The sequence below is a fragment of the Roseburia sp. 1XD42-34 genome (assembly GCF_009917385.1).
GTDB lineage: Bacteria > Bacillota > Bacilli > Bacillales > Amphibacillaceae > Virgibacillus.
The window spans coordinates 115,344-158,152 of record NZ_QWLJ01000008.1; the positions used below are offsets into that span (position 1 = coordinate 115,344).

The 42,809-nt window shown below is 38.4% G+C and carries 37 protein-coding genes (1 of these 37 only partly in view); 23 read left to right on the top strand and 14 right to left on the bottom strand.

Features of this window, described 5'->3' with window-relative positions; all coding sequences use genetic code 11:
• Both D1839_RS06620 and D1839_RS06625 read left to right on the top strand, forming a co-directional pair.
• Positions 1–711, top strand: the 3' portion of a protein-coding gene (locus tag D1839_RS06620; protein WP_120378773.1) for an ABC transporter ATP-binding protein. The gene continues 36 nt to the left of window position 1, outside the view; the window shows 711 of its 747 coding nt (coding positions 37–747); the start codon falls outside the window, past its left edge; the stop codon is at positions 709–711.
• Positions 704–1,924, top strand: coding sequence for an ABC transporter permease (locus tag D1839_RS06625; RefSeq protein ID WP_120378774.1), 1,221 nt, complete (start codon positions 704–706; stop codon positions 1,922–1,924). The genes D1839_RS06620 and D1839_RS06625 overlap by 8 nt, the downstream gene beginning before the upstream one ends.
• Positions 1,925–1,981: 57 nt before the next feature.
• On the opposite strand, the gene D1839_RS06630 is transcribed toward D1839_RS06625, so the two are convergent.
• Both D1839_RS06630 and D1839_RS06635 read right to left on the bottom strand, forming a co-directional pair.
• Positions 1,982–3,151 carry a M20 metallopeptidase family protein gene (locus D1839_RS06630; protein ID WP_120378775.1) on the bottom strand — a complete coding sequence of 390 codons (1,170 nt, stop codon included), beginning with the start codon at positions 3,149–3,151 and terminating at the stop codon, positions 1,982–1,984.
• A gap of 209 nt (positions 3,152–3,360) precedes the next feature.
• Positions 3,361–3,795 carry a ferritin-like domain-containing protein gene (locus tag D1839_RS06635; protein ID WP_120378776.1) on the bottom strand — a complete coding sequence of 145 codons (435 nt, stop codon included), beginning with the start codon at positions 3,793–3,795 and terminating at the stop codon, positions 3,361–3,363.
• A gap of 126 nt (positions 3,796–3,921) precedes the next feature.
• Between D1839_RS06635 and D1839_RS06640 the strand changes: the two genes are divergently transcribed.
• From D1839_RS06640 to D1839_RS06675, 8 genes are all read left to right on the top strand, one after another.
• Positions 3,922–4,572, top strand: a complete 651-nt coding sequence (locus D1839_RS06640) for a phosphatase PAP2 family protein (protein ID WP_120378777.1) — start codon at positions 3,922–3,924, stop codon at positions 4,570–4,572.
• 162 nt (positions 4,573–4,734) lie between these two features.
• Complete coding sequence (locus D1839_RS06645) at positions 4,735–5,967, top strand: MFS transporter (protein WP_120378778.1); 1,233 nt, start codon at positions 4,735–4,737, stop codon at positions 5,965–5,967.
• Between the two features lie 13 nt (positions 5,968–5,980).
• The gene (gene liaF, locus D1839_RS06650; protein WP_120378779.1) at positions 5,981–6,730 is read left to right on the top strand and encodes a cell wall-active antibiotics response protein LiaF; all 750 of its coding nucleotides are present in this window, start codon (positions 5,981–5,983) and stop codon (positions 6,728–6,730) included.
• A 13-nt stretch (positions 6,731–6,743) separates the two neighbouring features.
• Positions 6,744–7,775 (top strand): sensor histidine kinase, encoded by a 1,032-nt coding sequence (locus D1839_RS06655; RefSeq protein ID WP_120378780.1) that lies wholly within the window; start codon positions 6,744–6,746, stop codon positions 7,773–7,775.
• 14 nt (positions 7,776–7,789) lie between these two features.
• The gene (locus D1839_RS06660; RefSeq protein WP_120378781.1) at positions 7,790–8,425 is read left to right on the top strand and encodes a response regulator transcription factor; all 636 of its coding nucleotides are present in this window, start codon (positions 7,790–7,792) and stop codon (positions 8,423–8,425) included.
• 360 nt (positions 8,426–8,785) lie between these two features.
• Positions 8,786–9,217, top strand: coding sequence for a disulfide oxidoreductase (locus D1839_RS06665; RefSeq protein WP_199689950.1), 432 nt, complete (start codon positions 8,786–8,788; stop codon positions 9,215–9,217).
• Positions 9,218–9,332: 115 nt separating this feature from the next.
• Entirely contained in the window at positions 9,333–9,812 is a 480-nt protein-coding gene (locus D1839_RS06670) for a thioredoxin family protein (RefSeq protein ID WP_120378783.1), read from the top strand.
• 156 nt (positions 9,813–9,968) lie between these two features.
• Complete coding sequence (locus tag D1839_RS06675) at positions 9,969–11,177, top strand: iron-containing alcohol dehydrogenase (RefSeq protein ID WP_330585438.1); 1,209 nt, start codon at positions 9,969–9,971, stop codon at positions 11,175–11,177.
• Positions 11,178–11,736: 559 nt separating this feature from the next.
• On the opposite strand, the gene D1839_RS06680 is transcribed toward D1839_RS06675, so the two are convergent.
• Positions 11,737–12,234, bottom strand: a complete 498-nt coding sequence (locus D1839_RS06680; RefSeq protein WP_120378784.1) for an antibiotic biosynthesis monooxygenase family protein — start codon at positions 12,232–12,234, stop codon at positions 11,737–11,739.
• Positions 12,235–12,706: 472 nt separating this feature from the next.
• Between D1839_RS06680 and D1839_RS06685 the strand changes: the two genes are divergently transcribed.
• The 4 genes from D1839_RS06685 to hemY all read left to right on the top strand — a co-directional run bounded on the left by D1839_RS06685 (position 12,707) and on the right by hemY (position 18,406).
• Positions 12,707–14,878 carry a transglycosylase domain-containing protein gene (locus D1839_RS06685; protein WP_120378785.1) on the top strand — a complete coding sequence of 724 codons (2,172 nt, stop codon included), beginning with the start codon at positions 12,707–12,709 and terminating at the stop codon, positions 14,876–14,878.
• Positions 14,879–14,984: 106 nt separating this feature from the next.
• Entirely contained in the window at positions 14,985–16,025 is a 1,041-nt protein-coding gene (hemE, locus tag D1839_RS06690) for a uroporphyrinogen decarboxylase (protein ID WP_120378786.1), read from the top strand.
• A 37-nt stretch (positions 16,026–16,062) separates the two neighbouring features.
• Positions 16,063–17,004, top strand: a complete 942-nt coding sequence (gene hemH / locus D1839_RS06695; protein WP_120378787.1) for a ferrochelatase — start codon at positions 16,063–16,065, stop codon at positions 17,002–17,004.
• The gene (gene hemY / locus D1839_RS06700) at positions 16,997–18,406 is read left to right on the top strand and encodes a protoporphyrinogen oxidase (protein ID WP_120378788.1); all 1,410 of its coding nucleotides are present in this window, start codon (positions 16,997–16,999) and stop codon (positions 18,404–18,406) included. The genes hemH and hemY overlap by 8 nt, the downstream gene beginning before the upstream one ends.
• A gap of 420 nt (positions 18,407–18,826) precedes the next feature.
• Here hemY and pepF read toward each other — a convergent pair whose 3' ends face one another.
• From pepF to yhfH, 3 genes are all read right to left on the bottom strand, one after another.
• Positions 18,827–20,644: an oligoendopeptidase F gene (gene pepF / locus D1839_RS06705; protein ID WP_120378789.1), complete on the bottom strand. Its 1,818-nt coding sequence runs from the start codon at positions 20,642–20,644 to the stop codon at positions 18,827–18,829.
• 421 nt (positions 20,645–21,065) lie between these two features.
• Positions 21,066–21,188, bottom strand: coding sequence for a hypothetical protein (locus D1839_RS20760; protein WP_286164742.1), 123 nt, complete (start codon positions 21,186–21,188; stop codon positions 21,066–21,068).
• Positions 21,130–21,258 (bottom strand): protein YhfH, encoded by a 129-nt coding sequence (gene yhfH, locus D1839_RS21290; protein ID WP_072741007.1) that lies wholly within the window; start codon positions 21,256–21,258, stop codon positions 21,130–21,132. Before yhfH ends, D1839_RS20760 begins: the two co-directional genes overlap by 59 nt.
• Before the next feature lie 1,039 nt (positions 21,259–22,297).
• Here yhfH and D1839_RS06715 point away from each other — a divergent pair.
• The 3 genes from D1839_RS06715 (at position 22,298) to D1839_RS06725 (ending at position 26,311) form a co-directional block, all read left to right on the top strand.
• Complete coding sequence (locus tag D1839_RS06715) at positions 22,298–23,293, top strand: lipoate--protein ligase (RefSeq protein ID WP_120378790.1); 996 nt, start codon at positions 22,298–22,300, stop codon at positions 23,291–23,293.
• 498 nt (positions 23,294–23,791) lie between these two features.
• Positions 23,792–25,327 carry a fatty acid--CoA ligase family protein gene (locus D1839_RS06720; protein ID WP_120378791.1) on the top strand — a complete coding sequence of 512 codons (1,536 nt, stop codon included), beginning with the start codon at positions 23,792–23,794 and terminating at the stop codon, positions 25,325–25,327.
• 453 nt (positions 25,328–25,780) lie between these two features.
• Entirely contained in the window at positions 25,781–26,311 is a 531-nt protein-coding gene (locus D1839_RS06725) for a competence protein ComK (protein WP_120378792.1), read from the top strand.
• Here D1839_RS06725 and D1839_RS06730 read toward each other — a convergent pair.
• Positions 26,247–26,642, bottom strand: a complete 396-nt coding sequence (locus tag D1839_RS06730) for a hypothetical protein (RefSeq protein ID WP_120378793.1) — start codon at positions 26,640–26,642, stop codon at positions 26,247–26,249. The genes D1839_RS06725 and D1839_RS06730 overlap by 65 nt on opposite strands.
• A 415-nt stretch (positions 26,643–27,057) precedes the next feature.
• Here D1839_RS06730 and D1839_RS06735 point away from each other — a divergent pair, with 415 nt between their 5' ends.
• The 4 genes from D1839_RS06735 to addA all read left to right on the top strand — a co-directional run bounded on the left by D1839_RS06735 (position 27,058) and on the right by addA (position 35,812).
• A complete protein-coding gene (locus D1839_RS06735) occupies positions 27,058–27,714 on the top strand; it encodes a TVP38/TMEM64 family protein (protein ID WP_120378794.1) in 657 nt (218 codons plus the stop codon).
• Between the two features lie 55 nt (positions 27,715–27,769).
• Positions 27,770–28,321: a signal peptidase I gene (lepB, locus tag D1839_RS06740; protein WP_120378795.1), complete on the top strand. Its 552-nt coding sequence runs from the start codon at positions 27,770–27,772 to the stop codon at positions 28,319–28,321.
• A gap of 292 nt (positions 28,322–28,613) precedes the next feature.
• On the top strand, positions 28,614–32,111 hold the full coding sequence (gene addB / locus D1839_RS06745) for a helicase-exonuclease AddAB subunit AddB (RefSeq protein WP_120378796.1): 3,498 nt from the start codon (positions 28,614–28,616) through the stop codon (positions 32,109–32,111).
• The gene (gene addA, locus D1839_RS06750) at positions 32,105–35,812 is read left to right on the top strand and encodes a helicase-exonuclease AddAB subunit AddA (protein ID WP_120378797.1); all 3,708 of its coding nucleotides are present in this window, start codon (positions 32,105–32,107) and stop codon (positions 35,810–35,812) included. The genes addB and addA overlap by 7 nt, the downstream gene beginning before the upstream one ends.
• 635 nt (positions 35,813–36,447) lie before the next feature.
• Here the strand turns inward: addA and D1839_RS06755 are convergent.
• From D1839_RS06755 to D1839_RS06780, 6 genes are all read right to left on the bottom strand, one after another.
• Positions 36,448–36,666 (bottom strand): spore germination protein, encoded by a 219-nt coding sequence (locus tag D1839_RS06755; protein WP_120378798.1) that lies wholly within the window; start codon positions 36,664–36,666, stop codon positions 36,448–36,450.
• Positions 36,667–36,757: 91 nt separating this feature from the next.
• Positions 36,758–37,138: a spore germination protein GerPE gene (locus D1839_RS06760; protein ID WP_158589603.1), complete on the bottom strand. Its 381-nt coding sequence runs from the start codon at positions 37,136–37,138 to the stop codon at positions 36,758–36,760.
• 17 nt (positions 37,139–37,155) lie between these two features.
• A complete protein-coding gene (locus tag D1839_RS06765; protein ID WP_120378800.1) occupies positions 37,156–37,332 on the bottom strand; it encodes a spore gernimation protein GerPD in 177 nt (58 codons plus the stop codon).
• Between the two features lie 14 nt (positions 37,333–37,346).
• On the bottom strand, positions 37,347–37,913 hold the full coding sequence (gene gerPC, locus D1839_RS06770) for a spore germination protein GerPC (RefSeq protein ID WP_120378801.1): 567 nt from the start codon (positions 37,911–37,913) through the stop codon (positions 37,347–37,349).
• A 73-nt stretch (positions 37,914–37,986) separates the two neighbouring features.
• The gene (locus tag D1839_RS06775; protein ID WP_120378802.1) at positions 37,987–38,187 is read right to left on the bottom strand and encodes a spore germination protein GerPB; all 201 of its coding nucleotides are present in this window, start codon (positions 38,185–38,187) and stop codon (positions 37,987–37,989) included.
• A gap of 22 nt (positions 38,188–38,209) precedes the next feature.
• Complete coding sequence (locus tag D1839_RS06780; protein ID WP_120378803.1) at positions 38,210–38,422, bottom strand: spore germination protein; 213 nt, start codon at positions 38,420–38,422, stop codon at positions 38,210–38,212.
• A 566-nt stretch (positions 38,423–38,988) separates the two neighbouring features.
• Here D1839_RS06780 and D1839_RS06785 point away from each other — a divergent pair.
• A complete protein-coding gene (locus tag D1839_RS06785; protein ID WP_120378804.1) occupies positions 38,989–40,173 on the top strand; it encodes a DUF418 domain-containing protein in 1,185 nt (394 codons plus the stop codon).
• Between the two features lie 475 nt (positions 40,174–40,648).
• Here D1839_RS06785 and D1839_RS06790 read toward each other — a convergent pair whose 3' ends face one another.
• A complete protein-coding gene (locus D1839_RS06790) occupies positions 40,649–41,845 on the bottom strand; it encodes an ornithine--oxo-acid transaminase (RefSeq protein ID WP_120378805.1) in 1,197 nt (398 codons plus the stop codon).
• A gap of 369 nt (positions 41,846–42,214) precedes the next feature.
• On the opposite strand from D1839_RS06790, the gene D1839_RS06795 reads away from it, so the two are divergent.
• The gene (locus D1839_RS06795; protein WP_120378806.1) at positions 42,215–42,577 is read left to right on the top strand and encodes a YisL family protein; all 363 of its coding nucleotides are present in this window, start codon (positions 42,215–42,217) and stop codon (positions 42,575–42,577) included.
• Positions 42,578–42,809: the final 232 nt, after the last annotated feature.

Below are 42,809 nucleotides of genomic sequence, written 5' to 3' on the forward strand. Positions count from 1 at the left end.
GGATATACACATAAAAATGTGTTACAAGGAATATCTTTTACGGTTTATCCAGGTGAAATCGTCGGCTTAATTGGTCTAAATGGAGCTGGTAAGAGTACGACGATTAAGCATGTGATTGGGTTAATGCAACCTAAAAAAGGGGCTATCACGGTTAATGGCAAAACGTTTCAGGCAAATTCAGAGACGTACCGAAGTCAAATGGCTTACATACCAGAGATGCCAATTTTATATGATGAATTGACGCTTTATGAACATCTTCATTTAACGGCTATGGCTTATGATATACCGCAAGATATATTTGATAAAAGACTTGAGCCATTGTTAAAAGAGTTTCGCATGGAAAAAAAGTTAAACTGGTTTCCGGTGCATTTTTCAAAAGGAATGCGCCAAAAAGTAATGATTATGTGTGCGTTCTTAATTGAACCGCCGCTATATATCGTGGACGAGCCTTTTGTCGGTTTGGATCCCCTCGGTATTCAATCTTATTTGCAGCTGATGGACCAGATGAAACAAAAAGGCTCTGGAGTGTTGATGTCTACCCATATTTTAGCAACAGCGGAGCGATATTGTGATCGGTTTGTTATTTTGCATGATGGGACGATACGGGCAGATGGTAGCTTAGACCAATTGCGGGAAGCCTTTGCAATGCCAGGCGCTACATTAGATGATTTATATGTACAATTAACAAAGGAAGATAACCACCATGTTTAATGCCCATGTTTTTTTTAAGCAACGTTTTTCAGCGCATTTAAAAGAAACGAGTCGCTATTTACGCTATATTTTTAACGGACATATAGCTATTGCGATGTTGTTTTTTATCTCTGCCTTGGCATTTTATTATCAAAAGTGGTTACAGGAAATTCCAAATGATTTTCCTGCTGCTTGGATTATTGGTATTGTTTTTGGATGCCTAGCGAGCTACAGCCCTGTTCGAACGTTATTAAAAGAGCCTGATCTTGTTTTTCTAATTCCAGCAGAGCATAAGATGAGAGCGTATTTTCGCAATGCGCTCGTATATAGCTTTACGATCCAATTATATCTTGTATTACTAGCTGCTGCTGCATTTGGTCCGCTATATACAACTGTTTTTACAAGCCGTGCTGGAAGTGTGTATTTATTAACCATCGCTTTATTGCTCGTATTTAAATTTGCCAATCTTATTGCCAATTGGTGGATGCTCCGAGTGAGGGAACGTGATTTAAGGCTTATCGATGTAGTAGTACGAACGGTATTAAATATTGCGGTATTCTATTTTTTTATTTCTGGAAATATGCTAATGGCTGGGATAGCGACTTTGCTATTTGGGGTTGTGTTTTTATATGACTATCAAGTCTCCAGTAAACGCCCAGGGCTGTTATGGGATTTGTTAGTAGAAAAAGACCAAAGTCGTATGCAGGCATTTTATCGATTAGCAAACATGTTTGCAGATGTTCCGCATTTAAAAAGTAAAGTGAAGAAACGTCATTGGTTAGTGCGTATCTTTAGCCGAGTTCCGTTTTCAAACGCAAATACGTACGATTATTTAAATCGGATTACGTTTATTCGCAGTGGTGACTATCTTGGCATGTATGTAAGATTAGTCATTATTGGCGGACTCATTATTTATGTCATTCCGCCCCTATGGCTGAAGATTATTTTTGCCTTACTGTTCCTCTATTTAAGCAGTTTTCAAATGATGGCTTTATATCAGCATCACCGTACCATTTTGTGGCTAGATCTGTACCCGGTAGCGCTTCAGGTTCGACAGCAATCGCTGTTGAAATTAGTACTGCAGCTAAGTGTATTGCAAGTGATTTTATTTACGGCTCAGTTTGTAGTAATGGGGATTTATTTAGGTGCGATAATTACGTGTATAAGTGGTATTTGGTTTGCTGTGTTGTTTGTCCATGGATATGTGAAAAAAAGCTTGCGTAAAAGCATATGAGGAGATGCACCCTCATGTGCTTTTTACAAGTAAGACTAAGAATAAGTAATAGCATTATTACTTAGCTTGATAAGCAAAATAAGTCGTTATTAATGTTTTTGCAGCGATCGGCATGGCTTGTTCATGAAAATCAAATTTCGGATGGTGGTGTGGATATGGTTGTGCATCCTTTTGAGCGCCTGTAAAGAAGAATGCTCCTGGTTTTTTCAACAAATAGTATGCAAAATCCTCTCCAGCCATGGAAGGATTTACCTCTTCTGTCCTATTAATTTCTTTTATATTTTCGGAAATTTTCAATAATAATTCCGTCTCCTCAGCATGATTAATTAAAGGCGGATACCCTTTGACATAATCAAACGAATAGGTAGCCTGATTACTTATGCATATCCCTTTAATCAATGCTTCCATTTCAGCTATGATTTTATCCTGCAATAAAGGATTGACGTAGCGAACCGTTCCAACGAGTCTTGCTTTATCTGCAATCACATTAAATGCTTCCCCTGCTTCAAAAATACCTACCGTTACAACAGCTGTATCTAATGGGTCGATTCTTCGGCTGACGATTTGCTGCAACTGTGAAATAAGCTGTGAGCCAATCACGATTGCATCCTTTGTTTCATGCGGATACGCACCGTGCCCGCCTTTTCCTTGAATTTCTATTTCAAAACGATCAGCGCCCGCCATGAAAGCATCTTTGGAGGTTTGTAATACGCCAAGAGGTATTGTCGCCCATAAGTGTGTGCCAAATACGGCGTCGACATGGTCGATAGCACCTGAATCAACGATAGGTTTTGCTCCACCTGGGGCATATTCTTCTGCATGCTGATGTATAAAAACAACCGTCCCAGGCAAATCTTGCTGGTATGCTTTTAAAGCTTTCGCTAAAACTAGCAGGGTAGCTGTGTGCCCGTCGTGCCCGCATGCATGCATCACACCGTCTATCTTTGAACGGTAGGGAACGTCTTTTTCATCTTGTATTGGAAGGGCATCAAAATCGGCCCGCAAAGCAATGATTTTTCCTGGTTTTGTGCCTTTTAGCGTTGCAATGACACCATTTCCCCCAACATTAGTTTCATATGGTAATCCTAGTTCTTCATAATAATTGGCAATATAAGCAGCTGTTTTTGTTTCCTGAAACGAGAGTTCAGGGTATTGATGAAGATGTCTGCGAATTTGTACCATTTCTTCATAAAGCTCCTCGATGGACTGATGAATTTGCTCTAACACAGCAAGAACCTCCTGATGTTTTAGTTGTTATTATAACATTAGCAGGTTATGAAAAGAATATATATTTTGAAATATAAGACAAAAACATGCGAGAATGGTGTTTGTATAAAGATGATCTTTAGGTGATGATCATGAAAAAAAGCTTGTAGAGAAAAATGTCTCTACAAGCTAATCATCTCAGTTAGTTAATAATGAGTAATTATTTCACTTTAAGCAAATCGGGGGTCAGCTAGAAGTCGTTCAATTTCTTCTTTATGATGGGTTTCATCAGCAATGAGGTCCTCCAGTTTCACTACAAGCTCGGTATAGCCTAAGTTTTCTGCTTGTTTTTTCCTTTCCTCATAGCGTTTGATTGTATCTGTTTCAGCTTGTAAGGTAGCTTGTAATAGATCCTTGACATCAGTTGGTTGCGGTATTTCAGCTGCTTTGGTTGTAGGTGTACCACCTAATGAGCTGATTTTTTCCGATAAATATAAAGCATGTCCTAACTCATCGTTTATTTCTGCCTCAAAAAAAGGCTTTAGTGCAGAACGGTATAATCCACTTACTACTGAGGCACTGTACGTATATTGAATAGCTGCGCCATATTCATGTGCTAAGTCTTCATTTAATCCGTCAATTAATGCTTGAAGTTCTTTATCCATTTGTTATTCCATCCTTTCGTAAACTATTTTTGGCTCCATTTATTTAATTCCCTGCTTTGTTTTTTTAAAACCTAAATTCGGGTAAGATGAAAGAAAAAAGTTAAACTGATCGGAGGGGCTTATGCCATGAAAAATAGGACAAGTTATTTGTATGGATTGATCTTTATGGGGGGGATAGTTTTAACCTTACTTTGGATGTATAAATTAGTGAATCAAACGGTTCCCTATGTCGATCAATGGACACGAGACTTAGTTAGCAGATTAGATAATACGGCAGTTTACACTATGTTTCGCTGGATAACAGAACTAGGATCATCCACATTTACGATCCCGTTTGTCATTGTGATGGCGATCGTTTTTTGGTGGTTGTACCGCAATATGTTACCTGCACTTATTTTTAGCCTAGGGACACTTTTTACGCACTATTTTAATGTGGCGATTAAACAGCTCGTAGAAAGGGAAAGGCCTAGTATTTTAATTGCAGCAAACGCGGAAGGACATAGCTTTCCTTCGGGTCATGCCATGATTTCAATGGTTTGTTACGGTTTAGTAGCATTTTTTCTTTCCAAGCGACTAAAAGGGACGGTGAAGAAACAGCTTGTCCAAGCCTTTTTTGCAGGCTTGATTGTATTGATTGGTATGAGCCGTTACATCATCAATGTTCACTATTTAACTGACGTGCTGGCAGGGTTTTTTATTGGTTTTTTATGCTTGTTCGGCTTAGTAAGGCTTTACCAGTGGTTAGCAGACAAGCAGACTTCTCCGTCTAGGGGCTGAGAAAAAAGCAGTCCCTAGGTGGTTCTCCTCTTTTTCCAATACGATAAGATATATATAGACGTGAACAATTTGATAATTAGCATGTGGTATGAAGTGCATGGCTGAAAAATCAAATGAAACTGTTTAAACATGAATATATATTTTGGAGAGGAGACATTCTAAATGGAAGCAATGTCGCAAACAAGGCAGGGGAGCCCTGTTTTGAAAAACAGGAATTTTTTGTTGTTATTCATCGGTTCTGTTTTTTCTGCGCCCGGGTATTATATCTATTTAATCGCAGCGGAGTGGTTAATGTTAACATTAAGTGAAAATCGGGTTTATTTTGGAATGCTGTTTTTCGCAGCTTCTGTTCCAAGATTACTATTATTGGCGGTTGGTGGAGTTGTTGCTGATCGATTTAATAAACGGACCATTTTGTTTCTAGCCGATTTGCTGCGAGCTTTATTAATTGCTGCGCTCTTATTATTTCTTTATTTAGATGTTGTAACCGCATGGCATTTAATCATATTGGCAACATTGTTTGGAGTTGCCGACGCGTTTAGTTACCCGGTTACGAATTCGATGACACCGTTATTATTGGAAGAAGACCAGTTACAACAAGGAAATTCACTCATTCAAATGACAATGCAAATAAGCCCTATCTTAGGCCCTGCTTTAGGTGGGACATTAATAGCCATATTAGGTTTTCAAGGTGTTTTTTCTGTGGCTTGTGTTATGCTATTGATAGGTGCTTTGACTGTGCTTTTTATTCAACTAAAGCAGGGGAACGAAGGAAGAAGAGATCATTCCCCGTGGACTGAATTAAAGGAAGGCTTAGCGTATGTACGTCAAAGTGAATTTATCATGGCAATTATGTTTATTGCTTTTTTTATTAATTTTTTCTTCTCGGGTCCTTTTTCCATAGGGATGCCAATTATTGTAAAGGATGTTTTTGAGGGAAGTGCTATTAGCTTGGCAACGATCCAAACAGCAATGGGGTTCGGTGCGATGGTTGGAGCAATTCTTTTAGCAGTGAGAAAAATAGCGAACTACAGAAAGGTTATATTATCCAGTTTATTGGTGGTTGGCTGCCTCTACACGTTTACTGGAATATCATCGCATCTGTATATTAGTGCTATTTTAGTATTAATTATGGCTGCTTTATTGCAATTCGTTAACATTCCGATTTTTACTATTTTGCAAAAAACAGTAGATAAAAGCATGTTAGGGAGAATAATGGGGCTCTTAGTGACGGTATCTACAGGTTTAATTCCAGTTTCTTATGTCGTAACTTCTACGTTAATCGCATTAGGTGTAGATATACGGTATATTATGATCGGAGGTGGGATTTTTATTGTTATTATAGCTATTATAAGTTTTAAATTTAAGCGTCTTCGTACTCTTGGAATGTCATAGAGGTGATATATATATGAAAGATTTAATTCGATGGTTTATCGCAGTTTCTATCATCGGAATTGGTGTTATACTTGTCCTGTTTAATCTAGGAGTAATTGCTTTTGATGCATACCAGATATGGATTTACCTATATCCTGTTTTCTTCGTACTTGTTGGCGGGAAGTGGCTTATCCAATATATACGTAAAAAGGGCGGAAGCTGGGTAGTAGGTTCGTTTCTGCTTTTGTTTGGCTTGCTGCTGTTGTTTGATAGATTTGAAGTATTGTCATTTGGCTTTTTTGACGTATGGAAGCTATGGCCGTTATTGATTATCTACATTGGCGTTCAATTTTTAAAACGAGATAAACGTTTTTTATCTGTAAATTGGCGGAAAGAAGATCAAATAGATATGGATGATATTTTTTCTAAGTTTTCCATTGGGACCTATGAATATACGAGACCTAATTGGAGAGTGGAGCCGACGAAACTCAGTTCGCTGTTTGGAGATTTCTATTTAGATCTCTCCAAAGCGTTTATTCCTGAACAGGAAATCCCATTTAGTATCCGCTCATTAGCAGGAGATGTGACCATCTTAATACCTGAGCATATACCTTTTCGGATCCAAGCAATGGTAAGAGCAGGAGAAATTGAGGTAGTAGGACAACGTGCAGAGGGGATCCATCGGACGCTTTCGTATCAAAGTGAGGACTATGAATATGCTGTGCGAAAAATTGATTTTACCGTTAAACTTGAAGCTGGATCGATTCGCATCGATCAAGTGTAGAGGGGGAGCATGGATGAATCATCGTTTTGCTAGTATTCGGTATAGCTATATTCGATCCCAATTATATGGCATGTTTCTATCATTTATCGTCTTACTTGCTACGTTGTTGACAATATATGTTTTGTTGGAACCGACCTGGTTAACCATTAAGGGGATTTTTTTATTTATGTTTCTTTATGTTTTAGTTGGACTGATCGTTTCTATTTATGCGGGTTTTAAATCTGGAGGTGATTTGAAATATCGATTTGATTATTTATCGACACAAATTACTCAATTTGCAAATGGAAACTATCAATCACGGTTACATTTTCAAGAAGGCGATGAGATTACGAGAGTAGCTAATGAGATGAATGCATTAGGAGAAGCGCTGCAAGATCAAGTGAAGTCTTTGCAGCGAATGGCTGATGAAAGAGCTGATATGGCTAAAAACTCTTATAAGACTGCCGTAATGGAAGAAAGACAGCGCATTGCAAGGGACTTACATGATGCTGTCAGTCAACAATTATTTGCACTTGGTATGTTTTCTGAAGCGGCAATTAAACAATTGGATGAAGCTCCCGAATTAGCAAAGAAACAAATGATGGAGGTATCAAAAGCGGCATTACAATCGCAAACAGAAATGCGTGCGTTATTATTGCATTTACGTCCCGTTTATTTATCAGGTGAGCCATTAGATAAGGGAATTATTAAACTAGTAAATGAGTTACAACAAAAAAGCCATATCGATTTTCAATTATTACTACCCGATAACCTGAATATTACGGAGACAATTGAAGAACATGTATTTCGTATTGTGCAGGAGGCACTTGCAAATATTTTACGTCATTCCAATGCGTCCAACGTAGTCATCCAGATTTCTAAACGTTCGGATGAGTTGTTGCTTCATATTAGTGATAATGGAAATGGGTTTAATGTGGACGAAGAAAGAAAAGTATCTTATGGATTAAAAACAATGAAGGAACGTAGTGAGGAATTAGGGGGGGCGTTTCGAATACGTTCCATTGAACAAGAAGGGACATATGTCGATATTCGTATACCTTGTTAGAGGAGAGAAAGAATATGATTCAGGTAATCGTCGTTGATGATCATGAGATTGTAAGAAAAGGAATCGTTGCCTATTTGCACACAGATAAAGAAATTGAAGTAATCGGACAAGCGGCAAATGGGAAGGAAGGAGCTAGAATCAGTTTACAACATCGTCCAGATGTCGTTTTAATGGATTTAATTATGGAAGAGGGAAACGGAATAGAGGCAACTGCTCAAATTATGCAGCAATATCCAGAGTGTAGAGTTATCATTTTAACGAGCTTTTATGATGACGAGCAAATATTCCCTGCACTGGAGGCCGGGGCATTTAGTTATCTATTAAAAACCTCCACAGCTACCGAAATTACCGAGGCAATTAAAAAAGCTTATCAAGGAGAAGCAGTGATTGAACCAAAAGTAGCTGGGAAATGGATGAGCAATTTTCGCACAGGCGAGAAAAAGCCTCATGAATATTTAACAGACCGAGAATTTGAAGTTTTATTATGTATTGGAAATGGATTAACGAATCAGGAAATAAGTGAGCGATTATATATTGGGATTAAAACAGTAAAAACCCATGTGAGTAATATATTGTCAAAGCTTGAAGTAAATGATCGCACACAAGCAGCTGTTTATGTACATCGCAATCGGTTGTTTCATGTTAAATGAGCATACATCATTATTTTTCGGATTCCTTTATCTCTGCTTGGTAGTGTAAATATATAGTAAGTAAATGGCTTCAACTGGAATGTGGACAAATTTTCCTCTTTGCTATTCTCCGTTTGTATTTGTATAATACTATTAAAACAATAAGGGGAATCCTACTATAAGGTGCTGTAAGACTTAGAAAATCCTGTTATCCAAGTCTAGCGGTCTAAGCGGTAGATCAAGCCCTACTTCGTAAGCGACTTTTAGTTACACCCTTGTGATATTTAACAACAAATAGGTATGAAGGAAACCATTACTGACCTGAAGATCCACTTTATTGTCGCATAGAACGATCATTTTTGAAGAAAGGATATATCCATGGTGAAACTATCGAAAAAGGAAGAAAATCTACTACTGCTTATTTGGGCACAAGCTTTTGTTGCTTTACTTGGAAGTTTATTTTTTTCTGAAGTAATGGGGTACCCGCCCTGTGAGTTATGCTGGATACAACGAATATTGATGTATCCACTTGTCATCATTTATGGAGTAGCAGTGTTTAAAAGAGATGTATCTATGGTACTTCCGGGTTTAATTCTGAGCGGCATTGGGATGTTTGTGTCGACTTATCATTATCTTGTGCAAAAGCTTCCGGCGTTAAAGGAGGCAGGGGGGGCGTGCGGTGTCGTACCGTGCAATGTCACCTATATTAATCTGTTAGACTTTATCACGATACCCTTTTTAGCGGGAACAGCATTTATCATTATCTTTGTGTTGCATGTTCGTTTAATTCGTACATCTAAAACAAGGAATTAAGTAAAATTCTTCTATCTTTTAGAGTGAAAATTAAATAAAATTAGCAGAATGATTTACTAGAGAAAATGAGTAATATATAATGTCTTAGAACCTCTTCTCAAAAGGAGCTGAAATCATGGGCAAAAAAATAACTATTTTTATAGGTGTCATTGTTATTTTATTTGCAGGCTTATATTTTGTTATCGATTATAAAAATAAGCAAGCAGTTGAGGATAATAACAATCCATATGGAGATAAAGAACTGCACCAAGGTACGATTGACCAATTAGATGATCCAAACTATCAAAATCAAATGATGCCAGATGAGCTAAAAGAAAAAGTAGACAGTGGCGATCCGGTAACCGTTTATTTTTACGATCCATTATGCTCTCATTGTCAGGCAACAACTCCATATCTTGTTCCGTTAGCAGAAGATAATGAGATTGATATGAAAAAAATGAATTTACGAGAATTTAAAGACCAATGGAATGTTTATGCTATTGATTCCACACCTACTTTAGTCCACTTTGAAGACGGCAAAGAGGTATCTCGCATTGTCGGTGATCAGGGAGAGGCTAACTTTCAGGCTTTCTTTGACGAGTATATAAAAAAATAGAACGATGAAGGAAAGAAGCCAAAAGGCCAGCTACTAAATAAGTTGGCTTTTCCTTTATCTAAAATATGTCAGAATATTGCTTCGGTTTGTCGGGATATGGATTAGGGCTAAAAGGTATAAAGCCATGATGATAGTGGAGAAAAAAGGGGGGATTTTTTGTTCTATGCATTTTATTGTCGTAGTTACCAGCACATGATGAGATTCGCTAGCAAACTTTTAAAATGGCGTACCCCAACAGTGATTACGGGAAAAAATAGTTTGCAAGAGTTACCTGAGTTGTTATTACAAAAGGGACATAAGCGAATTCTAATGGTAACAGATAAAGGGATTCGTGAAGCAGGTTTACTCGATCAACTATGCAGCTATCTACAAGGAGCAAACATTCATTATGTCATCTATGATAAGACGATTTCTAATCCTACTATTAAGAATATTGAGGAAGCGCTCTCTGCTTTTCGGGATCAACAATGTGAAGCGATAATTGCTTTGGGTGGCGGTTCTGTCATGGATTGTGCGAAAATAGTTGGCGCTAGATATGCGAGAAATAAACCAATTCCAAAGATGAAGGGACAATTAAAGGTTCGAACCGAAACTCCATCATTATACGCCATCCCCACTACTGCTGGATCTGGAAGTGAAGGAACGTTGGCGGCTGTTGTCAGTAATCCCGATACTTCTGAAAAGTATGCTATCAATGACCCTGTACTTATTCCTAACTATGCTTTACTGGACCCTCAACTACTTGTTAAGCTTCCTCCCATAATAACAGCAACGACTGGGATGGACGCTTTAACTCATGCCATTGAAGCATTTATTGGCAAGAGCAATACAAAGGAAACGAGGGCTTGGAGCAAAGAAGCAGTTAAATTAATTTTTGAAAATCTAGAACGAAGCTACACAAACGGAGATGACTTAAAAGCGCGAGAAAACATGCAATTCGCTGCCTATTTAGCTGGAATTGCTTTTACTCGTGCATATGTTGGTTATGTACACGCTATTGCTCATACGTTTGGTGGTTTTTATCAAGTGCCTCATGGGCTGGCAAATGCAATTATATTACCATATGTTCTGGAATATTACGACACGGAAGTTTATAATTCATTAGCAGAACTAACCGATGTTGTTTCTCCAAGGAACAGCTTAAACAGTAGCAAGCAAAAAGCGCTATGGTTTATTAACGAAATAAAGCGAATGAATCGTGCCATGCATATCCCAGAGAAACTAGCTGCAATAGATCAAGAAGTTATTCCAAAGATGGTTGAAAGGACATTACAGGAAGCAAATCCACTATACCCTGTCCCAAAAATATTAACAAAGCAAGATATGTACTATCTTTATAAGCAAATGATTGCTTTGAATGAATAACGAGATGAACCATAACTAGAGTGCCAGTTTAGAACGAAACTAACAGAAAAATCTTCCCATCGGAAAATCCGAACTAATTGAAATGCTAAGAAAAACGAAGAAAACAAGAGAAAACGTTAGTATATAGAGGGAGTATAAAATTTATTACTTTGGCATAACGAAATAACCGATTAAGCCACGTCTGGCGCAAGCGCCCAGCAACTAGGCGACTTCACGAAATCACCTTCCGATAAGTCATCATTGGTTCGTGCCTCACCATGATTCCTTTATCTCACTTGATTCGTTCCACTCGCTACGTTGCTAAACGGGCGCTTGCGCCTTTGTTCCAGTCTAGGACATTATAAAATTTTGCAGCTGTGGATAACTTACTAAGTTATTTAGCCACGTTCGGCTTAAGCGCCCAGCAACTAGGCGACTTCATGAAATCACCTTCCGATAAGTCATCATTGGTTCGTGCCTCACCATGATTCCTTTATCTCACTTGATTCGTTCCACTCGCTACGTTGCTAAACGGGCGCTTGCGCCTTTGTTCCAGTCAGTTATTGAAAACAAAACTCTCCTACTCTTCCTCACTAGTCATATGATAAGCGGTTAAAAATGGGCGGTCTGCATAGTAATCAGGTGGCTTAACAGACATATTCTTATGTGCTTGTTTAAAATGATCCGATGTTTTCCAGTTTTCGAAATCCTGTACAGAACGCCATTGCGTAAACACAACGTAGGTATTTCCTTTTTTCGGTTTTAACAGACGAAATGCTTGAAGTCCTGGTAACTTTTCCATATCATGCCTCTGGTTTTGAAACTGATGTTCAAAAACCGGTTGACCTTCCTCTGTGACAGGTATGTTATTCATAACGACATAACCTTCCGCTTGTATTTCTCCATTCTTGATTAAAATGTCATAATCTCTTCCAGATACGAAAATGCTTTTCGCTCGATCCTCATAATAAGCAAGTGAACTAGATTCGGCATGCATTAACCAAATCCTTTTACCTGAATGTTTATCAATTAATTTTTGCAAAAAATCGGCGGTGCCATTTGTCATGTGAGCAAGCATTGGATTGCCTCCTTTCTATTTGAATAGCTTGGTAGTGCGAATCTTAAAGTTGTGTATGCGGTTAAATATCCTGTAGAGATGTTTGAACAATTTAGTGTTTTTTAATTCTGGTGCGCCTTCTGCTTTTTAAGTGTGAAAGCGAATTTTTGGCTAATGCTTCACAGAGGAAGCTAGGATCTACTACTATACTACCTTAGTGAACGGGTTTAAAGTCAAATGATATCTTCTTCATTTTATAAATATACGTACATTTTCTGTTAACAAATGGGATGAAGGTTACTTTTGATTTAGAGCTCTCCCTTCACATTGACTCGTATATTTTCCTTAAAGTTTTCCAGTTATTTGCTTGGAACAGCACATATTATATAACAAGAAAAAATTGAAACAATTATTATTTAATATGAAATATAAATACTTTAAGATTGTAGCATTGTGTCGTATAATGTAGGAGTGATAGTGTAGAGGTGAACCAATGAGCAGAATTGAGAGAAGAAAGAAGAAGCGTTCACGCTTATTAAAAAAATGGAAAATTATTTTATATAGTTGTTTATTATTGATAGTATTGGGATTCGTCGGTTATGCTTCGATTATATTTGGTGGTCGAATGATTGTTGATGATGAGCGGTTCTTTTTGGATGCAACGACAACGATTGAAACGAAGGATGGAAAGGTAATTGGTAGACTTTATAATGAAAATCGGTCGTTGGCGACGTTAGATAAAATTCCTGAACATGTGCAAGATGCGTTTATTGCCATTGAAGACCGACGATTTTATGATCATGAAGGAGTTGACTTTCGCTCTGTTTTTCGCGCCATCTACAAAGATATTTTGGCAATGCAGAAGGTGGAAGGTGCTAGCACCATTACGCAACAGCTCGTCAAAAATTTATTTTTGAATCATGAGAAAACATGGCTTCGTAAAACAAAAGAAGTCATGGCAGCAGTTTATCTAGAGCAGACGCTGTCTAAAGATCGTATTTTAGAACTATATTTAAATGAAATTTATTTTGGTCATGGTGTTTATGGTATTGCTACAGCTGCTGATTATTACTTTTCTAAAGATGTGACTGAGCTATCTATCGAGGAAGGTGCGCTGTTAGCAGGTCTCGTTAAGGCACCGAATGGGTATTCACCGATAAACCACCCAGAAAAAGCGATAAACCGTCGGAACACGGTGCTCTATGCGATGAATGATGTCGGTGCTATAAGCTCAAAACAGCGCAATAAAGCAGAAAAACAGGAGCTGGATATACAAATGAATAAATGGAATCCTGAGCCATCGTGGTCCGATTATACTGATTTTGTCATGAAGGAAGCAGCCCAAGAGCACCATTTGTCATTAGAGGAATTACAGCAAGGTGGTTATCGCCTGATTGTTAATGTAGATGCAGAGGCACAAAAAATTGCTCACGAGCAATTTCAAAATGATACGTATTTCCCTGGAAGTACAAAAGATGTGCAAGGTGCTTTTACGATGATGGATCATAAAACAGGAGAGATTGTGTCTGTCATTGGCGCACGAGATTTTACGTTTGGTGAATTGAACCGGGCGACAATTTCCAGGCAACCAGGTTCAACCTTCAAGCCGCTAGCTGTTTACGGACCTGCGCTCATGATGGAAGAAAAATATCATCCTTACACATTAATACCTGATCAAAAACGAACCTTCGATGGTTATACGGCCAAAAATTATGATGATCAATATGATGGTGTTGTTTCGATTTATGATGCGGTCATTTATTCCAAAAATGCGCCTGCTGTATGGCTATTAAATGAAATTGGGATTGCAAATTCTAAGAAATATTTAAAAAAACTCCATCTCCCTATAAAGGATGAAGGATTAGCAATCGCTTTAGGCGGTTTAACTACAGGGGTAACGCCAGCCGCATTAATGGAAGGCTATAGCAGTTTTGCGCAGCAAGGGAATGTGGTAAAAGCTCATTCTATCCACCAGATTATGGACCAACAAGGACATAAATTATTTCAAGCAAAATCTGAAGCAGAAAAAGTATTCAGTCCTCAAGTAGCTTGGAATATGACAGAAATGCTACAGCAAACCGTTAAGTCAGGAACAGCGACAGCAGGAAGCTTTGAAAAAGCTTTAGCTGGGAAAACGGGATCGACTCAGCACCCGCAAGTGGAAGGAAAGGTGAAAGATGCTTGGTTTGCAGGGTATACACCAAAATATGCCTTGGCACTGTGGATGGGCTATGACCAAACGGATGAAAAACACTATTTATCAGGTGGAAGTGCTTACCCGACGAAACTGGCCAAGGCGATCTTAACTAAACTCGATCAACAAGAGCCTTTGGCGGATGCATTTGTCAAACCAGAGGAAGTGGCTGCTTTACCTGAACCGATTGTACTTCCAGAGATTAAACATGTACGAGCTAACTACGCTTTTGGAAGTCTGGCATTATTTCGAGGAAAAATAACTTGGCAAGGTTCAGACGATGAACGAGTCATATATCGTATTTACCGGGAAGAAGAAGGAATTGATAAACGGATTGGCGAGGTCGAAGGAAAAACGGAATTTACTGTGGAAGATGCATTGCTAAACACAAAGGAATACTATGTTGTTCCGTATGATCCGTTAACGAAAACAGAAGGTACTCCGTCTGAAACAGTAACCCTTAGCTGGTAATCATAATTTAGACAAAATAATGACAATTCCTAGGCAATACTATACACATTTCTAAGGAATCGTTATAGTTAGATTGGAAATAAGAACGTGAAAAAGGATGGATGGCATGTCAAACAAATTTAATGATACAATTATTCGGGCTTATAAAGGGGAGGCTACGAATTATACACCTGCTTGGTTTATGCGCCAGGCTGGAAGGTCACAACCTGAATACCGGGAGTTAAAGAAAAAATATTCGTTATTTGAAATTACCCATCAGCCGGAATTATGTGCATATGTAACAAGACTACCAGTTGAAAATTACCATGTTGACGCGGCAATTTTGTACAAAGATATTATGTCTCCACTGCCTGCAATAGGAATTGATGTGGAAATTAAGTCAGGTATCGGACCAGTGATTCATAATCCGATTACTTCCATTCATGATGTAGAAAAACTTGGTACTATTAATCCGCAAACAGATGTGCCTTATGTACTTGAAACGATTCGCTTGTTAACAGAAGAGCAGTTACAAGTACCTTTAATCGGTTTTAGTGGAGCTCCCTTTACGTTAGCAAGCTATATGATTGAAGGAGGCCCATCCAAAAATTACAGTAAAACGAAATCGTTTATGTATCAGCATCGAGACGCGTGGTTTTTATTAATGGATAAGTTAACAGATATGACGATTACGTATGTGGATGCACAAATAGATGCTGGTGCTCAAGCAATCCAGATTTTTGATTCCTGGGTTGGCAGCCTAAATGCTGCTGACTATCGAATTTTTATTAAACCAGTGATGACAAGAATATTCTCTGAACTTCAAAGGCACGGGGTTCCATTAATTATTTTCGGTGTGGGGGCTCGTCATCTATTACTGGAATTTAATGATTTACCAGTGGATGTTATCGGACTTGATTGGCGCACATCGATTCAAGAAGCAAGGAAAATGGGTGTAACCAAGGTGCTGCAAGGGAATTTGGATCCAGCTATTTTGTTAACAGAATGGGAAACGATAGAGAGACGGACACAAGCAATCTTGGATGAAGGCTTAGCGGATGGAAACCATGTATTTAATTTAGGACACGGTGTAACGCCAGATATTCAGCCGGCTACGTTAAAACAGCTAACTGCTTTTATTCATGAATATACCAATCGAGAGATGTAAATAAAACGGGAACTTTTTATTTGAAAGGTGTGGAATCATGGAAAGAAAGAGAATGGGATTATTAGTTATGGCTTATGGAACGCCATATAAAGAAGAAGATATTGAGCGTTATTATACACATATTCGCCACGGAAGAAAGCCTGAGGAAGAAGCTCTACAAGATTTAAAAGACCGTTATAAAGCAATTGGCGGTATTTCCCCACTAGCAAAAATTACGAATCAGCAAGTGGAGAAGCTGGAAGCGACCTTAAATGCTGTACAGAATGAGTATGAGTTTAAAGCATACACTGGGTTAAAACATATTGAACCGTTCATTGAGGATGCAGTTCAGCAAATGGCAGAAGATGGCTTGGAAGAAGCAGTATCGATTGTTTTAGCACCACACTACTCTACTTTTAGTGTACAATCCTATAATAAACGAGCTAATGATGAAGCTAAAAAACATGGCATCATGATTTCTTCTGTAGAAAGCTGGTACGATGAGCCTGGCTTTATTAAATATTGGGCTGATCAAATTGCTGATGTCTATAGGGAAATGACAGAAGAAGAGCGAGAAAAAGCTGTACTTATTGTTTCCGCACATAGCTTGCCTGAAAAAATCTTGCAGAACGGTGATCCGTATCCGCAGCAATTGGAAGAAACAGCAAAATTGATTTCAGAGGCAACTGGGATTTCGAATTATGAAATAGGGTGGCAAAGTGAAGGCAATACACCTGATCCTTGGTTAGGACCAGATGTACAAGATCTCACAAGAGACCTTTATGAGCAAAAAGGATACCAAACATTTGTCTACGCTCCAGTAGGATTTATTGCGGACCATTTAGAAGTATTGTATGACAATGATTATGAATGTAAAGTGGTTTGTGATGAAATAGGTGCGGCTTATTATCGTCCCGCAATGCCAAATACACATCCGCAATTTATTAACACATTAAGCGATGTCGTATTAAAGCAAGTAAAGCGTGAAGCAAATGAGTAATCCGAAGCAATTCGTCGTTATAGGTGGCGGAATAACCGGCTTATCTGCCACCTACTATTTACAAAAAGAGATCGCTGAAAAGCAGCTTCCTTACAAGGTAAAACTTGTTGAAGCAAGCGGTCGATTAGGAGGCAAAATCAGGACATTGCAACGGGATGGCTTTACTATCGAACAAGGTGCTGACTCGATGTTAATTCGAAAAAAACCTGCTATGAAACTAGTAAACGAGTTAGGACTTGAGGATCAAATCGTTCGTAATGCTACAGGTAAATCCTATATTTTAAAAGGGAATAAATTTCATCGTATGCCGCAAGACACATTTATGGGCATTCCAAAGAGTGCTCGTTCAGTGTTGTCTTCCACATTAATCTCTTCAAAAGGAAAAATGAGGGCGTTAGTGGATTTGTGGAAAGGAAAAAGGAACGAAGAGACGGACGAATCGTTAGCTGCTTTTTTTAGACGTCGCTTTGGTAATGAATTGCTTCATAATCAGATTGAAACGCTATTATCTGGAATTCATTCCGGAAACATTGAGGAAATGAGTTTAAAAGCATCATATCCACAATTTCTCCAATTGGAAAAAGATTATGGTAGTTTAATCAAAGGATTAAAGCATACCATTCCTCAAGCGAATCAGGAAAAGACGAAGGAGCCTGCACCAGGTGCGTTCTTTTCATTTCAAAACGGATTAGGTACAATAGTCGATCGGTTAAGGGAAACGATTGGCGAAGAAAACATTACTTTAGAAACAGCAGTAGACCATATTGAGAAAAAAGAACATGGCTACCATTTATTGCTAAGTGATGGGGCCGTATACAAAGCAGACGCTGTGATTATGGCTACACCGCATTTCACGGTACCAAAAATGTTTAGTCAATATGATTTCTTTAAACCATTTTTAGATGTTCCTGCCACATCTACAGCGAATATAGTGTTGGCATTTAATAAGGTCAAAATAAAGAAGGATATAGATGGGACAGGGTTTCTTGTTGGTAAAAACAGTAATTTTCACATTACTGCTTGTACGTGGACGCATAAAAAATGGCCATTAACGACGCCGGATGAAAAAGTTTTGTTACGTTGTTATGTTGGTAGACCTGGTGAAGAAGCAATTGTGGAAGAGTCAGATGATGCTTTGACAAACCTTGTATTAAAAGATTTACACAAAGCAATGAAATTAAAGGGAGAACCTGCGTTTAGTGTTGTTACACGTTGGCGAAATGGCAGACCACAGTATACAGTTGGGCATTTAGAAAGACTTGCTGAAATAAGAAAACAAGCTGCTACGAAAATTCCAGGTGTTTTTTTAACAGGTTGTTCCTACGATGGGCAAGGTATTCCGGACTGTATAGAACAAGGAGAAAGAGCGGCTCAGGAAGCGTTGCATTTTGTTTTACGTTAATAAAATTAATTCATTACTTATATAGTGAAGAACCCAAAGGAAGCACAAAGCTAGCTTTTGGGTTCTTCATTTTTTATAAGATAAGAAAGCATAGATTTTGTCGCTTTGGTGGATAACGAAATAACTGAATATACACGTCCGGCGCATGCGCTCAGCAACGAAGCGACTTTAGAAATACGCCCTACGATAAGTCACCATCCGTTCGTGGCTAAGAGGAAGGCCGACTAAAAACGGGCTTGCCCGCCCAGACGTCGGTATACGCCTCATGATTCCTTTATCCCGTAAAAAGGCGTTATAGACTCCCACGGTCTAAAAATAGAAGATGCAAGCTGAACAAGTAACAGCACCTATATCCGATTCGTTCCTTTAACGTTTCATAGGAGATGAGTGAAAACCCCCTCTGATGGAAGATTCACTTTATCACTTCTGCTTCTCTTCTCGATAGCTTGCTTCTAGCTGGTCAACAAGTGAACCTACGAAGGCAACAGCTTGCTTAATCGCAGTTGGTGTGGACATGTCTACACCCGCTTTTTGGATCAAGTCGAGTGGTTTAAGCGTTCCTCCTGACTTTAACACTTCTATCCAGCGTTTGGCTGCAGGAGCGCCTTCTTCTTGAATTGTCTGTGCTACAGCAGTGGAAACTGTTAACCCTGCGGAGTACGTATAAGGATAGAGTCCCATGTAGTAATGAGGCTGGCGCATCCAAGTGAGTCCTGCTTCTTCATTAATCGTAACGGTATCTCCCCAGAAATTTGCTAAAGCTTCTATCTTTTGCTCGGAGAGAACTTTTGCAGTTAAAGGCGTTCCACTTTCTGCTAAAGTATAAACTCTTCGTTGAAATTCAGCTTCAAGTAAATGCGTAACAAAATTATGATAATACGTTCCTAATAATTGGGTGATAATCCAGCGCTTCATTCGCTCATCATCTGTCTTATCTAATAGATGATTCGCAAGCAGAAGCTCATTTAATGTAGAAGGCGCTTCAATGAAGTACGTCGAAGGACGCGTATTAAATAAAGACTGTGCTTTTCCCGCAAAGTAAAAATGCCCTGCATGACCTAATTCATGTGCTAATACAAATGCTCCGCGCATCGTGTCTGTCCAAGTAATCAGAATATACGGGTGTACTCCATAAGGACTCGAACAGAAAGCGCCTGTTGCTTTTCCGACATTATCAGCTAAGTCGATCCAACGGTTTTCAATAGCTTGTTTCATCACTTGTTGATAGTCTTCACCCATTACACCAAGAGCTTCAATAATAGTAGCTGTTGCTTCCTCGTATGTTGTTACAGGATTGAAGCTTGGGTCAAGCGGAGCTTTTAGGTCACACACATATAGTTCATCCAGACTTAGCTGCTCTTGTTTTAAGCGCGCAAATCGTTGCATATGAGGTGCGAGTTCTGTTTGAATAACATCAAGCTGATTATGGTACATATCTGTTGTAACTTGTTGCGGATGCAATAGCATATCAGTTACATTGTCATAATGACGTTGCTGTGCCATGACGACTTGCTTGGTAACCTCTGTTGCATAAACAGCAGCGTATGTATGCTGATATTGCTGAAGAGTTTGTACAAACGAGTGATATGCGTTTCTACGAGCAGTGTGGTCTGCTGTTAGCTCATAACGATCTTCGTATAATGCAGCAGACATAGGAAGTTCATTGCCTTGTTCATCAGAAATCGATGCAAATACCATATCCGATGATTTGCTTCGCTGATAAATCATATATGGAGCGTTATGCACTTCTGAAAGAGCAGCTAGCAGTTCTTCTATTTGCGGAGATAAAGTATAAGGCTTCTTTTCTATCAAGTCAGCAAGCATTTTGCGGTAAGTTGCTAATGCAGGGTGTTGTTTGACAAATTCACCCATTGTTTCGGTAGGTATTTCCAGAATTTCCGATTGAATAAAAGAAAGCTTTGCCTGGATTTTTGCTAATGCTTGGGCGACTTTTGCACTGTCTTGCTGACGAATTGGATCTGTTCCATCGGTACTGTTTCGTAAACTAGCATAAGTTGCTACACGGATAACCCTTTTTTGAAAAGTCTCGTATGCTTCTATGCATTGATGCAGTGTGGAAGCTTCTTTTCCCAATTCTCCTTTATAAGAACCGAATTGCTCCACATCTTGCTGAATAGCTCGTAATTCATTCTCCCAATCCATATGTGTAGAAAATAAATCTGTAAGATCCCATGTGAGTTTTTTCGGTACCTCAGAACGTATTTGTCGTTTAACCATTCACGCTTCCCCTTTCCTAAATAAAAAGTGACTATTACCTAGATATGAAAATTACGTATTACGAAATATTATTTTTTATATCATTATATTACAATGGCAGGAATAATGATAGATGTTTTAAGAAAATTTAGTAATCGCTAACCAGATGGTATTGAATCTTCTCATTTTGTAGCGATATTAGAAAGGATTTTACCCATAAAAAAAGCTGACGTTAATTATTCGTCAGCAGTTCGTATGACCTTCATTTTACATGAAAGGAACGAATTGTCTTCTATCCTTCTTCATGTAGCATAGTGAGGGGGGAAAACCCCTTGCTAAAAAAATGATTTATATATATTCGATTGTTAGGATCGTGATGGTATGAACGAAAAGTTTCAACTGAACCAGACATTTACTGTAATCGGACCTTCCACCTACTCTTCTAAGCTTTAACTTGCAGGATGGAAGGGATGGTCTTACTGTCAATGACATAAGGGATAGATTCTTTATCTGGCTGGATGGTCGCAATCATCACATAAATTTCCATAGCAATCTGCTTTTTCAATCATATCATGACCACATTTACTACATTTTTTCTTAGGTAGATTTCTGAAAAACTCAAGAACGTTCATCATTAGGAATTCCTCCTCTTAAGTAATTATGATCTATTGTAATATAACAGTATGAATAAAGTCAACACTGTGTTACAACAAAAATGTTTATTTTTTAACAGATACGAAAGAAAGTATAAAATTTATTACTTGTCATAACGAAATCACCGAATAAGCCACGTCCAGCGCAAGCTCCCAGCAACTAGGCTACTTCACTCCATTGCCCTACGATAAGTCATCATTGGTTGTAGCTATGAGGAAGACCGACTAAAAACGGGCTTGCCGATCAGGCGTTGGCATACTCCTGGTTTTAGTGACATGATTCTTAAAACTTTAGTTGCTTCGTTCCAGTCGCTACGTTGCTAACCTGGCGCCCTGCGCCTTTGATTTAATTACTGATAATCTGTGGTATGGATACCATCAAATAAAGCCATCATCTAGGGGAAATGAGATGAGTGACCTAATGGTAGCTGTATTACAACAATTCCTGTTTTAAGACGTATGTCTGATTTTGGTGAAGATAATGCTCGTAAAGTTTGTTAATATGTATTCTATTTTTTGTAGCTTGGATCCATGTATACGGTTTGTTACTAATAATATTCTATATTGATGGACTATACATGTTTTAAATTCTTAGTATATTTTCGTTTTAAGTCACGGAGAGGGAATTCTTTTGCTTCCTTATGGGTTTTTTATTAAACTATAAGTGGGTATACAAAAAACTTGGCAAAAGTATTTCAGCAATAGGTCGTCTGTCTGTTTCTGTGAGATAAAGTGAATCTTCGAACAGTGGGGGTTCTTTCCTCCCTCACGGCTGGTTAGTACCGTAATGGTATACTAAAGGCTCCTTATGAGTTTTAGGTGTTAGTATCTCACTTCGATTAGTTGCAGTATGAATTTTTCAATTCTTGTAGTGGGTGTCTTACAGCAGCTTATAAGCGATATCCATGATTTCTATCTACACCATTGAAATGACGTACGTCAATTTCTGAACTTTTGCTTGCTTTCTGGATCAGTACTAGAAAAAATTTATATTCCAAACGTTGGAAGGAGCCTACTAGGTATGAAATTTATAGATAATAAAGGTATTTTAGATCCGTCTATGAACTTAGCGTTAGAACAATATATTGTAGAAAACTTTGGTGAAACGGACACATTTTTGCTGTTTTATGTAAACCAACCTTCCATTATCATTGGGCGAAATCAAAATACCATTGAAGAAATAAACACACACTATGTGAACGAGCATGATATTAAAGTAGTGCGCCGTTTATCTGGCGGTGGTGCTGTTTACCATGATGAAGGAAATTTAAACTTCAGTTTTATTACCAAAGATGATGGAAACAGCTTTCAAAATTTTGCTAAATTCACACAACCGGTAGTAGAAGCCTTAAATAAATTAGGCGTACCAGCAGAATTGAAAGGGCGTAATGATTTAGTTGTGAAAGGTCGTAAAATTTCGGGGAATGCTATGTATGCAACCAAAGGTAAGATGTTCAGTCACGGAACGCTTATGCTTGATTCAGAAATTGAAAATGTTGTATCAGCTCTTAAAGTCAATAAGGAAAAAATAGCGTCAAAAGGAATTAAGTCTATCCGGAGCCGTGTAGCAAATATATCAGAATTTCTGGAACAAAAAATTTCGATGGATGAATTTAAACAAGTTATTTTACGTCATGTGTTTGATGTAGAGAATATCTCCGAAGTTCCTCGTTATGAATTAACAGAAGAAGATTGGGAAAATGTGAAGCAAATTTCTGGTGAACGCTATAATAACTGGGAATGGAATTATGGGAAGTCACCATCGTTTAATATTCAAGCCTCCCATAAATTTGATGCAGGTCTTGTTGATGTTCGATTGGATGTGAAAAAAGGAATGATTGAAAACTGTAAAATTTACGGTGATTTTTTCGGAATTGGAGAAATTAGTGTCTTGGAAAATAAATTAATTGGTGTTCGCCATCAACAAGAAGCGATAGAAGAAGCATTGGCAGATGTAGATGTCCCTCGTTATTTAGGAAAGATAACGAAGGAAGACTTTATACATTTAATTTATTAATGTAAAAAACGGTAGGAAAGGGAATCCTTTTTTAATGATAAAGTATAAAAATTGTTGCTTTGGGGATACAGACTTAACGGAATAGCCACGTCCGGCTTAAGCGCCCAGCAACTAGGCAACTTCACGAAGCGCCCTACGATAAGTCATCATCGGTTCGAGGTTAAGAGGAGGGCCGACTAAAAACGGGCTTGCCGCTCAGGCGTCGGCATACTCCTGTTGCAGGAGCATGATTCCTAAAACTTTAGTTGATTCGCTCCAGTCGCTATGTTGCTAAACGTGGGTATGAGCTCCAAACTATATTTGGACTCATGCCCTTTCATTTTTCTACGGGCTGACAATGAATCTCTTTTTGACAACGTTTCCACTTGATTTGAAACCGCACCTCATATATAATTGAATTGTTTAACGATTCGTATAGTTTTGACGGGGGTATGGAAAAAATCAATTCTATTAAAATGAATGATTATTCATTCATTTTAACGGGCAAGGGGGAATAATATGAATATTAGCGAACAATTGTCTATAACGGCACAGGAATATGCGGATAAGCCAGCCTATATTTTTGAGCATAACATAACAAGTTATCAAGAACTCAATCAAGTGGTAACATTATTTGCCTCAGGTTTGGCTTCGCTCGGCTATAAAAAAGGTGACCATATTGCTTTGGTTGTTGGGAATAGTCCGTATTATATCATTGGCCTATATGGAGCTTTACGCCTAGGCTTAGTAGTTATTCCAATCAATCCATTATATACACCAACTGAAATGAACTACATATTATATAATGGCGATGTACAAGCTGTCATAACGTTAGACAGAATGCTAGAAAAATTTCAGGCTATGGATCGAGAGTTAGATATTTCGCATTATATTGTTTGTGATTCCGGGGCAGAAGAACAAACAGTATCGATTTCGCAGCAAAAAATACACGCTTTCTCAGAAGTTTTTCAGTTAGGAAAACCACATTTTTCCGGCCCAGAATTACATAAACATGACCCGGCTATTGTTTTGTACACATCAGGTACAACAGGTGCACCAAAGGGAGCAGTGCTTTCCCACCATAATATATATTCTAACGCAAAGGATGTGGCTGATTATCTAAGTATAAATGATGAAGATAAAGTAATTGCAGCTTTACCTATGTTTCATGTGTTTTGCTTAACAGTTTCGGTTAATGCTCCATTAATGAATGGAGGAACGATTCTCATTCTACCGAAATTCTCACCCACTGCTGTATTTGCATTGAGTAAAACGTATGAAGCAACCATTTTTGCTGGTGTACCAACTATGTATAATTACTTATTACAAGCAAAAAGCAGTAATCAAGAAAATCCTTTTTCAACGATTCGCTTCTGCATCTCTGGAGGTGCTTCGATGCCTGTAGCTTTATTAAAAGGATTTGAGCAAGCCTTTGATGTGAAGATTTCTGAAGGATATGGGTTATCCGAAGCCTCTCCAGTCACGTGCTTTAATCCATTAGACAAACCACGTAAACCTGGATCTATTGGTCGGAGTATCCAAGGTGTTGAAAATAAGGTGGTGGATGAGTGGGGAGAAGAAGTGGCTACTGGTGAAGTAGGCGAATTAATTGTCCGCGGGCCAAATGTCATGTTAGGCTACTACAAACTTCCAGAGGAAACAAAGGCAGTTTTAAAAGATGGTTGGTTATATACAGGGGATATGGCGCGGATGGATGAAGAAGGGTACTTTTATATTGTGGACCGCAAAAAAGATATGATACTAGTAGGCGGTTATAATGTTTACCCTCGTGAAGTGGAAGAAGTTCTTTATCGTCATCCTAATGTAGTAGAAGTAGCTGTGCTAGGTTCTCCTAATCCAGAAACTGGGGAGGCAGTACAATGTTTTGTGGTGACAGATAGTCCTCTTTTAACGAAAGAGGATTTAACAGCATTTTGTCAAATCCACTTAACTAAATATAAAATTCCAGAAAATATAATATTTTTAGATGAATTACCAAAGAATACAACAGGGAAAATTCTAAGAAAAAATCTACGTGAACAAGTGCTTCAATAATAAGTGGAACTTTGGTGTTTGTGCGGATATCAGCTTTTATTCTAGTTTCGCTGTATGACTCCCACTTTAGGAGTTGGATAATCCATATTGCGCTAAGTCTAAAGTGGGAGATACTAGCACTTAAATGCTGGTTCGTAGAATACCTTTAGGATGATACATCACGGTACTATCTCGAGGAGGAACGAAGTCTCTGCGTTGGAGATGCTTTATATAGTGCCCAAGAGAGATTGATAAGATGCTGTTTTTCATTTATAGCTTAATCCATTAACAAACGTCAGCTTTACTCGTATGGAAGCATAGCTTCGTTTGATAACTGGCAAAAGTTAACCTTTGTTTGTTTTGGATAAAATGAATAAATTAAATGGAAAATTCACTTTTTTGTTTCTTTTTTCGCAGAAGTTTGGTAATTTAATATTTAAGCCACTTTCTTTTCTACTAGGAAAGGATGAAAATATGTTTAACTTTTATACAGAACCCCCAGAAATCACCCCCTTTACTGCTGCATTGATCGCCCAACGCGATTCTAATAATAAACCAATGACGATGGTGCTTGAAGAGCAGGGAGAATATGCAGTCCGCTGTACGCCAAGTAAGATGATTGACCATGCATGTAAATATTTCGGAAGTAGTCTTAAAGGAAGGCAAGATGGAACACGTGATATTTGCGGAATCACGCATAAAGCACCGATTACCGTCGATCCGCTGAGCGGCATGTATTTTTTCCCTACTATTTCTCCATCTAGTTCGCAATGTACGTGGATTGCTCATTCCCATATCGACCAAGTTCAAAAAAAGGGCGAATATGATACGGAAATTATCTTTCATAATGGCAAAAGCATTGTGTTAGAAATTTCATACGGATCCATGTTAAATCAAATTCAGCGAACAGCTCAATTCCGTTATTTATTAAATAACCGCCTCAAGTTTTTAAAGAAGCACATTGATCAGCCAGAATTGATTTTTCCATCAACTCCTCAAAAATAAGTTTCACCTTCTTTCGGATGGCTGGATTAAAATAATTTCGTTTCTCCTCACGACCTTGACACAAAAACAAATAAGATGAAAATGAATCGTTCTTATCTAGCTTTACAACTTGTATCTGTTTTTGTTGCATGGTTTTTCGCAAGCTTTTTCGTTCTTGAAGTGCCAGATGTTCCATTTTTTTTAAGACTTCTAAGTATGCCTCTTTTATTTTAAATGCTTTAAATCCCCCTGCTTGTAGAAAGTAAATATCTTGTTGGATGACAACAATAGTCATGGAAAGAAACAGAAAACGTGATGCTAACGCCAATTCATCTTCATTTAAGTAGCGCAAAAAGGCCCCTCCTTTTACAAGAACGTTTGTTCCTATAATAATAGTATATGTGATAGTCATAAAAAAATTCAATTCAAAATGACTTAAAAAGAAAAGAAAGTGGCAATATGAATGATAGGGACTATGCATATTTGTTCTTTTCAATTAAAATAGAAATAGTTTACATGTAATAGAGAAGATTTAAATCACGAACAAAAGGGTAAATATACCGAAAAAGCGAACCGAAATTTCTGCTTGATCTCGTACTCCGGGGGGATCAAAGCTTTATAACATCTAACTATGTACTATAGGAAGAATGACGATAAAAAGGTTTGAAAAGAGTCACTTTGCTGGTAACTTCTATACGCTTTCTTTAAACGTGTTAAAACTTTATATTCCGGAAAAATGACATTCATATATCGAGGAGATTTACTACATGTTTTTATTAGACATCCAACTATCCGATTGGGAAATGATTTTTAATAGTGAAAATTTTGATGAATACATAATGGAATTGCTGCAAAACTATGAGAGCTTAGGACCGCTTCCAGGTATTTTATTACCGTTTATTGAAGCATTTTTACCGTTTCTGCCTTTAGTTGTGTTTGTATTTGCTAATGCAGCTGCTTACGGGCTGTTGGAAGGGTTTATTTTATCTTGGGCAGGATCCGCGCTTGGAGCGATACTCGTTTTTTTAATTATCCGCAAACTGGGTGATCGCAAGATTTTTATAGTAATCCGTAAGAATAAACAGGTAAGGAAAGTAACCGCATGGCTGGAAAGGCATGGATTTGGACCATTATTTTTATTAATGTGTTTTCCATTTTCTCCATCATCCGTTATAAACGTTGTTTCTGGGTTGTCTAAAATCAGTACGCAACAATTCATATTAGCCGTGATCATGGGGAAATCCGTCATGATTTTCTCTATTGCCTATGTAGGATCAAGCATTATGGAGTTTGCAAAAAATCCAGTAAAAACCATTGTCGTTGGAGGGTGTATCGTCCTATTTTGGCTGGTAGGAAAGTATATTGAAAAACGATTGCAGAAAAAAGCGCAGTTGCGTGAAGAATCAGACTCTAAGCAAGATTAAAATATTGTTTTCTAGGGTAAGCTATTAGTAGAAATTACTCTGGAGGAAGATAAGAATGAAAAAAAAATATCGGAAAGTGGTCACATTTTTCTTGCTTGGGGCCATGATTATATTTGTCAGTCGATCGGCTTTATTTGCTAGTTATGTCGTAGAAGGTGAATCAATGGAACCCACTTTGGATGATGGCAATTTGTTGATGGTAAACAAGTTTGTGTATGATTTAACTGAAGTCGATCGATTTGATGTTATCGTTTTTCGAGCCAATGAAAAAGAGGATTACGTCAAAAGGGTTATTGGGATCCCTGGAGATACCATTCAATATCAAAATGATAAATTATATATAAATGGAGACTATGTGGAAGAAGATTTTTTGCAAGATTATGCTCAAGCTACGCTAAGTAACAAACCGCAAACAGGAAACTTTACGCTTAAAGAGGTAACTGGCGAGACTAAAGTACCCGACGGAATGCTATTTGTTATGGGAGATAATCGTGGCGAGAGTTTAGACAGCCGTTCATTTGGTTTTATTTCCCAAGCGCAATTAGTAGGTAAAGTAGATGTAAAATATTGGCCTCTTTCACAAGCTAGTCTAAGTCTTGGCGGCTAAATATTCAAAAACAAACTACACGTTTTTTCAGGAGATACATGATATACTAGTGCTATCATAACAACGATTATATATTAGTACGGGCGGATGATTCCCAGTCTTAAAGAAAAAGAAAGGGTACTCTGTCCGTTTTCTGTTTTACTATGTTTTAAGCAAGTTGGCCACAGGGTTTGGAACGGAAAATGTTGGAATATAAAATTCTATTGCGCCACGTAAGCTTTGATAGCAGAAGAGCATAGTAACGGATAGTTTCATTCACGCTCAGACATATTTATGAAAGGGGAAGTGAGTAATGGGGCTTCGTTTTATAACAGGTCGTGCTGGTACAGGGAAAAGCGGCCGAATATTTGATGAAATAAAGGAGAAATTATTAAATCGCCCACAAGGTTCAGCCATTTTTTATATCGTTCCAGATCAAATGACATTTCAGCAGGAGTATAAGCTGTTTAAGGATAAAGCCATCCTCGGTAGTATACGTGCACAGGTAGTCAGCTTTTCTCGTTTGGCTTGGCGAGTTTTACAAGCAACAGGTGGGGGGAATAAGCAATTTATTAGTACTGTAGGGATGCAAATGTTGCTGAGGAAGATCATGGAAGAAAAGCAAGGAGAGTGGCGTGTTTTTCAACATGCTATGGAAAAACATGGATTTATTGACCAGCTGGAAACGATGATTACTGAATTTAAACGCTATGCAATTACGCCTGAATTATTGTATGCCAAAATAGAGTATATGAACAGCTACGTGCATAAGGAGGCCGGGGAAGAGGGTCTGATTCATAAATTGGAAGACTTGCTGTATATTTACGAAAAGTTGCTATTTTCATTACAAGGAAAATATATGGACGGTGAAGATCAATTACAGTTGCTTGCAGAAAAGATTGCTCATTCTTCGTTCCTTGAAGGTGCAGAAATCTATGTGGACGGTTTTTATCGTTTCACACCTACCGAATTAATGGTAGTAGAAGCGTTATTAAAAAAGTGTAAGCAAGTAACGATTGCATTAACTGTGGATAAGCCAGAAGAAGAGCCAGCATCAGAAGTGGATTTGTTTTACCAAACGAAGGAAACATACCATCGTTTGAAGCAAATGGCTGCTTCTATCGATGTAACAATAGAAGCGACCATTGAACTAGATCCGAAATATGGACGCTTTCGGGATCGTGCCTATTTTGCACATTTGGAAACATACTTTGATGAACGCCCGGCACCAATTTACCATGGGCAAGTGCCTTTGCAAATTGCTGAGGCAGTCCATCCGCGGGCAGAGGTGGAGGGAGCAGCACAGCAAATTATTCATTTAGTAAGAGACAAAGGCTATCGTTATCAAGATATCGCCATATTCATAAGGCAGCCAGACATGTATCATGATTTGATCGCAACGATTTTTCACGATTATGATATACCTGTATTTATTGACGAAAAACGGACGATGTTAAATCACCCTCTAATGGAATTTATCCGCTCTAGTTTGGATGTTGTGGAAGGGAATTGGCGTTATGACGCTGTCTTTCGGTTGTTAAAAACAGGCTTTATACCTAGTACAGATAAGCAATGTCCTTTAACTGCAGATGCCATAGATGAATTAGAAAATTATGTTTTGGAGTACGGAGTTCGTTCACGGACGAGCTGGTTTTCTGAAAAAGAGTGGGTTTTTCAGCGTTTCCGTGGGTTTGAGCAAACGGCACAAACAGATATAGAGAAGGAAATGCAAACTCGAATTAATCGTTATCGGAACCAAGTAGCAGAAGCTTTCGAATGGTTTGATAAAGAAATGAGAGAAGCACATACGGTAACAGATCGATGTACTTGTTTGTATCAGCTATTGGAAGAGCTGCAGGTCCCTACAAGATTGGAGCAAATGCGAGCAGAATATGATGAGCAATTTGAGATTGAAAAGGGACGAGAACAGGAACAAGTGTGGGATGCGGTCATTCAATTATTGGATGAGATAGTGGAAATAGCAGGAGAAGAAGCCATGTCATTAACCGTATTTCGTAAAACATTGGAAGCAGGACTGAACACATTGAAGTTTGCTCATGTTCCCCCAAGTATAGATCATGTTATCGTAGGTTCTATTGACCGTTCAAGAATAAGCGATATTCGATGTGCTTTCTTACTTGGTGTAAATGAAGGCATGTGGCCAATGAAACCGCCAGCGGACGGATTGATAAATGAACAGGAACGGGATTTACTAGCTGGTCATGGTGTGCAGCTTGCCGAGACCAGTAAACGCCAGTTATTAGATGACTGGTTTTATATGTATATGTCTTTTACAGTAGCAAGCGACCAGCTATGGATTAGCTACCCGTTAAGTGATGAGGAAGGAAACACGAAAATGCCGTCCCAGCTTATCAAACGGATGGAAAGTTTGTTCCCGAATGGTTGTGAACATCTATTGCTGCAAGAGCCAGATGAATTACTGGAAGCGGATCGTTTTGTGACAACACCTCACAAAACAAGAGCTGCCTTAACAGCGCAGCTATCAAGGTATCGTAGGGGCTATCCGATAAAGCAAATCTGGTGGCATGTACTTAATTGGTATATCAAACATGAAGAAAAGTATGCAACTACACACCGTATTTTGCAAAGCTTATATTATCAAAATAAACCTAGTAACCTATCAAAAGAGACGGTAGAAAAGCTTTATCCAAAGCAAATAAAAGCAAGTGTTTCCAGATTAGAGACTTATTATCGCTGTTCCTATCAGCATTTTGCCAAGTACAGTCTTGGTTTGGAAGAAAGACGCACATACAAACTGGATGCACCTGATATTGGTCAGTTGTTTCACGAAGCTTTAAAAACCATTACAGAATGGGTTCAAAAAGGGAAAAAAGAATTTTCTCAACTTACGCAAGCGGATGCAAGTGCGTACGCACATCAGGCGGTAACGAAGTTGTCTCCTATATTACAGCATCAAATCTTGCACAGCTCGAATCGGTATCAGTATATTCAACAGAAATTAGAAGAAGTGATTGCAAGGGCGACTTATGTGTTAAGTGAACAAGCGAGAAAAAGTCACTTTTCTCCAGTAGGTCTAGAATTAGGATTTGGAAACAACCAGGACTTACCGCCATTAACCATTCCGTTAAGAAATGGCTTTGAATTAATGCTTCGTGGCCGGATCGACCGTGTTGATAAAGCAGTAAAAGAGGATGATTTATTTTTACGAATTATTGATTATAAATCCAGTGCCAAAGAATTAAATCTGCTTGAAGTATACTATGGATTGGCTTTACAAATGTTAGCTTATCTGGATGTAGTCATTACTTATTCGGAACAATGGCTAGGAGTGAAAGCAACACCAGCGGGAGTGCTGTACTTCCATGTACACAATCCGATGATAGTGGAAAAGGACAAGCTCGATGATGCAACGATTGAAAAAGAATTATTTAAAAAGTACAAGATGCAAGGTCTTTTGTTAGCAGATGAAGATATCGCTAAGCTGATGGATGTAGCATTAGAATCTGGTACGAGCCAAATCATTCCAGCTGCCATCAAGAAAAATGGCGGATTTTACAGTTATTCGAGGATAGCAGATGAGCAGACGTTTAAGAGCTTGCAGCAGCATGTTCATCACTTGATGGTACAAGCTGGAATGGATATGACACATGGAGGAATACATTTAAATCCTTATTATTATAAACAGCAAGTTGCTTGTACGCATTGTCCATTTCAGTCGGTATGTCAATTTGATCCGACGATACCAACGAATAACTACCGAAAACTAACAGATATGAAACAGGATGAGATACTGAAACAGATTCGGAAGAAGGAGGAACCTACATGGTGAGCTGGACAAAAGAACAGGAAGAAGCAATTTATACAAAAGGATCTGATATTCTTGTCGCAGCTGCAGCGGGTTCAGGTAAAACAGCAGTTTTAGTAGAGCGGATTATTCAAAAATTATTAGATAAAGAGAATCCTGTAGATATTGATTCTTTACTTGTAGTGACTTTTACAAATGCAGCCGCACAGGAAATGCGTAATCGAGTTGGTGCTGCTTTAGAAAAAGCATTGGAGGAAAATCCTGCTTCGTTACATTTAAAAAAGCAGTTATCGTTATTACAACGGGCATCCATCTCGACACTGCACGCATTTTGTTTAGATGTCGTCAAGCAGTATGCTTATTTACTCGATGTGGACCCATCATTTCGAATTGCTAATGATATGGAAGCAGAATTGATTAAACAAGAAGTTTTAGATGACTTATTCGAAGGATGGTATGGTGCAACGGGGGCAGAACAGGAAGAGTTTTTCCAAGTTGTTGATCGGTTTTCAAATGATCGAAGTGATGCTGACGTAGAGACGTTAATTCTACAATTATATGATTTTGCAGTGAAAAATCCCTGGCCAGATCAGTGGTTGGATAGCTTAGCAGAAGTATATGATATACCGGAAAATATGGAAGAATCGGAATTAAGCTGGTTATCTATTTTAAAGCGTGAAGTAAAGGAACAGTTACGTGCAATGGAGCAGGAAATACAGCAAGCTATGGACATAACGAGAGAAAGTGATGGTCCATTTCATTATGCGGAAACCATGGAGCAGGATCTCGCTCTCGTTCAAGAAGCAAGACGGTATCTTAATGACTGGCAGCAATTACATGCTTGGATGGAAGCAAGTACGTTTGCAAAACTTTCTGGTAAAAAAGCAGAAGTCAATGAGGAAAAGAAAAAAAGGGTAAAAAAATTGCGAGATAACTATAAAAAGCGTTGGACAAATATGAAGCAGGGTTGGTTTACTAGGGATTTAGCCAGCCATTTAGACGATATGCGTGAAATGGCTCCTGTTATGAAACAATTAGCTTCCCTTGTAAAAGCATTTAAGTCTCGATTTCAGGAAGAGAAAAAAGAACGTGCCCTTGTTGACTTTTCAGATTTAGAGCATCTTTGCCTACAAGTGTTGATGGAAGACGGAACGGTCCATGCACCGATACCGTCAAAAGTAGCAACGAACTTCCAACATCAATTTACCGAAATATTGATTGATGAGTACCAAGATACAAACCTTGTCCAAGAAACGATACTATCCTTAATTAGTGATCAAATCGGTGCAGGGAATAGGTTTATGGTGGGAGATGTAAAGCAAAGTATTTATCGTTTTCGACATGCCGAGCCTTCCTTGTTTATTAAAAAGTACAATCGCTTCGCACAATCTGAACATCTTGCTAAGCGAATAGATTTGTCACGTAACTTTAGAAGTAGATCGCAGGTTTTAACGGGAACTAATTATCTGTTTAGACAAATCATTGATGAGTCACTTGGAGAAATAAACTATGATGAAAATGCAGAACTTATCTATGGAAATAAAATGTATGATGCGTTTCCACTTGCAGCTCCGAACCCAGAATTAATCATTATTGACCGAGAAACGGATGAAAAAACAGAAACAGCGCATGAGCGTTTCGTTGATTTAGAAAAAGCTGAACTAGAAGCACGTACTTATGCTAGAAACATAAAACAATGGATCGGTCAAGAAAATGGGACACCATTACAAGTAGTAGATAAAAAAACACAACAACAACGTGATGTGCAATATCGCGATATTGTCATACTGCTGCGTTCGATGACCGATGCACCTGTGATTATGGATGAGCTGAAAAAACAAGGAATTCCCGTATATGCAGAACTGTCAGCTGGTTATTTTGCTGCTATAGAAGTTAAAGTGATGATTAGCTTTTTGAAGGTAGTGGACAATCCAAGACAGGATATCCCCCTAGCAGCTGTGTTACGATCACCGATTGTTGGTTTAAGTGAAGAAGAATTGACAACCATTCGTCTAGCAAGGAAAAAACAAGCTTATTATGATGCATTAATTACTTATGCAAAAGAGAATACCGATGCGTTATCCGATAAAATTGCCCTATTTTTAAACCAACTGCAACGCTATCGCACGGCTTCCAGACAAGGTGCTCTTTCCGAATTAATTTGGAAAATATATCGGGAAACGGCTTATTACGATTACGTTGGTGGTATGCCAGGAGGAAGACAGCGACAAGCTAATCTTCGTGCGCTATATGATCGTGCCCGAACATATGAAACGACTTCATTTCGTGGTTTATTTCGCTTTCTTCGTTTTATTGAACGAATGGAAGAGCGAGGGGAAGATTTAGGAGCCGCAAGAGCATTGAGTGAACAGGAAGATGTTGTCAGAATCATGACGATTCATAAAAGTAAGGGCTTGGAATTTCCTATCGTTTTGCTTGGCGGAATGGATAAGCAATTTAATTTAAGCGATTTAAACAAAAAATATTTATTGCATAAAGATTATGGTTTTGCCAGTAAGTATATTGACCCGGTTAAACGGATTTCCTACCCTACACTTTATTATCATGCATTAAAACAGGAAATGTTGCGAGATCAACTGGCGGAAGAAATGCGTGTATTATATGTCGCTTTAACACGAGCTAAGGAAAAACTCGTCATGGTTGGAAACGTGGCATCTTTTGAGAAGAAACAAGAAAAATGGGAGTCTATTCAAAACCACCCTGACTGGGTGTTGCCAACTTTTAGTCGAATAGAAGCCAAGACATATCTAGATTGGGTAGCTCCTGCTTTGCTTCGTCACCATGCAAATGACGTATTACGATTAGGAGAGATTGGTGAACAAGTGGACCAAGAGATTCAACAGGATCCTTCGGGCTGGGATATACACATACTTCACGCTAGCGAGCTAGTTGAACAGGATGTGCTGGAAGATCAGGAAGATGAACAGCTCTATCAGCATATTTCTGACTGGAGACCATTTACGCGTGCAAACGAACAGCTAGAAGAAACAGTGCAACAACGATTGAATTTTAACTATCCTTATATAAAAGCGGTTCAATCAAGAGCGAAACAAACGGTAACGGAATTAAAGCGACAGCAGGAGTTAAAAGATGAATATAGTAGTGATCAGCTGATCACTCCTTTTCAAAGACCGATTGTGAGACGTCCTGCTTTTATGCAAAAGGAAAAAAAGCTGGCGGCGGCTGAAAAAGGTACCATCATGCATAAGGCGATGCAGCATCTACCTTTAGACCGTGTTTTAACCGCTGTGGAAATTGAAGAAGAATTGGAAAAAATGGTAGAAACAGAAATCATCGCTAGAGAGACAGTAGAACAAATGGATATATCGGCAATCGAGCATTTCTATCAAACTCCGATTGCTCAGACTATGATAACGGCACCGTGTGTGCAGCGAGAAGTTCCATTTAGTTTAACGCTCCCAGCATCAGAAGTTTATCCTAACTGGGAAGGTGAGGAAGAACAAGTATTAATTCAAGGGGTAATTGATGCCATATTCCCAAAAGGAGATGGGTGGATTATCCTTGATTATAAAACGGATATGATACATGGAGCGTGGACAAAGGTGCAGGAGAAAAAGTTGCTAGAAAGATATCAAACACAAATGGAACTTTATCGGCGCGCTGTGCAAACTATTTGGAAACAACCAGTATTAGAAACGTATTTGTATTTTTTTACAAAACAGGAGCTTGTACGGGTTCCATAGGTGACTCCGACCTGTATGTGTCAAGAAATGCCTCCGTTCGTGAAATATACTAACAGCTTGTTTCGTGTGAGATAGGCATCCATGTATAGAGAGATGTCTCATGGTACGTGAACTGATATTTTTTTTATTAAAAATGATGGCGTGATTTCCGAATCGGTTTTCTGTTAGTTGTGAAGGAGTCTATACGTGTTCGATGTCTTTGCTTCCTATTTCTTCTTAGTTTGATAATGCTTTGTCTGGTCGAATTATTATTCGCATCGAAAAAGGAGAGGAGAGCGATATCAGTTTATGTATAAAGAATTCTCATGGCACTAACTGTGATCTTTACGAGCAGGGGACGAAACGCAAACGCCGTTTGGTTACAGCGTGATAGATGAAGTGCCCTTCTCTTTAATGGCAAGCAAGGCGAATTTCGCTCCTGCAGGAAGATGATGGTTTTTATACATTTATTGTATATTTCTCAGTTAGTTGGTGCGATTAGAGAAATGGTAATATGGCAAAGGCATACATTTTCAGTTAAACTTTTATGCTAAACCATTCTATGAAAAGATCCAACTTGATAAGGATTGAAATAAAAAGACACTTATGTTTGCAAAAACTCTAGGCCGTGGCATTATTTGTCCACGGCCTTACTTTTAAGCATTTGCAGTTAAATTTTGGTCGTTTATATCAGGATCAAATGGATTGGTTGAACTAACACCATTATTGGTGCATATGAAATCACCTGTGTTCAATGATCCAGAACCAGCATTTGTTTTTGTGGACTCTTTTGGAGCGATATAAAAGGAATCCCCAAAATTTACGACTCCGCCACTCACACTAACAATTTTAATTGGACCAACAATTGAGGGCATAGGAAACCACCTTTTACTAAGTTTCTGTTACTATAACGTATGATTTTTAAAAATATTAGTGCGAACTATGCTGTTCATAAAGATTGCCCATTTACGAAGTTTCATAAGCTCCTTTCAATTTACGGAAATGTTTCACCCGAGCTTCCGCATAGCCTTTAGTTAAACTGCCGATTTGTAATAATGAAGAAGCACTTACGCCAATGGTTGCGACGTTTGCTACACATATGTTTCGGTTATGATACGTTGTTATTTTGCGCACCCCCATAGTAGGGGCTGGCCAATTAGTATCACGTTTGAATAGTGGATAATCGAACGTTTCTTCATCTTCTTGAGAAAAAGTAGGAACTTGTTTTTGGACAGCAATACCCTTAAACTTTAAAGTAGCATAATTTGTATCTCCAATAGACAGCACACTACTATTTGAAACAGAGTTCGTAAACAGATTGTCGACGACAGCGGTTCGCTTATCCATCATTTCATCCCCTTTTTTTACGTAAGTGCTAATGGAACTATATTTCCTAAGGTAAACGCTTCGGGCGGTGTATCAAAATAGGACGAAAGGAGTAATTCTTCATTATCCCCGATGAGCAGTATAGATGAAGAAGAGATATTATCAGCTCTTACATTACCAATATTAAGTCCCCAATTATGAACTTCCATATACATATGAACTATCCTTTCTATCGTTGTGTATCCATGTACTTTCGTAAAGACTGATCGATTTCATTTTTAATTTTATCTGATATATACGCATGGAGATCTTCCTTAGTTCGTAGGTTTTGGTCATGGGCTTCTTTTTCATAAAAGGCAATTCGCCCTGGGAGCTGCTTGATCATATCTTGAATCATGATAGAAGGGAATCCATCATCTAAACCTACGTTATATTCTGATGCTAATTGGCGGATCATAGCAGCCCCATTTTGGTGCAAATAATCGTTTAATTCTGCTTGAATAGTTTGTTTTAAAGGCGGTTGATAGTTAGGAGGTTTAACTTGACTAGCAGAGCAGTCCTCATCTAAGTTAGCGAGATCCTGTGGAGACAATCCGATATGAAGTGTACCGTCCAACTGCTCAATTTTTAATTGGTCAAAATGATATTCCACCTTTTCAATTCGATTTGACTTTGTGTTTTGCAATTTTCTCTCCAGTTCATCCACTCGTGATATTAACTGTTGGATTAATGTCTCCTGCTGTCTCATACATTCATGAATATCGTACATATATGCGGACCAATTGGAATGGTTCATCGAAATCCTCCTTTGCTATATATAGACGAATGCCTATGTTTACTATATGCTAGCAAGGAAAAAAGTGTGCCTTTTAAGGAGCTAAAGGGACAATAGGAGCTGCTTCACCGATTAATGCAGCTTCTTGAACAGGCTCAGTGTATCCACCAGTGTTGTATATATCAGATTGGGATTGTACACTTCCTGTACTACCAATTTGTAAAACGGATGAATTTGTAATTGCACCCACTCTTATCATATAAATACTTATAGTCTGGTGAATCGTTATAGCCATCTTAACCCCTCCCGTACACAATTTAAGTATTTGACATATCTACCTGATCCGAATCGTTTATATACGTTTTAGCATTACCCAAATTAACACGAATCCCGTCGCCGGTATTAAATGATCCTCCGCCAGCATATGTTTTAGCAATACTGTTTGGAGACATAGAATAAACATCTCCAATATTAAAAATACTGGAAGATGAAATATTAACGACTTTGACTGCCCCCACTTTTGCTGGCATATTAAAACCTCCTTTAAATCGCAACTGTGATACAATGGATGCTTATATATATGATACAAAGAAGCTAAATGGACAAAAACAGCACCTTGTGACTAACCGTTTAACTGGACATGATGTTTAAACACAAATGCATTCTCATATAGGGCTGGAAAATTTTTTTATCCCCGTATATAAGGTGCTGTATGCCTCCAGCTTCAGGGGGTGAATAAATCTGTACTGTAACGAGTCTAAGTGGGAGGATAACAGGACCTAAATACCCGATTCCGTCATACCATTACGGAACTAACAAATGTAGAGGATGTATATAACCCTCACTGATGAAGAATCATTTGATCCATTTTCGAGTAGAAAATACTCTTTGATTGCAGTTTCTCTTATGTTATGTTTATGTGAAAGATGGATTTTGTTGAAGGATTGAACAGGAAGGATTATTTTTATGTGGTAATATACACATAAAAAGCTTGTGAAAGGCTGTTGCTTCACTTATATTTAATACATCAGCAAAATGGACATGCCTTTTATCTCTGTTCCATCATGCTAGTTTCTCTAAGGAAAGGAATGTGTTTATGAGTCAACAAGCTTCGCCAATGCAAGAGAAAGATAGGCTTCATTGGATAGATGCGGCAAGGGGATTTGCCATTTTTGGTATACTGATTGTTAATATTCTATCGTTCAGTTCTCCGTATTTTCTCTATGGGGGGGAGAACACAGTTTGGAATACAGCTGTAGATGAAACAACACTTGCTGTGATTGATATCGTTTTCCAAGCAAGTTTTTATAGTTTATTTTCCTTTTTATTCGGGTTTGGCTTACAATTAATGAATGATCGCCTGCAGCTGAGAAATATTGAGGTTGTTCCGCTTCTCACTCGTAGATTGCTGTTTTTATTATTATTTGGTGTCATTCATGCATTTGGAATATGGTATGGAGATATTTTAATCACCTATGCATTAGTTGGTTTGCTTGCATTGCTGTACTTGAAAGTGAAAGATCGTACATTAATATACTGGGCCATCGGTTTGTTAGGCGGGTTCGTTGGGTTTTTCACATTTATCTCATATTTGTTAAGTGGATTAACCGATATGTATGAACAGGAGCTATTAGTGCCCGTTCAGTCAATCATTGCAAACTATCAAAGTAAATCTATCCTTGCTATTTGGTCACAAAATGCTCAAGATTGGATGTTCGGAAATGGCTTGGGTCTCTTTATCCTCCCGTTTATGCTATTACCGTTATTTTTAATAGGTATGTATGTGGGAAGAAAGCGCTGGCTTCATAAACCAGCAGAGCATCAACCAGTTTTAAAACAATTATGGTGGGTTTCACTTATTTTGTTTCTTTTATTCAAATTAGGTCCATATGTATTTGGGAATCCATTATGGTTTGAACTTGCACAGGACGGGATTGGCGGATTATTTTCAGCACTATTTTATATTTGTTCGATTACACTACTAGCGCAAACAAAAACCGGCACAAAAATGATACGTCCATTTATATTTGTAGGAAGAATGGCATTTACGAACTATATTATGCAGTCTATTATATGTGTTTTCTTGTTTTACGGCATCGGACTCGGATGGTATGGGTATATTGCTCCATTACAAGGAGTAGGAATAGCAATTATTATTTATGGTTTACAAATGGTGTATAGTAGCTGGTGGCTGCGAAAATTCCGCTATGGACCGTTAGAGTGGTTATGGAGAAGCCTTACTTATAAACAAAAGCAACGTATGCGGAAAGAAACCGCATGATAAAAGCAGCTTGGATACATTGCCAAGCTGCTTTTGTATTAGGAAACTGTAATCTGAGGTGCTTGTGGTTGACGAAATAACAAATAGTCACGGCCGGCGCATGAGTCCAGCAACGACGCGACTTTAGAAATGCGCCCTCCGATAAGGCCTCATCGTTCTGTCTCTAAGAGGAAGGCCGACTAAAAACGGGTTTGCCGCCCAGACGTTGGCATACCCCAGTTTTAGTTGCATCCATTCCTTTATCCCGGATATAAGACGTTGTAGACTTCCACGGTCTAAGAATGGAAGATGCAAGCTGGATAAGTCGAAGTGGGAGGGAACTGCACCTAAATCCCCGATTCGTTCCAGAGCCTTTAGGTCATACCCTGGTAGTACTAACCGTCAGCGATGTATGAAGAAAACCCCGCTGATGGAAGGTTCACTTTCTTTGATTCGTTTCATTCGCTACGTTGCTGAACGGGCGTCACGGTCTTTGTTATGGCGTTAAAACTTCTTTAATATGTGAAATTGCCCAAGCTAGATCCTCTTTTTCAATAATTAATGGAGGCGCAAAACGAATGACATTTTCGTGTGTCTCTTTACATAGGAGACCTTTTTCCTTTAAAGCTTCACAATACGGACGAGCTGGTTCGGTAAGCTCAACGCCGATAAACAATCCTTTTCCCCGTACTTCTTTAATCTTTGGATTCGTAATTGTCTTTAACTCATTCATCATATACGTACCTAGCTCTAATGATCGTTCTGCTAATTTTTCCTCTTCTAGCACTTCTAATGCAGCGATGGACACTGCACATGCTAACGGGTTGCCTCCGAAAGTGGACCCATGGGAGCCTGGATTGAAAACCCCAAGAATATCTTTGTTGGCTACTACACAGGAGATCGGAAATACGCCGCCACCTAGAGCTTTTCCGAGAATTTGCATATCAGGTGTTACATTTTCCCAGTTACAAGCAAACATCTTTCCTGTACGGGCAAGACCGGACTGGATTTCATCAGCAATATAAAGCACATTGTTCTCCTTACAAATTTGATAAGCTTCTTGTAAAAAGCCATCCGGTGGGATCACAATACCCGCTTCTCCTTGAATTGGTTCAAATAGAAACCCAGCAGTATTTTCATTAATCGCAGCTTTTAGTGCATCTGTATCTCCGTAAGGAATAATTTTGATACCGGGCAGCATTGGACCGAAACCACGCTTATATTCAGCCTCAGAGGATAACGAGACAGCGGTCATGGTTCGACCATGAAAATTACCTTCGCAAGCGATAATTTGCGCTTTATTTTCGGCTACTCCTTTGACATCATAAGCCCAGCGTCTTGCAGCTTTAATAGCTGTTTCCACCGCTTCTGCACCCGTATTCATTGGGAGAGCCATTTCTTTATTGGTAAGCTTACAAATTTTTTCAAACCAAGGACCAAGCTGATCGTTATGAAAAGCTCTGGAAGTTAATGTTAAACGGTCAGCCTGCTCTTTAAGGGCATTAATTATTTTGGGGTGGCGGTGCCCCTGGTTTACTGCAGAGTATGCACTTAGCATGTCCATATAGCGGTTTCCTTCAGGATCTTCTACCCAAACCCCTTCCGCTTTTGAAATAACGACAGGGAGCGGGTGATAATTTTTCGCACCGTATTCCTGTGTTTGGTCAATAATTTGTTGACTTGTTAGTCCCATACGATCCCTCCGAATTTTAAAAATAGTCTACAAACATAGTATAACAATTTTTTATAGCCACTGCCATCTAGAAAAGCAGTTTTAATCTGATAAATTTGAAAATTAATGCAAGGAATTTTGCTATATAGAAAAGTTATATGGTAATAGAAAAACGCCGGAGTCCACAACCAATTCGCGAAGTTCACAGAAAAATGGCGAAGTTTACAACAAGGTTGCGCAAAGTTTACAATTTTTCATTTTTTAAAACTACCAAATAGATGTAAATAAAGCTATATATAATAAGAATAGTTGAAGTGTTAAAAATGAAATATTACTAGGATCATGATATGATAGCAATAGTTGAATTGGAAATAGGAGGTAGATTGTTTCATGAATACACATTTGCATATAACTGCATGGGCGTTAGGCTTTATTTTGTTTGTGATCGCTTATGTTATGTACAAGAAAGGAAATACGAAAGCAGGGAAAATCATACATATGATTTTGCGCTTGGATTATTTGCTTATCTTATATTCTGGTGGAGAATTAATTACTCCTTATTTTAATGGAGGGGATTTATTGCCAGAGGCGATTGTTAAAGGGGTTGCCGGTATTTGGATGATTGTAATTATGGAAATGCTACTCGTTCGTTTACCAAAGCAGAAGCCATTAAAAGCATTATGGATTCAATTTATTATTGCTGTCCTCCTCCTTCTTGTATTAGGATTTGTACGCTTACCTATGGGTGTCTAGCTGATTTATACATGTTTTATTAAAATTGCTAGAAAGGTTGTCCTTATTAAAGGGGGACAACCTTTTTTGTTCAAAGGTAAGAAAGTATAAAATTTGTTACTTTAGGATAAGGGAATAATGGAATAGCCACGTCCGGCTTAAGCGCCCAGCAACTGGGCGACTTCACGAATCGCCCTACGATAAGTCATCATTGGTTCGTACCTCACCGTGATTCCTAAAACTTTAGTTGCTT

Bases quoted from the DNA above. Each gene is read 5' to 3' on its own strand.
- D1839_RS06625 (WP_120378774.1), top strand. From the start codon at position 704: ATGTTTAATGCCCATGTTTTTTTTAAGCAACGTTTTTCAGCGCATTTA.
- D1839_RS06635 (WP_120378776.1), bottom strand. From the start codon at position 3,795: ATGGATAAAGAACTTCAAGCATTAATTGACGGATTAAATGAAGACTTA.
- D1839_RS06640 (WP_120378777.1), top strand. From the start codon at position 3,922: ATGAAAAATAGGACAAGTTATTTGTATGGATTGATCTTTATGGGGGGG.
- D1839_RS06645 (WP_120378778.1), top strand. From the start codon at position 4,735: ATGGAAGCAATGTCGCAAACAAGGCAGGGGAGCCCTGTTTTGAAAAAC.
- liaF (WP_120378779.1), top strand. From the start codon at position 5,981: ATGAAAGATTTAATTCGATGGTTTATCGCAGTTTCTATCATCGGAATT.
- D1839_RS06655 (WP_120378780.1), top strand. From the start codon at position 6,744: ATGAATCATCGTTTTGCTAGTATTCGGTATAGCTATATTCGATCCCAA.
- D1839_RS06660 (WP_120378781.1), top strand. From the start codon at position 7,790: ATGATTCAGGTAATCGTCGTTGATGATCATGAGATTGTAAGAAAAGGA.
- D1839_RS06670 (WP_120378783.1), top strand. From the start codon at position 9,333: ATGGGCAAAAAAATAACTATTTTTATAGGTGTCATTGTTATTTTATTT.
- D1839_RS06680 (WP_120378784.1), bottom strand. From the start codon at position 12,234: ATGCTTGCTCACATGACAAATGGCACCGCCGATTTTTTGCAAAAATTA.
- D1839_RS06685 (WP_120378785.1), top strand. From the start codon at position 12,707: ATGAGCAGAATTGAGAGAAGAAAGAAGAAGCGTTCACGCTTATTAAAA.
- hemE (WP_120378786.1), top strand. From the start codon at position 14,985: ATGTCAAACAAATTTAATGATACAATTATTCGGGCTTATAAAGGGGAG.
- hemH (WP_120378787.1), top strand. From the start codon at position 16,063: ATGGAAAGAAAGAGAATGGGATTATTAGTTATGGCTTATGGAACGCCA.
- hemY (WP_120378788.1), top strand. From the start codon at position 16,997: ATGAGTAATCCGAAGCAATTCGTCGTTATAGGTGGCGGAATAACCGGC.
- pepF (WP_120378789.1), bottom strand. From the start codon at position 20,644: ATGGTTAAACGACAAATACGTTCTGAGGTACCGAAAAAACTCACATGG.
- yhfH (WP_072741007.1), bottom strand. From the start codon at position 21,258: ATGATGAACGTTCTTGAGTTTTTCAGAAATCTACCTAAGAAAAAATGT.
- D1839_RS06715 (WP_120378790.1), top strand. From the start codon at position 22,298: ATGAAATTTATAGATAATAAAGGTATTTTAGATCCGTCTATGAACTTA.
- D1839_RS06720 (WP_120378791.1), top strand. From the start codon at position 23,792: ATGAATATTAGCGAACAATTGTCTATAACGGCACAGGAATATGCGGAT.
- D1839_RS06725 (WP_120378792.1), top strand. From the start codon at position 25,781: ATGTTTAACTTTTATACAGAACCCCCAGAAATCACCCCCTTTACTGCT.
- D1839_RS06735 (WP_120378794.1), top strand. From the start codon at position 27,058: ATGTTTTTATTAGACATCCAACTATCCGATTGGGAAATGATTTTTAAT.
- lepB (WP_120378795.1), top strand. From the start codon at position 27,770: ATGAAAAAAAAATATCGGAAAGTGGTCACATTTTTCTTGCTTGGGGCC.
- addB (WP_120378796.1), top strand. From the start codon at position 28,614: ATGGGGCTTCGTTTTATAACAGGTCGTGCTGGTACAGGGAAAAGCGGC.
- addA (WP_120378797.1), top strand. From the start codon at position 32,105: ATGGTGAGCTGGACAAAAGAACAGGAAGAAGCAATTTATACAAAAGGA.
- D1839_RS06755 (WP_120378798.1), bottom strand. From the start codon at position 36,666: ATGCCCTCAATTGTTGGTCCAATTAAAATTGTTAGTGTGAGTGGCGGA.
- D1839_RS06760 (WP_158589603.1), bottom strand. From the start codon at position 37,138: ATGGATAAGCGAACCGCTGTCGTCGACAATCTGTTTACGAACTCTGTT.
- D1839_RS06765 (WP_120378800.1), bottom strand. From the start codon at position 37,332: ATGTATATGGAAGTTCATAATTGGGGACTTAATATTGGTAATGTAAGA.
- gerPC (WP_120378801.1), bottom strand. From the start codon at position 37,913: ATGAACCATTCCAATTGGTCCGCATATATGTACGATATTCATGAATGT.
- D1839_RS06775 (WP_120378802.1), bottom strand. From the start codon at position 38,187: ATGGCTATAACGATTCACCAGACTATAAGTATTTATATGATAAGAGTG.
- D1839_RS06780 (WP_120378803.1), bottom strand. From the start codon at position 38,422: ATGCCAGCAAAAGTGGGGGCAGTCAAAGTCGTTAATATTTCATCTTCC.
- D1839_RS06785 (WP_120378804.1), top strand. From the start codon at position 38,989: ATGAGTCAACAAGCTTCGCCAATGCAAGAGAAAGATAGGCTTCATTGG.
- D1839_RS06790 (WP_120378805.1), bottom strand. From the start codon at position 41,845: ATGGGACTAACAAGTCAACAAATTATTGACCAAACACAGGAATACGGT.
- D1839_RS06795 (WP_120378806.1), top strand. From the start codon at position 42,215: ATGAATACACATTTGCATATAACTGCATGGGCGTTAGGCTTTATTTTG.